41 protein-coding genes and 1 tRNA gene (1 of these 42 only partly in view) are annotated in these 41,704 nt (G+C 43.6%); 7 read left to right on the forward strand and 35 right to left on the reverse strand.

The features are described from left to right. Positions 1-742, reverse strand: partial view of an L-lactate dehydrogenase (quinone) large subunit LdhH gene (gene ldhH / locus DSOL_RS02475; protein WP_075363293.1) — the beginning only. It extends 1,427 nt beyond the left edge of the window; the window shows 742 of its 2,169 coding nt (coding positions 1-742); it begins with the start codon at positions 740-742; its stop codon lies beyond the left edge, outside the window. Next, on the reverse strand, positions 742-1,320 hold the full coding sequence (locus tag DSOL_RS02480; protein ID WP_075363294.1) for a LutC/YkgG family protein: 579 nt from the start codon (positions 1,318-1,320) through the stop codon (positions 742-744). The genes ldhH and DSOL_RS02480 overlap by 1 nt, the downstream gene beginning before the upstream one ends. A 245-nt stretch (positions 1,321-1,565) precedes the next feature. On the opposite strand from DSOL_RS02480, the gene DSOL_RS02485 reads away from it, so the two are divergent. From DSOL_RS02485 to DSOL_RS02500, 4 genes are all read left to right on the forward strand, one after another. Then, positions 1,566-1,778 (forward strand): hypothetical protein, encoded by a 213-nt coding sequence (locus DSOL_RS02485; RefSeq protein WP_075363295.1) that lies wholly within the window; start codon positions 1,566-1,568, stop codon positions 1,776-1,778. A gap of 245 nt (positions 1,779-2,023) precedes the next feature. Beyond that, a tRNA-Ala gene (locus DSOL_RS02490) sits at positions 2,024-2,099 on the forward strand. Between the two features lie 138 nt (positions 2,100-2,237). Continuing rightward, entirely contained in the window at positions 2,238-3,017 is a 780-nt protein-coding gene (locus DSOL_RS02495) for a tetratricopeptide repeat protein (protein WP_075363296.1), read from the forward strand. Between the two features lie 148 nt (positions 3,018-3,165). Beyond that, positions 3,166-3,387 carry a hypothetical protein gene (locus DSOL_RS02500; protein WP_075363297.1) on the forward strand — a complete coding sequence of 74 codons (222 nt, stop codon included), beginning with the start codon at positions 3,166-3,168 and terminating at the stop codon, positions 3,385-3,387. 67 nt (positions 3,388-3,454) lie between these two features. Here DSOL_RS02500 and DSOL_RS02505 read toward each other — a convergent pair whose 3' ends face one another. Together DSOL_RS02505 and DSOL_RS02510 are read right to left on the reverse strand one after the other, a co-directional pair. After that, the gene (locus tag DSOL_RS02505; RefSeq protein WP_075363298.1) at positions 3,455-5,044 is read right to left on the reverse strand and encodes a prenyltransferase/squalene oxidase repeat-containing protein; all 1,590 of its coding nucleotides are present in this window, start codon (positions 5,042-5,044) and stop codon (positions 3,455-3,457) included. 165 nt (positions 5,045-5,209) lie between these two features. Further along, positions 5,210-5,662 (reverse strand): N-acetyltransferase, encoded by a 453-nt coding sequence (locus DSOL_RS02510; RefSeq protein WP_075363299.1) that lies wholly within the window; start codon positions 5,660-5,662, stop codon positions 5,210-5,212. 276 nt (positions 5,663-5,938) lie between these two features. On the opposite strand from DSOL_RS02510, the gene DSOL_RS02515 reads away from it, so the two are divergent. Then, positions 5,939-7,357 (forward strand): two-component system sensor histidine kinase NtrB, encoded by a 1,419-nt coding sequence (locus tag DSOL_RS02515; protein WP_075363300.1) that lies wholly within the window; start codon positions 5,939-5,941, stop codon positions 7,355-7,357. Here DSOL_RS02515 and DSOL_RS02520 read toward each other — a convergent pair. The 8 genes from DSOL_RS02520 to DSOL_RS02555 all read right to left on the reverse strand — a co-directional run bounded on the left by DSOL_RS02520 (position 7,354) and on the right by DSOL_RS02555 (position 14,832). Then, the gene (locus DSOL_RS02520; RefSeq protein WP_083642283.1) at positions 7,354-8,583 is read right to left on the reverse strand and encodes a hypothetical protein; all 1,230 of its coding nucleotides are present in this window, start codon (positions 8,581-8,583) and stop codon (positions 7,354-7,356) included. The two genes, DSOL_RS02515 and DSOL_RS02520, sit on opposite strands and share 4 nt — an antisense overlap. 85 nt (positions 8,584-8,668) lie before the next feature. Next, positions 8,669-9,748 (reverse strand): DmpA family aminopeptidase, encoded by a 1,080-nt coding sequence (locus tag DSOL_RS02525; protein WP_075363301.1) that lies wholly within the window; start codon positions 9,746-9,748, stop codon positions 8,669-8,671. Between the two features lie 63 nt (positions 9,749-9,811). Continuing rightward, on the reverse strand, positions 9,812-10,594 hold the full coding sequence (gene uppP, locus DSOL_RS02530) for an undecaprenyl-diphosphatase UppP (RefSeq protein ID WP_075363302.1): 783 nt from the start codon (positions 10,592-10,594) through the stop codon (positions 9,812-9,814). Positions 10,595-10,675: 81 nt separating this feature from the next. Next, entirely contained in the window at positions 10,676-11,254 is a 579-nt protein-coding gene (locus tag DSOL_RS02535) for a TetR/AcrR family transcriptional regulator (RefSeq protein ID WP_075363303.1), read from the reverse strand. Between the two features lie 141 nt (positions 11,255-11,395). Beyond that, positions 11,396-12,547, reverse strand: a complete 1,152-nt coding sequence (locus DSOL_RS02540) for a glycerate kinase (RefSeq protein ID WP_075363304.1) — start codon at positions 12,545-12,547, stop codon at positions 11,396-11,398. A gap of 5 nt (positions 12,548-12,552) precedes the next feature. Beyond that, complete coding sequence (locus tag DSOL_RS02545; RefSeq protein ID WP_235838669.1) at positions 12,553-12,873, reverse strand: hypothetical protein; 321 nt, start codon at positions 12,871-12,873, stop codon at positions 12,553-12,555. Positions 12,874-12,942: 69 nt separating this feature from the next. Then, complete coding sequence (gene guaB / locus DSOL_RS02550) at positions 12,943-14,391, reverse strand: IMP dehydrogenase (protein WP_075363305.1); 1,449 nt, start codon at positions 14,389-14,391, stop codon at positions 12,943-12,945. 195 nt (positions 14,392-14,586) lie between these two features. Then, positions 14,587-14,832 carry a hypothetical protein gene (locus tag DSOL_RS02555; RefSeq protein ID WP_075363306.1) on the reverse strand — a complete coding sequence of 82 codons (246 nt, stop codon included), beginning with the start codon at positions 14,830-14,832 and terminating at the stop codon, positions 14,587-14,589. A 109-nt stretch (positions 14,833-14,941) separates the two neighbouring features. On the opposite strand from DSOL_RS02555, the gene DSOL_RS02560 reads away from it, so the two are divergent. Then, positions 14,942-15,442 carry an HD domain-containing protein gene (locus DSOL_RS02560; protein WP_075363307.1) on the forward strand — a complete coding sequence of 167 codons (501 nt, stop codon included), beginning with the start codon at positions 14,942-14,944 and terminating at the stop codon, positions 15,440-15,442. Between the two features lie 69 nt (positions 15,443-15,511). Here the strand turns inward: DSOL_RS02560 and DSOL_RS02565 are convergent, their stop codons facing one another. The 16 genes from DSOL_RS02565 to phoU form a co-directional block, all read right to left on the reverse strand. Next, on the reverse strand, positions 15,512-15,769 hold the full coding sequence (locus DSOL_RS02565; RefSeq protein WP_075363351.1) for a translation initiation factor 2: 258 nt from the start codon (positions 15,767-15,769) through the stop codon (positions 15,512-15,514). A gap of 89 nt (positions 15,770-15,858) precedes the next feature. After that, complete coding sequence (locus tag DSOL_RS02570) at positions 15,859-16,731, reverse strand: PHP domain-containing protein (RefSeq protein WP_075363308.1); 873 nt, start codon at positions 16,729-16,731, stop codon at positions 15,859-15,861. 32 nt (positions 16,732-16,763) lie between these two features. Further along, positions 16,764-17,717, reverse strand: coding sequence for a dipeptidase (locus tag DSOL_RS02575; RefSeq protein ID WP_075363352.1), 954 nt, complete (start codon positions 17,715-17,717; stop codon positions 16,764-16,766). Between the two features lie 87 nt (positions 17,718-17,804). After that, positions 17,805-18,065 carry a stage V sporulation protein S gene (locus DSOL_RS02580; protein ID WP_075363309.1) on the reverse strand — a complete coding sequence of 87 codons (261 nt, stop codon included), beginning with the start codon at positions 18,063-18,065 and terminating at the stop codon, positions 17,805-17,807. A 135-nt stretch (positions 18,066-18,200) separates the two neighbouring features. Next, the gene (locus tag DSOL_RS02585) at positions 18,201-18,983 is read right to left on the reverse strand and encodes a TIGR00282 family metallophosphoesterase (protein WP_075363310.1); all 783 of its coding nucleotides are present in this window, start codon (positions 18,981-18,983) and stop codon (positions 18,201-18,203) included. Between the two features lie 102 nt (positions 18,984-19,085). Next, on the reverse strand, positions 19,086-19,652 hold the full coding sequence (locus DSOL_RS02590; protein ID WP_235838670.1) for a hypothetical protein: 567 nt from the start codon (positions 19,650-19,652) through the stop codon (positions 19,086-19,088). A gap of 172 nt (positions 19,653-19,824) precedes the next feature. Continuing rightward, positions 19,825-21,372 carry a ribonuclease Y gene (rny, locus tag DSOL_RS02595; RefSeq protein WP_075363311.1) on the reverse strand — a complete coding sequence of 516 codons (1,548 nt, stop codon included), beginning with the start codon at positions 21,370-21,372 and terminating at the stop codon, positions 19,825-19,827. Between the two features lie 295 nt (positions 21,373-21,667). Continuing rightward, positions 21,668-22,180: a regulatory protein RecX gene (locus tag DSOL_RS02600; protein WP_235838671.1), complete on the reverse strand. Its 513-nt coding sequence runs from the start codon at positions 22,178-22,180 to the stop codon at positions 21,668-21,670. After that, positions 22,167-23,204 carry a recombinase RecA gene (gene recA, locus DSOL_RS02605; RefSeq protein WP_075363313.1) on the reverse strand — a complete coding sequence of 346 codons (1,038 nt, stop codon included), beginning with the start codon at positions 23,202-23,204 and terminating at the stop codon, positions 22,167-22,169. Before recA ends, DSOL_RS02600 begins: the two co-directional genes overlap by 14 nt. A 214-nt stretch (positions 23,205-23,418) precedes the next feature. After that, positions 23,419-25,038: a DEAD/DEAH box helicase gene (locus DSOL_RS02610; protein ID WP_139314362.1), complete on the reverse strand. Its 1,620-nt coding sequence runs from the start codon at positions 25,036-25,038 to the stop codon at positions 23,419-23,421. Then, positions 25,028-26,302 carry a competence/damage-inducible protein A gene (locus DSOL_RS02615; RefSeq protein ID WP_075363315.1) on the reverse strand — a complete coding sequence of 425 codons (1,275 nt, stop codon included), beginning with the start codon at positions 26,300-26,302 and terminating at the stop codon, positions 25,028-25,030. The genes DSOL_RS02610 and DSOL_RS02615 overlap by 11 nt, the downstream gene beginning before the upstream one ends. Positions 26,303-26,442: 140 nt before the next feature. Continuing rightward, complete coding sequence (locus DSOL_RS02620; RefSeq protein ID WP_075363316.1) at positions 26,443-27,912, reverse strand: AAA family ATPase; 1,470 nt, start codon at positions 27,910-27,912, stop codon at positions 26,443-26,445. 24 nt (positions 27,913-27,936) lie between these two features. Continuing rightward, positions 27,937-28,455, reverse strand: a complete 519-nt coding sequence (locus DSOL_RS02625; RefSeq protein WP_075363317.1) for a hypothetical protein — start codon at positions 28,453-28,455, stop codon at positions 27,937-27,939. Positions 28,456-28,680: 225 nt separating this feature from the next. Continuing rightward, positions 28,681-29,238 carry a CDP-diacylglycerol--glycerol-3-phosphate 3-phosphatidyltransferase gene (gene pgsA, locus DSOL_RS02630; protein WP_075363318.1) on the reverse strand — a complete coding sequence of 186 codons (558 nt, stop codon included), beginning with the start codon at positions 29,236-29,238 and terminating at the stop codon, positions 28,681-28,683. After that, complete coding sequence (gene rimO / locus DSOL_RS02635; protein ID WP_075363319.1) at positions 29,235-30,566, reverse strand: 30S ribosomal protein S12 methylthiotransferase RimO; 1,332 nt, start codon at positions 30,564-30,566, stop codon at positions 29,235-29,237. The genes pgsA and rimO overlap by 4 nt, the downstream gene beginning before the upstream one ends. Before the next feature lie 369 nt (positions 30,567-30,935). Then, positions 30,936-31,586 carry a phosphate signaling complex protein PhoU gene (gene phoU, locus DSOL_RS02640; protein WP_075363320.1) on the reverse strand — a complete coding sequence of 217 codons (651 nt, stop codon included), beginning with the start codon at positions 31,584-31,586 and terminating at the stop codon, positions 30,936-30,938. Positions 31,587-31,896: 310 nt separating this feature from the next. On the opposite strand from phoU, the gene DSOL_RS02645 reads away from it, so the two are divergent. Then, entirely contained in the window at positions 31,897-32,511 is a 615-nt protein-coding gene (locus DSOL_RS02645; RefSeq protein ID WP_075363321.1) for a hypothetical protein, read from the forward strand. Positions 32,512-32,675: 164 nt separating this feature from the next. Here the strand turns inward: DSOL_RS02645 and DSOL_RS02650 are convergent, their stop codons facing one another. The 7 genes from DSOL_RS02650 to DSOL_RS02680 form a co-directional block, all read right to left on the reverse strand. After that, the gene (locus DSOL_RS02650; RefSeq protein WP_075363354.1) at positions 32,676-34,859 is read right to left on the reverse strand and encodes a YgiQ family radical SAM protein; all 2,184 of its coding nucleotides are present in this window, start codon (positions 34,857-34,859) and stop codon (positions 32,676-32,678) included. A gap of 34 nt (positions 34,860-34,893) precedes the next feature. Further along, positions 34,894-35,385: a YajQ family cyclic di-GMP-binding protein gene (locus tag DSOL_RS02655; protein ID WP_075363322.1), complete on the reverse strand. Its 492-nt coding sequence runs from the start codon at positions 35,383-35,385 to the stop codon at positions 34,894-34,896. Positions 35,386-35,405: 20 nt separating this feature from the next. Beyond that, on the reverse strand, positions 35,406-36,182 hold the full coding sequence (locus tag DSOL_RS02660) for a RodZ domain-containing protein (RefSeq protein ID WP_075363323.1): 777 nt from the start codon (positions 36,180-36,182) through the stop codon (positions 35,406-35,408). Positions 36,183-36,201: 19 nt separating this feature from the next. Continuing rightward, positions 36,202-36,987, reverse strand: a complete 786-nt coding sequence (locus DSOL_RS02665) for a DUF3388 domain-containing protein (RefSeq protein ID WP_075363324.1) — start codon at positions 36,985-36,987, stop codon at positions 36,202-36,204. After that, on the reverse strand, positions 36,923-38,005 hold the full coding sequence (mnmH, locus tag DSOL_RS02670; protein WP_075363325.1) for a tRNA 2-selenouridine(34) synthase MnmH: 1,083 nt from the start codon (positions 38,003-38,005) through the stop codon (positions 36,923-36,925). The genes DSOL_RS02665 and mnmH overlap by 65 nt, the downstream gene beginning before the upstream one ends. Before the next feature lie 74 nt (positions 38,006-38,079). After that, positions 38,080-40,410 (reverse strand): FtsK/SpoIIIE family DNA translocase, encoded by a 2,331-nt coding sequence (locus DSOL_RS02675; RefSeq protein ID WP_139314367.1) that lies wholly within the window; start codon positions 40,408-40,410, stop codon positions 38,080-38,082. A gap of 267 nt (positions 40,411-40,677) precedes the next feature. Then, positions 40,678-41,379 carry a ClpP family protease gene (locus DSOL_RS02680; RefSeq protein ID WP_075363326.1) on the reverse strand — a complete coding sequence of 234 codons (702 nt, stop codon included), beginning with the start codon at positions 41,377-41,379 and terminating at the stop codon, positions 40,678-40,680. Between the last annotated feature and the right edge of the window lie 325 nt (positions 41,380-41,704).

A 41,704-nucleotide genomic window follows, 5' to 3' on the forward strand; every position in this document is an offset into this window, starting at 1 on the left:
GTGTGGCATCCTCGAATTTTGGTACCAGTTTCTCTATACCTACTACGTAAACGTGAACAGGAGGTAAGGTTGATGTTAGACGGGCGTTTCCTTCGTTGGTCAACATAATCAAAGTACCTGTCTCGGCGATAGCCATATTGGCTCCAGAAATTCCCATATCTGCCTCTAAAAACTTTTTGCGAAGTTCAACCCTAGCCGTTTTAACGAGTTCCGAGATTTCAGGTTCGTTCAAGCGGTTCAAGTGGTTAGTAAATGTATCTGCAACTTCTTCTTTCGTCATATGGATTGCTGGCAAAACCATGTGAGAAGGATGTTGCCCAGCAAGCTGTACAATCCATTCTCCTAAGTCTGTTTCCTGTACATCCATGCCTTCGGCAAGTAACGTTTTATTGAGCAAAATCTCCTCTGAGGCCATAGATTTCGACTTCACAATTCGCTTTACACCTAGTCTCTTGGCTAGCTCCAGAATATACGTTTTCGCGTCCTCACCGGTGGTCGCACGATAAACCTTAGCCCCTCTGGCGGATGCTTGTTTTTCGAATTGATCGAGCATATCATCCAAATGGCTTGCCGCATAAGACTTGACTTCTGCGATATTTTCACGAATCGAATTGAAGTCATAACCATCATACGCTTTTGCACGTGCCAAGGTATATGCATCTCCAAAACGTCCCAGAGCCCCTCGAAGCACATTGTTTCCAAGCGCTTCATCAATTTTATGTTTAAATTGTTTGTCAGCCATTACGCTACCTCCTCTACCAGTTCATCAACAAAGACGACCACCAGTTGTTTCGGACCGTGAACCCCAATCGTCAAAACACGTTCAATATCCGAAGTTCTACTAGGACCTGTGATAAATCCAACAAATCCAGGAATTTGAGGAAGTCGATGAAGGGTTGCCATAGCTTCCATCAATGTCGGTATGAGCTTATTGGTTGAAACAAGTGCGACGTGTATAGGCACAAGGGTCGAACACAGACGCTGATCAACATTAGCATCTGCATCGGCTTGAACAAGAGTTCCAAGTTCAGCAATAGCATAGTTTACTTGCGTAATTCCCGCATGTGCATCTGGCGTTATTTCGCGAAAATGATCCGTAGTTACAGCTATTCCAGCTCCACCCAATTGTTGTGTAAAGTTTCCTTCTTGTGAGATCGACGAATTCAAGAGGGCCACAGTTTGAACCCCTTTTCCTTGGAGCACTTTACATACAAGTTCTCCTGCTTCTTCTGCAGTCTTAGTACGATAACATTCTCCAGAAACCGCTTCTAGTTTAGCCTTGAACCCCTCATACAATTCAGTGATTTTCTCAATTCCCATATTGCTTTCCTCCCCTGCCGATTCCAGATATATTATTGACCTAACCTAAAAGTATCGTTACTAGTGCTTACATTCTGATGGTCAGACCATCATACCATACAACAAGTTTAATATTAAGATAGATTTCAGGAAATTACAATATCTTTAATACCAAAATTTTAAATATTTTGTTACCTTTAGGCTGTATGGTTTCCATCGTTTTGGGGGAATCTTTAATTTGAAGAATTATAAGGGAGGAAGATGATATGCCAGAAAACGATGCACCAGATGAACTAAGGGCTATTGGAGGAGAATGTTCCTATTTTAAATCAAGTTATCCTGTTGAGCGCTCTAATGACCTTATGGGAGCTACGATCACAAGTTGCGATATGTGCCAACGATGGGATAATGGATACTGCGATATTTTCTTACGGGAACGCTTTGGAGAATCTACGGATGACGATTCCCTCCGGAGATGATTATAATTTCCATGAGAATAATTGATCTCCTATAAATTACACATTGATTTTCGACAAAGTTTGCGTTAATGTATAAATAAGTAAAGTCTAGTCGGTAGTATCTTGACTAGGCCTTGCGCATAAGGGGATTTCCGGACGCGGAAATCCCCGAAAATACGTTTAATCATTATAAATGATTTTAAATCTTTAATGGATAGCAAAAAGGCTTGCAATTTTAGTTCATTGGATTATAATTAATAATTGTTGGGGGTATAGCTCAGCTGGGAGAGCGCTAGATTCGCATTTTAGAGGCCAGCGGTTCGATCCCGCTTACCTCCACCATCTTAATGATAGGTTGTCAGGGGTTACGTACATAAGTTTACGTGACCTCTTTTCTATTGACCAATTATTCATAATGTGCTCCCCGTTTAAGATGTTCTAATTGTCCTCTTTCTCTAGTAAGATAAACGGGGGGATAGAATGCAACGCGTTCAATACGATCTAGAACTACTTTATGTGCAAAAAATTTACTATTTCATGTTCTTGGCGACGTTTACCATAATAGCCTGTGCAATCACACTTTGGCGTTTTGACTGGAAAAGTGGTCTATTTGTTCTCGGAAGCGGTCTGGGCTTATCCTATATCGCCATGCTCAAAAAGAAGAACTTTATTCCTCCAGGACAAAAAACAACTGCAAGACGAATGGCACGTGCTATTTCCCAGGACACCAGTCCCTTGTCGATTGCTCGCTTTGCAAGCCAACTTTATTATTACTTTCATAAACCTACTCAAGCTATTTCCCTTCTGGAAAAATTTTTATCTAGTCATGATCCTTTGCTTTGCATGACACTCGGAGATATCCTTCTTAAAGAAGGCAAGGCGAAACGGGCTCTCTATGTTTTACGCGATAATCCCCATTCTTTCGTTGACCCACTTCTACTTTCAATGCAAGGTCATGTTCTCAAACAAATTGGAAAAACCCCTGAAGCCGTAAGAATGTTCGAACGAAGTTTACATCTCGCTAAACAAAACGGATTTCCTCATAATGGAGCCCATTTAGTTACCCAAAAACTTCTTACTCTGAGTTATACGGCCAGTATTCATCATACTCTTGCAGACTGCTATGTTATTCTTGAAGATTTGCCGAAAGCCAAACGGCATTGCCGAGCTGGAAACCGACTACTTTTTGACCTCTCACTGTGGCACTACTGCCCGCAGCCACCTATTGGTTCTGCAAAAAACTGCAAAAAATCATATTAGTTCAGCATTCTTTTCCCTTTTAGTCTTAGCTTCATTTCCCTATTCCAACAGGTTTTTCATGGATTGTTCTTTATAATAAGGATAATGCCAGTACATTATCGCATAATAGAACTAATCCAAACTCAAATTCTCGAATGGAGGGTGAAAAATGCTGTCTACTCATGGTGAAGAGGTTCTGGGATTTATTCGTGATTTTGAAACGTCCTCTCGTGAATATCTTCTCTCCAAAGGTTTGAGTGAAAACGAGATGACCAACGCCTATCTCGACTTGCAATGGAATTTCCTCCATACTATTCTTAAACAACGTGCAGGGAGGCCTCGCAAAACTACCCCACACTATTTTCTACGTTCTAAAAAACACGCTATATAGATGCCCCCCTAATCATCTTACGTTCTAGATCGTTCTAAGTAAGTGATTGGGGGGATTTGTATTAGAGCTATCTAAAATAAGATACTTTATACAAACGTTGATACCTCTGTAAAGCACGAATAGCTGTCAGTGCCGTCGTCAACGGTTCTTCATAATTCCATCCCTTTGCATAAACCCCCTTAAAAGAAGGTTCAAAGGAACCATTGCTGTTTTGAACACTGAGGAGGTTCCTGACTCCTTGATCCAAAACTTCCCTTGGAACAACTCTAGTATATCGCCATAACCCGGCCAGAGCCAAGCCAGTTTCAACAACTGAACCCCATCCCCCATCACTGTTTTGAGCATTAATTAGATATCCCTGCCCTTTTTTCCGTGCTACGAGGATGTGTCGAGCGGTGTTCCACTTTTCCCAACTAAACTTCCATTTGCTGAGTAATTCTAAGGCCTGCGCTGTGCTATAAACCGAACCTTCAAACCAAGATGCCGGAAAGGCACCATGTTCGTCTTGCTGAGCCAAAATCCAATTGAGCCCTCGCCAGATTCGTTCATCTTGAGCTCGAGAACGCCGCCATAAAGCCTCTAAAACATGAATACTAACATCAACACTCGGAATATAGACTGGAAACTCTGAAGCGACATTGGGGGGTAGCCCTTGAAAACCAGGAAATGTTCCCCAGCTTCCGTCAGTATTTTGCAACTGCTTTAGGAGATTAACTCCTAACTTATTCTCCTCACCTAGCGCTTGATGCAAACCGATCAGAGCAACAGCCGTATCGTCCAAGTCTGGGTGAGTGTACGGAGGGGTACTTCCATAACTCCCATCCGCATTCTGTCCCTTCTTTAACCAATCTACTGCTTGATTTAGCCAAGGGATATCTGAGGGTCTCTGAGTTGTTTCGCCGAAGACACAAACGGCCCATCCGATGGTCCATATTTTGAGTTGGTCGAAAGCTGGCCACCCTCCACTTGAATACTGTTTCTGAAGCAACCAACGCCCGGCTTTTTGGGTTTGTTCTGTATAACCGCTACTCTTACTCATTAATGCAAGAATCGATAAACTCGTGGAGACGATGTCTTCTGCCCAAGAACCGTCAGTCATTTGTGTTTCCAGAAGGTACTTAATGCCTTTCTGAATCCCATCTTGAGAGTTTGAGGCAAGAAGGGACGCCGCAACAACGACTGGTCGTCCATAGGGCGGTAACTTGGCTAAAACCCTGTCTTCGAGAATAGTAGGGAACAAAATTTCTTCGGGCGTAGGTCCCTCCAGTCCGGGAACCACTTTTTGCCCCAACGATAAGATCACATGAGAAAATTGGCGTACCTGAGATAAAAGCCTAATCCTAGCCTTCCACCCACCTTGACTCCCCTGAAGAACCGTCCCAACGATCTTCGTTATTTCTTCATCCGGTTTATCACCGGGAAACTTACCCCAGCCACCGTGATGTTGCTGCCTCAACCACTGTATACCTCGCTGCTGAGCAGTCTCAAATCCTCTCCCAACAGCGAGCAGTGCAAGAGCTGCAAGCGCCGTTGCCCCAGGGCTTGAAGATACACCGTAAGTTTCGTCCGGGTTTCCCGAGAGGATCTGCTCCACGCCCTCAGACACGAAATTCCGTGCTTTATCAAGGCCCTCTTGGACATCTTTTTTAAGATCCATAGAACTTTCTCCGTCCTCATATTTAGCGTGTGCTATAGTATGATTTATGTTAGATGGAGGGAAATTGTTCCATATAAGTCATGACGCCGAACCAGAAGGTTCGGCATCTTGGCTTCTTATCAGTTTTAAAAGACATGTTATCTCCATTTGAAACAATAACTTCATTTAAAGAATACGACTGACTGCAATTTCGTCACAATTTGGGAACTTGATACAGTTAATACACTCTGTCCAAACCTTTTGAGGCATTTCATCCTTACTAACCTCTTCATAACCACAATGTTTGAAAAACTCTGGCTGATAAGTCAGAGCAAAAAGCTTTGTACAGCCCAGTTCCCTCGCTTCTTGTTCGAGTCCTTTGACGATCTGTGTTCCAATCCCTCTCCGTTTATAGTCACTGGAAACTGCTAATGCGCGTATTTCCGCTAAGTCACTCCAAAGGATGTGGAGGGATGCAACCCCCACCAATTGTCCATCTACTTCAGCCAGCAGGAACTCGCGAATATTTTCATAAAGCATATTTCTTGATCGGCCAAGCATAAGTCCTTGTTCTGCATTACTATTTATTAATATCATCATCTCTTCAACATCCGCTATTCGGGCCTTACGCAATTTCATTTCTTGCTCTCCTTCTGTCGTTTTGTTATATTGTATAATTATACAATATATCTTATATTGTTGCATCTCTTTTTAAACATAATTTCTTTTTGCTGTATTTGTCGAATTATTAATTCTTGCTTTTTCTTAATTAAGCTCACCCAAATGGGCATTTATAATCAAATTATAAGTCTATTCTTCCTTTTGTAGCATCTCCTTTATCTTACAATTTTCTGCGCCCTTTTATGATACACTAATCAATGTTGAACATTGTATTACTGGAAGGAGAGTTATTGTGTGATTTTCTTAAACTTACGCACTCTACATCGACAAAGTGTCTTTATTTTTTTGTCTATCCTTCTTATTATAGACATTGCCGTTATTAATATTTTGACACTTCCCAGTTTTTTTCGCATCATTCTCGTATTTTTCCCATACATCAGCGTCATATTATGGTTCGACCTTTGGGTAAGTACCGGGGGCAAAGTCTGGATTTTATCCACCGCTCTGCTCTTGAGCTCATCACTAGCTTATCCGAGATTTGTCTCAGCTCCGTTACTAATACTTCATATCTTCTTTCTGTTATTAATGTTTGGAATGATATTTTTTTATGAAAAAAATCAGGTCCAAGAAAGACTACTTCATCAACATCATCTAAAAGCAATGCGTGTCTTGCTTCGACAGGATCCTCCCATAATCCAAACTGTAGACTATACTCGCCAAGCAATTATTTTATTAGACAATAGAGGATTTATCATCGAAGCAAATCATCCATCGTCCCTCCTCTTATCCTTACCTGAAACATCCTTGATTGGTCAACCTATATCCGATGTTTTAGGGATTCTACTTGATTTCCAGACGGCTGACACACCCGAGAACGGCGAATTCACCTTGAGAACTCAGGAATCGGGAGAAAAACATCTTCGTTTTGTAACTCGAACTTTATTGGATTCCCACATTCCATCTGGGACACTAGTGATGCTCTTTGATATCAGCAAAGAAAAACAACGCTCGGAAGCGTATTTGCAAACTGCTAAACTTTCCGCTTTAAGCCAAGTCTCTGCAGGTTTAGCCCATGAAATTCGCAACCCCCTCACGACCATCAAAGGGTTTATGCAACTAATTACTCCCGAACAATGGCCTGAGTCCTTCCGCCCTTACCAGCAATTAATGCTTGACGAAATCCAGACGATTGTTCAACTGCTCAATAAATTCGTCCTCATGACAAGTCCTTCCGCTCCTCAGATGCAACCCATTAACCTGACAGAAACCATTCATGCCCTTGTGCACACGATTCAACCCATTCGTCTTATGCAGGGCGTCACCCTAGGGCTTGAACTCTCCGCTCATGAGATCTATGTCATGGGCGACCCTGAACAACTTTCCCAGGCGCTTCTCTCACTTCTCAATAACGCTATAGAAGCCTCACCGAACGAAGGGAAAATTATTATTCGTTTGAAAGAAGACCAGGCAAACGTCAGAATAAGCGTTATTGATAACGGCCCTGGTATTCCGGAAAACCTTCGTCATCGTGTTCTTGATCCATTCTTCACCACTCAGGAAGAAGGCACTGGACTGGGATTAACCATTGCCCAACAAATCATCCTCGCCCACCATGGCAAGCTTCACTTCTCCGAGGCATTACCACCTTGTGGAACTGAAGCGATGATTGATTTACCCTCTCTGTCGAGTTTTACGAATAGCCTTTCTGCCTAAAGTGAATGGTTCAATAACGTACTTCGACAGTTTAGCTCATAAATACCTTTGTCCTGCCAATTTTCTGGTAAAGTCCAGATCGGAAACTTATCCACATCGTTTATCCAGCAGTACCAGCGTCGAAGTTCCTCTTCTAGGCCGAGTGTTGTCAGCCAATGTACTCGCCCATCCCATACTAACGGATTCCCTTGTTCATTTTTAGCATTAACTAGAAGTGAACTTCGTTCCAACACACTTGCTAACATAATACTTCGCGAAGCTTTCATGAGAGGCTTTTCGAAAACGGGGCATACGACACTCAACTGTCCATTGCCTTGAAAGAAATACCATTCTTCCAGTTCAATAACAGAATTTTCACCCCGTTCTTTAGGAAGCCACGGCCAAGGCCAAGAACTCCCCCAGAGCGATTTTAATACTCCGTCTCCCCGATGAAGCCATAAAGCTAAGAGATCTTGAGAGCGAAGTTTTCCTTCTTGCTTCAAGGATTCAAGGTAGTCTAAAATGCTCAAGATGACCGAACAAAAATCCATATTAAGTGACCCGGATGCATCCACCCAGCCCTGTTTTTGCCACTTTAACATTTGTTCATTCGTCTTAAGCCACTTTGCTTTGCTGTTCAATTCAAACTTCTTCCCTTTGCGCCGCACTTCGGCAATTTCAAAATTTCCCCATAGAAAAGCAATCTGTTGAGGTTTTATTACCATGCGGACCTGTCGACTAACTAATTGAGCGAAAAACGCATTCACGATCATAAGTTGTTGCCGAGCAACTGGATTTAAGCCTTGTCCCCATCGTTTCAAATCCGGACGCTCTTCCCCCAGAGCATAGCGTACCTGGCTGCAATGTTGCTCGTGAGGAATGAGGTATAAACTCGGCGTTAGTTTTTCACGCCAATAAATTGCCCTAGCAGAGATGGTTCCTCCTATTTTACCGACAGCATTTAAAAATGCTAATGAAAAATTGGGGGCTACAAAATAGATGACTGTCTTAGCACCATTACTTAGCCGATTCCCCCATAGTACTCCAGCTAAAAGAAATTCCTCTTCGCGCAAAATGGAAGAGCAGGCGATGATGCCAACACGCAAGGTCGTCTCTCCGCCCATGAAATAATTATAGTGTGCCGGGAGTCGATTTGCTTTCTTTTTATCCTCTGGGCATTCAAGCCAGTTCTGAGCAATAAATACGTCAGGATGAGCTTCCCAGATCGTGTTCCAGGTAATACTCACAGTGAACCTCCCTTAGCTTTTCTCCATAAGCATGTTTACGCGCTAAAGGCGAAGATCATGACAAATTTATAGGAAACTCAAAACCTTACCTTGGCCCTAGACCTCCATGCCAACTACGAACAATTTTTAGGGTTTCTTCAATAGGCAGAGCGTAGCGAGTATTTCCATCTCGCCCTTCCATGGTTTGTGCTAGAAACAGGGCGTTCCAAATGCTTTCGGCACTTGCTTCAACCGCAGCTCTAAAGAAGTCATCCAATTCCCAGTCCGATAAATAATCATTACTCTCGCTTGAATAGGTACTAACCATCAAGCAGAAATCACCACTTCCTGCCATGGAAATTGAGCCTGTACGAGCCATCCCCAAACTAGCTCGACGCGCAAGCTGTTTTAGTTGCCAACGTGATAAGGGGGCATCCGTAATCCCCACAAGAATCAGGGAACCAGGGATGCATCCCACTCCCCGGATCGAAAGAGACTGCCCAACAGGAACACCCGATAAGAGAAAGTCACGCAAGAGACCAAAATTTGCCAAGACAAGCATCCCTACAACATAGTTACTACCACTCTGATGAACAAGACGTGAAGAACTCCCAATTCCCCCTTTCATTTGAAAACAGGACATTCCGACCCCTGCTCCAATATTACCTTGCTCAATAGGCCCTTTTGTCGCACGTTGAAGAGCAAGCAGAGCATCCCACGGCTTAACATGGCGCCCCCGAATGTCATTTAAATACGAATCATCACATTCCATGACCACAACATTCGGTGTCCGAACATCCTTCCCAATCTCAGGATTTTGCTGTAGTAAATACGTGATAACACCGTGGGCAACATCGTTAACACTGAGTGTATTCGTTAGTAAAATCGGGCAATTAAGGATCCCCATCTCTTGAATAAAGGGAACACCAAGAGACTTCCCATACCCATTAATAACTTCTATTCCTGCACGACAGGGGTGACGATAGAGATTATCCGAGCAAGGTAAGATCGCAGTCACTCCCGTCCGAACTGGCCCCCCTCCTGAGGGAACTAACGGTCCAACACCCTTAATCAAGGATATATTTCCTACCCGGACTCCTGGCACATCCGTAATATCATTATAGGGACCAACTGGCATCTGTCCCATCCACAGCCCTAAACTTCTCGGCGTGCTTCTTTTTTGCATTAAAAATCCCTCCGTTGTTACTCTATGGGCAACAACGAAGGGATATGAATAAGACGAGACCTCCTAATGTCCTGCTAATACGAAACCAATAACAATAATACCAATAACAAAACGGTATCCTACAAATAGTCCAAAGTTACTTGTTCTTAAATATCGTAGTAAAAAGGATATACTTAAGATACCAACGACGAAGGATGAGATAACACCGACAGAAAAGGGTAAATTTATGGAAGCCATCGTCAAATGCCGAAGTTTTAGCACTCCTGCTCCCAAAATAATTGGCGTAGACATGAGAAAAGAAAAACGGGCCGCATCTTCCCTAGTCAGATCCAAAAAACGAGCAGTTGTCATTGTACTGCCAGAACGAGATACCCCAGGAATGATCGCCAATGCTTGTGAAAGACCAATCCAAATCGCGTCTGCCATAGTCATCGTATCCATTTTTCGAAGTTGACGTTTTTTGTCTGCTAAATAAAGCAAGATCCCCATGACGATCATCATAATTCCGATGAGCAGTGGAGAACGAAACACGGTCTCCGCCTTTTTTTCCAACGCTAATCCGAACAATCCGCCTGGAATAGTCGCCACGACTAAGTACCAAAAAATCCGCTTATCGTCTGATGCACGACGCCGCAAGGCGGCTTTAACTAATCTCACCCAATCTTTCCAGAAATACAGGACCACCGCTAAAAGAGTACCCATGTGAAGCGCAACATCAAATGTTAAACCTGGATCGTTCCATCCAAAAAGCCAGGGGATTAGTACAAGGTGTGCTGAGCTAGAAATAGGTAAAAATTCTCCTAACCCTTGTACGATGCCTAAGATCAACGCTTGTAGAACTGTCACTTTTTATCGCTCCTCCAAGTTATAAGATAGTTTTTACTATATCACATGGAGCAAAAAATTCAAATGCAGCGACCACTCTAGTTATGCCTGCTGCTTTTCTGAGAGCCCATCCAATAAAATTGCCAGTGCATCATTCACCTCTTCCTGCAAATCCCCCACACCTGAAACAAACCAGCGTATGAAATGCTGTATCATCATTCCTTCCAAGCTTTCAGCCAAAAAGGCGGGATCAAATTCGCGGCTAATTTCGCTGTTTTGTTGCCCAACAGTTAAAATCGCCAGAAGAGCATAATGTAAACTCATATCATAATCTGACCCTTCGCGATTCCGTATGGTGACCCAGGCAATTTCTCTGTCCTTCATCATAAATTCTGCCCAATCCATGAGAAGTATCTCTAACCTCTGACGCGTACTCAGACTGGGTTTTTGGCGTCCCTTGCTGACAAGCTCTTGCCATGTAAGCCGGGAAAATTCTAGAATAATCGCTTCTTTCGTAGAAAAATAGTTATAGAAGGTTCCTTTTCCCACATCCGCATGCTGGGTAATTTGTTCGACTGAAGTGGCATTAAATCCTTGTAGACGGAAAAGTTGCATTGCATTCGAGAAAATCTTTTCGCGTGTCTCTTTCTTCTTGCGCTCTCGGCGAGACAAATCCGTCACCATAACTCCCCCTTTGTAAGATGTTAGCCGAAGAATTAACCTCTCCTAATTATTCTACAGATTCCATATTTATCCTTCTTTTTTTGAGGGGAATTTTACTACCACTATTCTATCTAGCGAAGTTAGGTTATCTCACCCGCTCTATTTCTTACGAGCGAACTCCGCCCCCAGCTTCCATACCGTCAGGATCCTCGAAACTGCCCGCTCCAATTGTTCTTCTGCTTTGGTGTATGCCTCCTCTAAGGTTGTCGGCCCTTCAGAAACGCTGAAACAACTTGCGATCCCGTGGTCAACAAGAAGACCCGCTGGTCCCTCTACAGATCCTGAGATAACAAGTACGGGAACATGATAACTCTTCGCTAAGGCCGCAACGCCAACTGGAACTTTACCGTAAGCCGTCTGGGAGTCTGTCCTTCCTTCACCTGTAAGCACCAAATCAGCGTGCTTAATTCTTTCAGCCGCATTTGCCCCTTCTAAAACCATCTGTGACCCCGGTCGTAATTTTGCGCCAAAAAAACCGACGACTCCGGCACCAAGTCCTCCTGCTGCACCCCCACCTGCTAACTCCAGTAAGTTCGTACCCGCGAATTCACTTAAGCGTTCCCCAAAGTTCTGCAAGGCTGCATCCAATACCTGGACATCCTCAAGATTAGCACCCTTTTGCGGACCATAAACTGCACTTGCACCCTCTGGCCCACACAGAGGATTCTGAACATCACAGGCTACCTCAATCTTCACGTCAGAAAGGCGAGGATCTATTCCAGACATGTCAATATTGACGAGATTGGCTAGTGCTGCCCCTCCTAGGGGCAACTCTTTACCCTGTGCATCCAATAATTTAACCCCCAATGCTGTTGCGAGTCCAGCGCCCCCGTCATTTGTTGCACTTCCGCCTATACCTAGAAGAATTTTCTTCACTCCACGATCCAATGCATCTTTAATGAGTAACCCAGTTCCCTGCGTCGACGCAATTAGAGGATTCCGTTCTTCATGACGCAAGAGAGTTAACCCAGAAGCTGCAGCCATCTCAATAACTGCGGTCGCACCATCGTTAATAAAGCCATAAGCTGCCCTTATCGGGCGACCAAGGGGATCTGTTACATTGACCTCAATCTTTTCTCCCTTGACGGCGCAAAGTATCGCGTCCACAGTACCTTCTCCACCGTCTGCCATCGGGATCATATCAATCACACTGTCTAGGTAAACCTGTTGAACTCCCCTACGCATCGCCTGCGCCACGTCTAAGGCCTTTAGGCAACCCTTAAAAGAGTCTGGCGCAATAACGATTCTCATGATGATCACTCCTTTGATTGAGCACGTTTTCCAATAATCCTTCCAGCCTCAAGGAATAAAATGAGACTTACAAAGTCTAAAATGACGATAGTCCAATTGTCAATGGAAACACCTGAAATAACAGCTATCAAATACGATGAACAATTAAACAAAAAAGCAGCAACATATGCAGTACGTCGATTCTCAAGCCTAGGACGATACCCCACCAAAAAACCAAGTGGATAGAATAATGCAAAATTCAGAGTCAATTGATTAAGTAACCCACCCGGAACAAAAAAACGCCCCAAAAAATGAAAAGCAAGGTCAACAAGATCTGATAGCGCCAAAAAACAGAGTTCATGCGTGCCTCCAATCAAAACAGGGAGAGAGTCAGACTCTCTCCCCAACCTAATTTTTTAGCTGTAGTTTGGCGCTTCTTTGGTAATCGTGATATCGTGTGGATGGCTTTCACGAAGCCCCGCAGCTGTTATACGAATGAAGCGTGTTAGTGTTCGGAGCGCCTCAATGTCTGGTGCTCCGCAATACCCCATTCCAGCGCGGAGACCCCCAATCATTTGATAGATGGTTTCCGAAACTGGTCCTTTGAACGGAACGCGGCCTTCGATGCCTTCAGGAACAAGTTTCTGATTTTTTTCTTGAAAATAACGATCACGACTTCCTTGTTTCATAGCGCCGATTGATCCCATTCCCCTATATACTTTGAAACTTCGTCCCTGATAAATTTCCATATCACCGGGACTCTCTTCTGTCCCTGCAAAGAGACTTCCAATCATGACGATTCGCGCGCCGGCTGCCAAGGCTTTTACAATATCACCGGAGAATTTAATTCCTCCATCTGCAATGATCGGAATGCCATATTTCTCTGCTTCTTCTGCGCAATCCATGACAGCAGTAATTTGAGGAACTCCGATACCCGCCACTACACGAGTCGTGCAAATAGATCCCGGCCCAATCCCGACTTTAATTGCGTCAGCGCCCGCTTCGATCAGATCATGAGTTGCTTCCGCCGTTGCCACGTTGCCCGCAATTAGTTGGGTTTCCGGAAAACGATCCTTTAAAGTTCTCACCATTTCAATAACTCCTTTGGAGTGTCCGTGCGCAGTATCCAGAACAAGGACATCAACGCGAGCATTGACTAATGCCTCGGCACGCTCCAACGTGTCTGCAGTAACCCCAATAGCAGCACCAACTCGTAAACGACCACTTTCATCTTTGGCAGAATTCGGATACTGGCGTGCTTTTTCAATATCCTTAATCGTAATTAATCCCTTAAGTATTCCTTCTGAATCAACAAGGGGTAGCTTTTCAATCTTGTGTTGCCCTAATATTTCTTGAGCATGTTCAAGGGTTGTACCAACCGCGGCTGTAACCAAATTTGTTTGGGTCATAACCTCTGAAATCTTGCGATCATAGTCCTTCTCAAAGCGCAGATCCCTGTTTGTCAAGATACCGACCAGTTTTCCTTCGACAGTGATGGGAACTCCCGAAATTCGGTAGCGTTCCATGAGCTTTAGTGCTTCATTAATGCTATTATCTGGATGTAAAAAAATAGGATCCGTGATCACGCCATGTTCAGACCGCTTAACCTTATCGACCTCTAAAGCTTGCTGTTCTATGCTCATATTTTTATGAATAATCCCTATTCCGCCTTCTCTAGCAACCGAAATCGCCATTCGGGAATCTGTGACAGTATCCATCCCGGCGCTCATGAGCGGAATATTGAGTTTAATCTTTTTTGTTAAATACGTGCTAACATCGACATCTCGAGGTAGAACCTCAGATTTGGCTGGAACGATAAGAACATCGTCAAATGTGAGTGCTTCAGAAATAATTCGATTGGACATGATTAGCTCCCTTCGCAATAGTTTTCTAATTAGTATATCAGATATTCTAAGATAAGGACAGAAATAATTTTCTCTATAGGATATTATTTATTTTGAGGGTATTAATAAAGTAAACGGTAAAGATATAGTTGAAGAGGGAAGTATAAAAAAGGGGGCATAACACCTGAATCAAGTGTAAATGCCCCTCAAAACCTCTTAATGTCCCATAATACAGTTTAACCCAATCTCAGACTCAAAATGCTCGCGCAAATTACGTATCGTACCTTCTGGAACGCCAAACTCCGTGGCGATTTCCATGTCACTGCGATTAATGCGAAGCCCTTCAATAAAGGCATCATAGTTAACGCCGACTTCAGCTGTTTTCTCTTTGAGACTCGAATCCATGCTCCATGGGGCAAAATTGAAATAAGCTTGATTATCGCCATCCTTGTCACGGATCATGCACATTCCACCTTTCAACCCATATATTTCCCCGTTCCCTCAAAAACATTCCATAATGCTTGTCAAATTAATATCTGTTCATTATGATAAGGAAAGGAGGAATAGAGAAATGTTCTACCGTGTGCGTCAATTCATTAATGCCATTTTTCCCAAGGTTAATGCTTCGGACATCAAATGGGCTTTAAATCACTTAACCCCTGAGGCCGCGGACCTCTTTCTCAAACAATCATGGCCAGAACAACGCCATGCTATAGATGTGGCACAAAACATCATTCAAGCTAGGAATCCAATATCTTTTTCCGATTTCCAAACCCTCATCACCGCTGCACTCCTCCATGATTGTGGGAAATCCATGGTCCCCATCTCCCTCTGGCAACGGGTCTATATCGTTCTCATGCAGGCTATGCCTCAGAGCCTCTGGTCTTGCCTTGAACAAAGCCACACTGTTTTCGCCTCTCCCCTAAAATTGGCAACTCAACACGCCCTTTGGGGTGAAAGTTTAGCCAAAAGGGCAGGTTTAAATTCTGAAGTATGTCTTTTAATCCGCGAACATCATTCTCCCCAAACGGACCTAGGCCGAATTTTAGCACAAGCGGATAATGCGAATTAATAATACAAATTAATTTCAAAATAATCTTGCCCAATGACGTAAGAAGGCATGAGTTCCACTAATGTAGACTCATGCCTTTTGTACCGATGATTCCATTTTTTCTTGTAGTTCCACGATTTCCCTATTTTTGGAGAAAATCCATTTAGCAAATCGTGTGTTGTCTCGTTGCAAGCGCACGTTTTCTTTTTCCAGGCGATGAACTAAGGCGACCTTTTCTCGTTCAACCTTTTCTAACAAGTTCATGAGCACACGGCGGCTTACTCTCAAATGTTCCACACGCTGCTCCAGTTCCCCGACACGCGCCCTTAGTAATTGTAATTCGTCCATAGGATCCAACTCTTACGCCCCCCCGGCTCCATGTATACTCTTATTCTATGCCGGGAGATCGCTTTTTAACCCTTGGTCAAAAAAGAGACTCATTTCTCACCTATTAAGCTATTGTCCACATGATTGTGCTGCACCAAGTCAAGAATTTGCTGAATCACCTCGAGAGAGACTCCCCAATGACCGAGCTTCACACCAGGCTTACGTGCTTCACCATGAAAGTCTGATCCTCCCGTTGTGAGTAAGTCAAACTCTTTCGCAAGGGCGCGGAAGGTCCTTTCATCGTCTGAATTGTGTTCAGAATGTAAAACCTCAATACCTTGGAGACCCACTTCGACCCAAGATGGAATACCGTCTTCTAGGCGTTGCACACCGGGATGGGCGAGTACCGCAACCCCATGTGCTGCTCTTACTAATTCAATCCCTTCTTCCGGGGTCAATTTATAGCGCGGAACATAAGCCGGTGCTCCCATCCCGATGTATCGATCAAAACCTTCCCGAATACTAATTACATATCCCCGTTCGACGAGTGCCTGAGCGATATGTGGGCGCCCTATGGATTCTCCTTGTGCAAACTGTTGCACTTCGCTAATGCTTAGATCTACACCCTGCATTTTTAAGCGGTCCAAGATTTCCAGCATGCGTTGCTCACGGGCTTTGCGCAAACGCCCAAGCTTATCATTTAAGTAGCGTGAAGAACCATCCACCTCGTATCCAAGAATGTGAACCTCTTTCCCTTGCCAATCCGTGTTCAGCTCGATCCCTCTAAGAATCTGTATTTGATAATTTGCTCCGGCTTCCTCTGCTTCTTTCCATCCCTGTATCGTATCATGGTCAGTGATACCTATGCCTTTTATGCCCAACTCCGCTGCAGTACGAACAAGTTCTGTCGGTGTTAGCAATCCGTCAGATGCCGTAGTATGACAATGCAAATCTGCCTCGTATAGGGCAAATGTTGAATTCACGCTTTTAACCTCTTTTCTGCAATACTTCCTTTCTATTTTAACACATTCGACAATAAACGTATAAAATTTCGTCCAGTAATCTGCTCGATTTCCAACGTGCTAAATCCTATCCTAGTCAAATCCTCAAGTAAATGGTAATAGTCACCAACGTGCTCAAGTCCTTCTGGCGTTTCACTGATTCCATCAAAGTCAGAACCTAACCCGACCGTTTCTACCCCTGCCACCTCCGAAATATGGTAAATATGGCGTATCACATCATCTCGCGATGCCTTATCGTTCTCTTTCAAAAACCGAGGATAAAAGTTTACTCCAACTACGCCTTTGTGTTTTGCCAAAGCACAGAGTTGTTGGTCTGTAAGATTACGCGAATGGGCACAAAGTGCCTTAGCGCAGGAGTGGGAAGCTGTAACAGGAGCCTTCGACAGTTCTAAAACATGCCAAAACCCCGCTTCGTTAAGATGAGAAACATCTATTAGCATGCCCAATTGATTCATTCGTAAAACGACTTTCTGCCCAAAATTTGTTAACTTGCATTGCGAATCGGTTTCGCCAACACCATCAGCCAAGGCATTTCGTTGATTCCAAGTTAGACCTAAGGCCCTCACACCCAATTGGAAGATAAGTTCGAGCATGAAGAGGTCTTCGCCCAAAATTTCCCCGCCCTCTACGCTTAACAAAATACCAATTCGAGTTGGATCTGGAATTTGCATTAGGTCAAACTTATCCCGAACAAGGAAAACCTGTTCAGGATGGCCCTCTATGAATCGATGGGCTCCTTCAATAAGTTGTAGACCGCGCCAAGTTGACATAGCTGGCTTATACTTCGTCTCAATAAATGCGGCCATAAACTGAAGAGCCACCCCTGCAAGCCTAGCTCTTTGTGTATCCCAATGTCCTCCTTCAGAAGGGTCCTCCAACGTTCTTTCTCCATTTACAAAATGGATCAAACTATCACAATGCCCATCCACTATATAAGAATTTCCCATACCCAACAAGCACCTCCCTTATAAGATAAACATAGTAAAGTCACCTGTCTGCTCTAAACTAAAGCATACAGGTGACTTTCTCGCTACTTAGCGCGGCTGAATGATTAACTTAATCGCTGTTCTTTCTTCTCCTTCAATGATAACGTCAGTAAATGCGGGAATACATATGAGGTCGACTCCGCTCGGAGCCACAAAACCACGGGCAATTGCTACGGCCTTTATAGCTTGATTAAGAGCACCCGCTCCTATAGCTTGCAGCTCTGCGCCACCGTTCTCCCGAAGAACCCCTGCGAGAGCCCCTGCAACCGCGTTAGGACTTGATTTAGCTGAAACTTTTAAAACATCCATAGATACATCCTCCTGCTCGAATTCATTGACAAGTATTACCACAACTTTGAATATATGTATTCGAGAGCAAACGGATAAAATCCTCTTTTATTTAAAGAGTTTTCAGATTTTCTTGTTGGAGTGAACAGACTGTTTTTATGTCTCAGCAAACCGCTGAATTGATTCAATTTGACGGGTTTTTCCAGATTCTTCATCGATCTCCAGAACCACAGCATTAATCTGTATTGGACCATTTGCTAGCTCAAACTTTGCAGGAAGCTGAGTCAAAAAACGATTTATAATAATTTCTTTTTTAACTCCCAATACAGAATCTCGTGGTCCAGTCATGCCGACATCGGTAATATAAGCCGTCCCCTGCTCAAGCAAACGAGCATCAGCTGTCTGAATATGAGTATGTGTTCCAACCACAGCGCTAACTTTACCATCGAGAAACCAGCCCAACGCGACCTTTTCAGAAGTTGCCTCGGCGTGAAAATCAACAATGATAATAGGAGTTTCTTGTTTCATCTGATTGATCCAGCGTATGGCTCCGCTGAATGGGTCCTCTAACGGTGGCAAAAATATACGGCCTGAAAGATTAAGGACGCCAATTTTCTTTCCTATCGTTCTTATGAACCCATATCCCTGTCCTGGTGCACCAACTGGATAATTCGCAGGACGAATAAGTCTGGGCTCTCGATCGATAAAATTCATAATTTCTCTTTGATCCCAGACATGATTACCCATTGTCAAAAATTGAATTCCCTGGTTATAGAGCTCCTCGGCGATTTCTTTAGTCAATCCTTTTCCAGCCGCAGCATTTTCGGCATTAGCAATGGTTACATCAACCTTATACTCAACTTGAAGCGGTTTAATAAATCGTTTAACAGCCTCCCTTCCCGGCTTACCCACAATATCCCCAATAAAAAGTACTCGCAACGAACGTGCCCCCTTCCAAATCGCCCAAAACCACTATCTCTGAATAACATTATCATTTTACGTAGATTTTAAAACTATTAATCGTTTAAAAATCTAGATTCACTAGCTCTTAAAAACTAAAACTCGGCCTTCATCACGCAAAGCAACTACATTTTTATCAATATCTTGGGACTGGATTGAAGATAGCAAGTGGCTTATCATTTCCTCTTGAAAAATTTGTTCATCTTCGGGCAGATTCATTTCATCAAATAACAACTGCTTTTTATATTCCCGCTTCAGCAGTTCGACGATGAGCCCCACTTCACGCTGGGTCATACTATCGACATCCCGAGTCAGCGTGATGACACAGAGATTTTCCTCACAGCGGCCGGCAATCTCAAAAATTCGCATAATCCGCCCCTCAAGTTTATGGAAAAATTCTAAGGCAGGCTTTAGAAGTTCTTGAAGAGCAGAGACATCTTGGTTTCTCATGATCATAAACGTAAACTTTAGAGCATGTTGCTCACGCCAATAATGAACCGACCCCACTTCAGAATATCTCAGCAAAATTGAGGTCAATAATCCAACTCCGTCTTGAACACGTCCTCCATCTTTAGATTGCAAATTATTTAACATCCTTGTTTTCAGCCCTCTCTTTTGCGCTGTCCTATCATGGTAATTATTCGGCATGAGGTAGGAAACTCCTGCACTAACCCCTTTTTTACGAGCTGGACATATCTGGCAGGGACTTACCGCCACTTCTCGCATGCATGGAAACTAAAGTTTAGTGGCGGTTAGTCATATCGGATATAAAAATCAGGCGACCCATAGGATCGCCTGATTAAACATCTCACTCCAAGGACTATTTTGCGAAGTCAACCGCTCGAGTCTCACGGATCACAACAACCTTGATTTGCCCCGGATATTCAAGTTCTTCTTCAATCCGTTTACTAATTTCACGCGCCACGCGCGGTGCGAGTACATCGTCAATCTTGTCAGGTTTGACAATAATGCGAACTTCGCGCCCTGCCTGAATAGCAAAGCACTTTTCTACCCCTTCAAAACTTTCTGCAATCTCTTCGAGCTTTTGTAGACGTTTTATATAGGTTTCGAGAGTTTCCCGACGTGCTCCTGGACGAGCTGCAGAAACCGCGTCCGCAGCAGCGACAAGAACCGCTACAATTGTTCTGGGTTCAACGTCATTATGATGGGCCTCAATGGCATGAACAACGTCGCTGGATTCCTTATACTTTCTGGCAAGATCAACCCCAATTTGTACGTGTGTCCCTTCCATATCATGATCAACGGCCTTGCCGATATCATGCAGCAGGCCTGCTCTCTTAGCAAGTTGAATATCGACACCTAACTCAGCAGCCATTAATCCTGCAAGATGAGACACTTCCGTTGAGTGCTTTAAGACATTTTGCCCGTAACTTGTACGGAACTTAAGTCGTCCGAGCAAACGGATTAATTCAGGATGCAATCCATGCACGCCTGTCTCAAACGTGGCCTGTTCTCCTTCTTCGCGAATCTTTTGGTCAACTTCCTTTTGAGACTTTTCAACCATTTCTTCAATTCGTGCCGGGTGAATACGACCGTCAGCTATAAGTTTTTCCAATGCAATGCGAGCAACTTCTCGACGGATAGGATCAAAACCTGATAAAATCACCGCTTCAGGAGTATCATCAATAATAAGATCAATTCCAGTTAGGGTTTCCAGGGTGCGTATATTACGTCCCTCACGGCCTATAATCCGGCCTTTCATTTCGTCACTAGGTAACGCTACAACGGAAACCGTTGTTTCAGCCACATGATCTGCAGCGCAGCGCTGTATAGCTAAAGCAATAATATTTTTAGCCCGTTTCTCCGCTTCTTCCTTCGCACGTGTCTCAATCTCCTTGATCATGATCGCCGACTCGTAACGGACTTCTTCTTCAACTCGTTTCAGCAAGAGCTGCTTAGCCTCTTCCGAAGTCATACCAGACAATCGTTCTAATTCAGCTTGTTCTTTACCTACGAGCTGGTTTAATTCTTCTCTTTGTTGTTCTAATTCGCTTTCCTTATTGTGAATGTTTTCCTCTTTGCGTTCGAGCGACTCAATTTTGCGATCTAAGCTCTCCTCTTTTTGGACCAAGCGTCGTTCAAGCCGTTGTAGTTCGTTACGCCGTTCTCGAGTTTCCTTTTCCACTTCATTGCGAATATGCATGACTTCTTCTTTAGCAGCAACGACAGATTCTCTCTTTTTGCTTTCAGCTGCCGAATGGGCATTTTGAACAATACGTAATGCCTCTTCTTCAGCGGATCCAATACTTTTTTCAGCAGTATTTTTACGGAAAATCCAACCTACTAAGACACCCAGACCTAACCCTACTAAAATGGCCACTAACCCGGTAATAACTATTTCAAGCATACGTTCACACCTCCTTGTTTAAAAAAATAATTCTATTTTTACATCAAAAAAACTGGTTTCCAAAACCAGTCTCATTAAGCATAACCTTTTTAGACGAGAGTTTTCTCCCGTTTCCTACACCTCTCGTTAGTCAAAACCCCCATTTTCAACTGACTACTACGAAATCTATAAGAAAACCTTAAAAGGTTAAATCTTAACAAAGACAGGTCTCTGCTAAGATTTTAATATCATTTGCAGACAATGTCAAGCTTGTCCTAAACGGGACGATTCTATACATTAGGCCTACCGCCACGGCCTATAATTCAGCTCGGATCTCATAGAGCACGGATCGTACCATATCTGAGGGATACCCTCTCTGAGTGAGCCTCCGAGCAACCTTCTGTTGGAGCCATAATTCACGTGGAACAGACCTATTTGTTTTTTCTGTATTCCTCTGTTCCCAGCGCTTACCTTCTTGTCCCCACCATCGTTTAGCAAAGGATAAGCATTGCTGAAACTCCTCATCACTTGAATACGTTTCCCCCAACGCTTGCTCAATCAATTGGGGTACTACCCCTCGATTTTGCAAATCATGAAGAACTCTTCGCCGCGAATAACGTTTGAGTCGACTTTTTGAATACGTTAACGCAAGTTCTTGGTCATTAAGGTAACCAAATTCTTCTAACTTTGTCAACACTCTATCAATGTCCGTACTCTCAAAACCCTTTTTCTCAAGCCGGGTCTCTAATTCATAATGCGTCAGAGCTCGGCGGGATAAACAATCCACAGCAACTTCCCAAGCACTTCTCGGCGATTTAGAGTTCGTCAAGCGAACCGTCCTCCGAAACTTCAGTTGTTGCTGCGTCATTCATGTTCGTGCGGATCAGTTGTTCAAGAACATCAGCCATATCTGGATGTTGCTTGAGGTATTCTTTAACATTTTCACGGCCCTGTCCTAACCTTTCACCATTATAAGAGTACCAGGCCCCCGACTTTGCGATTATCTCCATTTCAGTGCCGATATCTACGATACTTCCTTCACGGGAAATCCCTTCTCCGTACATAATATCAAAATCCGCTAATTTGAATGGCGGAGCAACTTTATTCTTGACGATTTTGACCCGAGTTTTGTTTCCGACAATATCTTGCCCTTGTTTCAAAGCTTCTTGCCGACGTATATCGATCCGAATCGTAGCGTAAAACTTAAGCGCTCGTCCACCTGTGGTTGTTTCTGGACTCCCAAACATAACCCCAATTTTCTCACGAATTTGATTAATAAAAACAACACAAGTGTTGCTCTTGCTAATAGAACCAGTCAACTTACGTAAGGCTTGAGACATAAGACGCGCATGCAAGCCAACATGATTGTCGCCCATTTCTCCTTCAATCTCTGCGCGAGGTACCAAAGCAGCCACAGAGTCGATCACTACAACATCCACAGCAGCACTGCGCACAAGTGCCTCGCAGATTTCTAGCCCCTGTTCACCTGTATCTGGCTGAGCGACCAGCAAATCATCGATATTGACCCCTAAGGCCTTGGCATATACGGGATCTAGAGCATGCTCGGCATCGATAAAAGCTGCCGCCCCGCCCAACTTTTGGGCTTCTGCAATAATATGCAGCGCAACGGTTGTTTTACCAGAAGACTCTGGACCGAAAATTTCAATAATCCGCCCACGTGGTACCCCGCCAACCCCTAAGGCAAGGTCTATCGCCAAAGAACCTGTCGGGATGACGTCAATCACCATTCCTGCAGAGGATTCACCAAGTTTCATAATTGAGCCTTTGCCAAACTGTTTTTCAATCTGAGCAAGTGCAATATCAAGAGCTTTTAACTTATTCGTCTCGGCCATCCCATATCCTCCTCATCTTGTGCAAACGCATATTAGCGTTCTAGCAAAACATCTGTTCGGTTTCATTATAGATGTAGTCCATGACACTTGTCAATTTGTTTATGTTTCCACCGACAATATAACAAATATTATTACAATATCTTTAAACTCTTCTTTTAAAAAAAGCTCACCCAAGAGGGTTAGCTTTTTATATCAGGAGACTTCCTTTATAATACTAATAGTCATTATTCTCGCGGGCTTTAGCAGGTTCAACACTTACTCGGCGCCCTTTAATCATATTCTGATGCATACAACTTAAAACCCTAGAGGCATATTCTTCGGGAACCTCTACAAACGTAAATTTATCATAGATATTAATCATACCAATAATGTTCCCTGAAATCCCACTTTCATCGGCAATCCAACGAATAATATCCTGAGGTCTGATTTGTTGTACCCTACCGATATTCATAAAAAAGCGCACCATACCCGTAGCCGCTCCAGTGTTTCCAAAATGAATGTCATCTAGTCCTTTGTCTTCAATACGTTCTTCAGCATTTGCTCCCTCAACCGCAAACTTTAAGGCAGCGGCTGCTACATCAGTGGAATCGTATTCCTCGAGCAACTCTCCGACAATCGCGCGATAATTTCCCAAACGATCTCCTTGTATCAGCTTGACAAGTTGATTCTTAAGATTCTCTGCCTGACGCTCACTTATATCGGCTAGTGAAGGAAGTTCCTTCCGCCGAATTCTTGTCTTAATCAGATTTTCAATCAGACGGAGTTGGCGGTATTCCTTGGGCGAAATCAGAGTTATGGCCTGCCCTTTACGCCCAACCCTTCCTGTCCGTCCAATCCTATGCACGTAAGAAACCGGATCCTGAGGAATATCAAAATTAATAACATGGGTTACATTATTAATATCTAAGCCTCGAGCGGCAACATCTGTTGCTACTAATAATTCCGACTTCCCGTCTCTAAAACGTTTCATAACCCGATCCCGCTGTTGTTGACTTAAGTCCCCGTGCAGAGCATCCGCAAAATACCCCCGAGCTTCAAGAGCCACCACAAGCTCATCCACCCCACGTTTGGTTCGGCAAAAAATTATTCCTTGACCAATATCCTCCATATCTATAATCCTACACAAGGCGTCAACTTTAATACTTTCCCTAGCCTCATAGAATACCTGATCAATCATAGGAACTGTTAAGTCATCCCGACTAACTGATACGGAACGCGGATTGTTCATGTAGGTCTGAGCTAATTTGCGAATTCCAGGCGGCATTGTAGCCGAGAAGAGCATAACTTGGCGACCTTCTGTGGGGACTTCTTTCAATAGCCCCTCAATATCGTCAATAAAGCCCATATCAAGCATTTCGTCTGCTTCGTCAAGAACCACCATTTTAACATGTTGTAGACGAAGTGTACCCCGATTTAAATGGTCTAACAACCGACCGGGTGTTCCAACGACCACCTGATATCCCATACGCAAAGCCCGAATCTGTCGATCAATAGGTTGTCCACCATAAATTGGTAGCGGCTTCACATGCCGATATCGTCCAATCTTAGCGATTTCCTCAGCCACTTGTATCGCTAGTTCACGAGTTGGGGTTACTATGAGCGCTTGAACTGCTTGGAATTTCGAGTTTACCCTTTCAGTAATAGGAATCCCAAAAGCGGCAGTTTTACCAGTCCCTGTCTGAGCTTGACCAATAATGTCAGCTCCTTTAAGTGCAACAGGTATTGCTGCGTTTTGGATTGGGGAAGGTTCCTCAAACCCCATCTCTGACAAAGATTGCAGCACCTGTTTACTCAACTGAATATCTCCAAAAGTTTGTAAACGTTCAACCATCACCTGATTGTTGTCTCCTTTCACTACTTAATATATGCTGTCGTACCCCATTTAGGGCTGCTTGGACGGTTAGCTGGCGAACTGATTCCCGCTCTCCATAAAACTGAAATTTTTCCGCATGTACACCCTCAGGTGTTGCAAAGCCAACAAAAACAAGACCCACTGGTTTTTTATCACTGCCACCACCCGGTCCTGCAATTCCCGTGGTCGAAATAGCGAGATCAGACCCCGTTTTAGAACGGATTCCTTCAGCCATCTCTATAGCAACCTCTTCACTCACTGCTCCGAACGTATTAAGGGTTTCTTCTCTCACCCCAAGTATCCCCTTTTTTAGGGAATTTGAGTAACTCACGACACCCCCTAGATAAAAATCAGAACTTCCTGGTTCCTGAGTGAGAGCTGCACCCAGCAAACCGCCTGTGCACGACTCAGCTGTAGCAATGGTCAAATGTTTGTTTATTAAAGTTTGCCCTACAATGCCGATCATGGTCTCCTGATCACATCCAAATACTTTGTCTCCTAAACGCCGCCGGATTTCTTCTTCTGCCCGCTTCAGTGCTTCCTTAGCTTCTCCTGACTTAGTTTCCGTACTCCTCGCCACTAAACGAATATGCATCTCAGCACGTTTGGCTAGTAATGCCATCGTCAAGTTCGGAAGACTCATCAGTTCACCGAGCACTTCTTCAATTGCGGATTCTCCCATACCAAAAACCTTCAAGACGCGCTCGTTCATCCGCTCAGACTGCGGCCCAAGGATCCGTTGCAACTCTGGCCAAGCAAAATTATCGAACATAGGTCTCATTTCAAATGGAGGACCCGGCAATATAATCACAGTTTTACCCATAGTTTCGATGATAGCACCAGGAGCAGTTCCAATAGGATTAGGCAATATTTTTGAGCCCTTGGGAAAATAGGCTTGTTTCTCATTACTCAAAGGCATAGGAGCTTTTCGACGACCAAAAAATTGTTTAATCTGATCTAAACTAGAGGTGTCTAACTCCATCTTTAAATTTAAAACTTTAGCCACAAGTTCCTTTGTCAAGTCATCTGCTGTCGGACCTAACCCTCCTGTGGTAATTAGAAGATCAGAACGCCCGATCCCCTGTCGTAAAACCTGCTCTAAACGTTCAGGATTGTCTCCGACAGTCGTATGATAGTCTACTTCAATGCCCAAAGAAGACATTTTTCCAGTCAAGTAGTGAGCACTCGTATTGAGGGTTTCTCCAAGTAATAACTCAGTGCCAGTTGCCACAATTTCAGCCTTCATACAGTTTATCACTCTCCTATTATCAACGCAAATGTCAAACCCTAAGACCCTAAATTAGTTATTTCTCATCCAGCTAATATTATCCTTCTCCGGATGAGATTAAAATAGGAAAATGAACCCTAAGGTAAGGGGTTCATCTTTTACGCTGCGTTTTGTAAGTGTTTTCGCAAAGTTTCACCATTCAAACTTTCCTCTACTTCTAGGATCTCACTAATCCGCAATAATGTCTCTTTATTCTTCTCAATTATCTGCATCGTTCGTTCTTCGAGTTCTGCTAAAATGTGTTTCGTCACAGGTTGTCGCTGTTCGGCATTCAAGAGAGAGACATCCGTAATTCCCAAGGAAGACATTCCTGCACTAAGTATCTTTTCAACTAGGTTAAGCGCTTGTTCATAATCAGCCATGGCACCAGTACTCCTCGTACCAAGGATCTGTTCTTCAGCGAGTGCACCTGCTAAAGCCACCATAATCTGACCTTCGAGCATCGCTTGCGTATAAAGATATAAATCATCCTTCGGGTAATGACGAACATACCCCAAAGCGTTTCCTCGTGAACGGATGGAAATTTGAGAAACGGAATTTGGCCTAACCGTTTCCGCTAGCATGGCATGTCCGCTCTCGTGGATCGCAACCCGCCGCAACTCCTCAGCCGTTGGTTTTCGATCAAGTTTTTCTCCCAACATGACTTTTTCAACGGCTTCATGTAAATGGTGCTCTGTAATCTCACTCGCCTTTTCACGCAAGGCAAAAATCGCCGCTTCGTTCGTCACACTTTCCAAATGTGCACCTGAGAAGCCAAACGTTTCATGGGCGATTTCTTCCAAATTAACATTTTGGGCTAAAGGCTTATTTTTGGTGTGAATTTTTAGAATAGCGACCCTACCTTCTTTATCCGGCAGATCAACTTTAACCTGCCGATCAAAACGACCGGGTCTCAGTATAGCCGCATCCAAGGCGTCTGGGCGGTTCGTTGCTGCCATTACTAGAATGTGAACACCTTGATCAGCTTTTAAACCGTCCATCTCAACCAAAAGCTGATTAAGAGTTTGGTCATACTCATGATGGGAGACATTACTTCCCCTTTTCGCCCCTAAAATATCCATTTCATCAATAAAAATGATGGCACTTTTTTTCTTTTCTTTGCGGACCATTTCTCGCGCCCTCCGAAACAAGCCACGTACCCGTTCCGCTCCCACACCCGCATACATCTCGACAAATTCGCTTCCGGAGACCGAAAGAAAAGCAGAATTGGTATACTTTGCCGCAGCTTTAGCCAATAATGTTTTACCCGTGCCTGTCGGCCCAGATAATAATATTCCTTTCAAGGGACGAATCCCTAAGACTTTCATTTGATCGGAATATAGTAAGAAATCTAAAGCTTCCTGAAGCTCTTTCTTGGCCACACTCTGTCCTCCGATGTCCTCAAAATCAATCGTAGTAGTAGGTATGGCCACACCATTCCCATTTTTTAAAACTTGTCGCTGTATGACAAAAGTCCAAACAAACCAGGCACCCACAAGGAGTAACCCGATAGGAACAACATTATATCCCATTACTAGTAAAAAGGCGAAGATACCGACCGCAAAGCCTATCAAGATATCTCGTTTCATGTCTTCTCTTCCTCTCATTAAAGCTTACTCTTTTTCACTTGGTAAAAATCTGGTTTGTCCATGCCGTTCGATGACTTCGATTAGTTGAGCATCACCTTGAGTCATAACCACGTAAATTGCATCACTGTCCATTTCTAGTTCGAGCTGAATCCCAGCCTTATCAGCTTGATTTTTTATGTTTTGTTCCATCTCTGTGAAATTCCCACGACTAATTCCTTCTTGTAAGGCGAACTGCATCTGCCCAAATAGTTTATTAAGGTCATTATTCGTTCGATCAAGGTATCGAATGGGCAAATTACCAGCTAATTTTTCAAGTTCCTGACTTGTTTTGCGAAGATTCGACAGATGATTAGTCCCCACAAGCATCTCTTTTTGCCCATTGTTTTGAACAGTCTTTGCCGAAATCACACCCGGAATTTGTTGACTTTGACGCAAGATCGAGACGTCAACCCACTTTTTTTGATAGACAAACGTGCCCCCCAATAAAAGGCCAAATATTAAAATACCAATAAAGCTGATCAACAGAATCCGCTGCCTGGTCATCGTAAATCCCTCCAACTGCCATACTTTTTGCTATATCGACATTATAGCACGCAATATATCTACAAATAAATGTAAGTTTTACCCTTAAAAAACAATAATAGGAAATACAAGAAGACGATTCTAGTGTCTTTTTAAAAAGACACTAGAATCGTCTTCTTGTCTCAAGTCTCTCACCCGTCACATTCTTTGCATATAAACCAATCAGCAAATCTAAACGTTTTAAATTTATTTATGTAATAACTTGCGAGATTTAGCCAAATAGTCAAGACCTGAAATTACTGTGAAAAATAAAGCAAGATATAAAAGAGGCTGGCCAATGTTTATTCCTATCAGCGAAAGGGGCCAATCATGAAGCAATATTGCAGAAATCGCAACCACTTGTGTAATGGTCTTAATTTTGCCAAGTTTACTTGCACTGATTACAACCCGGTCCACAGCCGCAATAGCTCGGAGTCCTGTCACTGCGAACTCTCGAGCTAGGATGATCCAAGCAACCCAAGCAGTCACCTCACCAAGCTCGACCAAAGAGATCAGTGCAGCAGAGACCAATAGTTTATCGGCTAAGGGGTCCATAAACTTACCCAAGTTCGTGACTTGATGACGCTTGCGCGCAATATAGCCGTCCAGGCCATCTGTGGCCGAGGCTAATATAAATATTATGGCAGCCACAACATCTTGATGGGGAAAAAGCGTATGACCTTTGGGAACTTGGAGAAGTAAAAAGGCCATAAACACCGGGATTAAAATGATCCGTGCTAGCGTTAAACGATTGGGTAAATTCACGAGACAACCTCTCCTATTAAATCGTAGCTATCCGCCTCAAGGATGCGAACTTTGATCATGTCACCTACATGAAGTGAGGTGTGAGCACCTGTGATATAGACCTGGCCATCGATTTCGGGAGCGTCCCCTTCGGTTCGGCCCATCCAACGTCCATCCGGTTGTTTTTGTTCCAGCAGCACCGTTACAACACGATCAACCCAGCGTTGTAGTCTAGCCGAAGAGATATCCTGTTGGATCTGCATGATCCGCTCTCTTCGGTGTTCACGAACTTCTGGCTTAACTTGATCCTCTCTTTGTCCAGCGGGCGTATTTTCCTCTTGAGAGTAGGCAAACACCCCAAGACGATCAAACTGGACACGTTGGATAAAATCAACCATAGTTTGGAATTCCTCTTCTGTTTCTCCTGGAAAACCCGTGATCATGGTCGTTCGCAGAGTGATGTCCGGCATAGCGTCACGTAATTTTTTAATGAGCTCTTCCGCTTGTTCTATGGTTCCTCGTCGATTCATTTCCTTAAGGATCTTATTATCCGCATGTTGTAAAGGCAAATCAATATACCTGCATACTTTAGGTTCCTGACGCATGGTTTCAATCAATTCATCCGTAAAACGCTCGGGATAACAATACATTAACCGAATCCATTCAATCCCTTCAATACGAGCAAGCTTACGAATTAACTGAGGCAGACGGAGTTCTCCTTCAGAGTCAAAACCGAAACGCGTGGTATCTTGGGCCATAACCATGATTTCCTTAACTCCCTGATTGGCCATTTCTTGGACTTCGCGTAACACGGATTCCTCTGAACGGCTCCGAAAATGTCCACGCACATACGGGATAACACAATAAGTGCAGTAGTTATCACAACCTTCTGCAATTTTTACGTAGCCCATATAGTCGGGAGTAGATCGTTTACGAGGCATCAACTCGTTATGAAGAAAATCAGGTACACCGGGTTTAATCAGAGTCGTTCGCGTTCCCTCAGCAGCATGAATAATTTTTGTGATTTCATCAATGTTCCCAGTTCCAAGCACACCATCTAATTCAGGTATTTCTTGCATTAATTCTGCCCCGTACTGTTGCGCCAAACACCCTGTAGCAATTAGGGTTTGACATGAACCAGTTTCTTTAAAACCCGCCATTTCAAAAATGGTATCAATCGCTTCTTCTTTTGCCGATTGAATAAACGTACAGGTATTGACAACAATAATATCTGCTTCTTCGGGGTTCACGGAAAGTATATAATCTTGGGCAAGTAATCCCGCCATAACTTCGCTGTCTACTTGATTCTTAGGACATCCCAAAGTGACAACCGCAACTTTTTTCGTCAATATTACACCTCATATCATTGGTCTACCTTTATTAGTATAAACCAACACTTCCACAAGGTCAAAACTTATTAGCACTACAAGTAAAGGGGTACCCTGAAAACTTATACTTTCTGATACGTTAAAGAAAACTTGGCTAGCGCCAAGCCTTGGCGAAGGCGGTCGCCCTAGTTGCACTGATGCGCTGGCCATGACTCGAACAGGACGTTCGAGGTTAGAGCGCCGCCAAGGATGGCAAGGTGCCGGGATGGCCAAGTGTCCCTGTAGCCAAGGATGGCGAGAAGGAGACCACCCGAAATTTATACTTTCTGATTGGTGTAAAGAAAACTTAAAGGATGGCTTCATACCACCCTCTGGTTCAAATATTTTTCACTATTTGTTAAGGTCCCGTCGTTCAGCTGTTGTGATATAAATGACATTTTCCCCGATATTTGTTGCATGATCAGCAATCCGTTCGAGATAGCGACCTACAAAAGTCAGGTACATGCCTTGATCTAAGATTTCAGGTTTGTCGGACATGATGACTAAGAGATCACGTACGACTTGTTTATACAGATGGTCAACTTCGTCATCCTTTACAGCCAGACCATGTGCGAGTTCCATGTCCTCGTTACTATAAGCTTCCAGCCCTTGCCTCATCATTTCCAGCGCCTTTTCAGCCATTAGTGGAATATCCACAAGGGGTTTACATATAGGTCCCTCAATTCTTCGCACTACCTTTGCAATGTCAATTGACAAATCTCCCATCCTTTCGAGATCGGTGGAAATTTTCATAGCCGAAATAATTTTTCGTAAATCTTTGGCAACCGGCTGCTGCGTGGCAATTAAACGCACACATTCATCGTCAATCTTCTGTTCAAAATCATTGACCTTTTGATCCTCAGCAATCCAATATTCTGCCTGAGTCCGTTCCAAGGAAATAAGACTTTGCATACATCCTTGTAAAATCCTTGCGACTTCGTTACCCATCTCTTTAAGTAACTCTATCAAACCCAACTGTCCTTCATTTAGAGACTGACGCATTCCTTAACCTCCTTCATTATTCAAAATGACCTGAACTGTAGTCTTCCGAACGTTTATCCTTTGGATTGGTAAAGATCTTCGAATCCAGATCATAGATACTTTCGCCATGCAAAGCAATTTTTCCTTTTACTTTTGATCCTAGCATGATTTCATGAATACGATTAATTCAGCGGACACAAGTAGATCATTGAGTCAATTACCTCAGTGTTTAAGTTTATGTTTAATGGCAACATTTAATGTGTAAGGTTAAAAGGAATTAATAAAATCTATGTCGAATAATTTACTAATATACTTTAGTGAGGTGTCATAAGTGTTTGATGAAACGATAGAACCCATTGATACGTGTGGATGTGGCGATACAGGTTATTTGACAACCCGAACCATTCCCATTGATTTGAACCATGGCGTAGGGCACATAGATAAAGTTCCGGTCTATCACTGTCGTTCCACAGACTGTCAGGAATTCACTCTACCACCCATCGTTTCGCGCCGCCTTGAGGCTATTGCGGAACAAATGGAGGATTCACTAGCAAGGGAAGCCGTATATACCTGGGAAACCCATCAAAAAGCGTCGTCGCTTGACCCATTTCAACCGACAAATGAACATGCCCTTTTACAGTCTTTTACCCTTCAGTTTGCAAACCGAAAGTATGCAGATGCCCATGTAGTACTGATCATACCCAGCCAAGCTATCTTCCTTCGGAGTACGATCGAAGACGAGGAATATTACCTTTTACAGTACGAACCTGAAGCGCATACGGACGGAACATGGTTCTCCTTTCTGAAATTTTACTATGAGGAATCAGAACTAACCTACGAAGATTTCCTTGAATGGTCAGAAGATGGACACCTTAAAGAAATTGGACGCATTACCCTTGAAGAAGTAGAGGATGCACTGATCGATGAGTTTGGGGACTGGACGTAAGAAAGCGGCGTGAGTACGAATGCACCTACTCACGCCGCTTTTCTGTTGCATGCAAGTTATGCAAGTTGTATGCAAGTTGGGGACGGTTCTTGCACTTGCATCGTTCGCTCACGCCACATTAGCTATTATCTTCAGTGATGCAAAAACGCTTCGTGATCGCTAGTTTATTTTTTCTTGCCCCCATGATGTTTTTTCTTGCCCTTGTGGATTAGGTTATCGGAGCTCCTCGAATAGCGTCCCTTATCCTTTTCTGGAACACCCTCGCTCTGTACCTCTTTGCTTCTCGCACTCTTGTAAGGTGTTTCAACACTCCGTGCATCGTTGTAGCGTCCCGCTTTGCCGGGTGCACCTTTGGATGACGATGATTCTGCACTCCGGACATCCTTGAATCTCGACTCTTTACCTTGCACAACTTTATGTGGTGCTTCTTTACCCTGTGCAACTTTGTAAGGCGTTTCTTTGCCCAGTGCACCTTTGCTCTTCATGCCCGAGCGTCTCGGTCGTCCCTTGCTTGACTTACTATCTTCTTCATTCTGATCTGCCCGCAAAAACTTTTTGGGCCGAATTAGACATTTCGGCCCGAACCCGATCAAATCTTCACGGTGGGCTAAGCGTAATGCTTCTAGCACTAAGCCATAGTTTTTAGGATTCCGATACTGAATCAGAGCCCTCTGCATCGCCTTCTCATGCAGGCTTCGCGGGATATAAACTGGCTCCATGGTATGGGGATCTAAACCGGTGTAGTACATGCAGGTAGAAAGGGTTCCCGGCGTCGGGATAAAATCCTGGACCTGTTCTGGATTAACACCCATATCTCGGACATATTCCGCCAATTCTACGGCCTCTTTCAGGGTACTTCCCGGGTGAGAAGACATCAAATAGGGGACAAGGTATTGTTTTTTCCCTAGTTCTTCATTCGCCGCATGAAACAGCTTTACAAATTCCTCATACACGGCTTTTCCAGGTTTCCCCATACGTCGTAGAACTTCATCACTGACATGTTCTGGCGCGACTTTTAATTGGCCGCTGACATGATGTTCACAAAGCTCACGAATGAATCTCGAATTCCGATCCGCTAAAACTGCATCATAACGGATACCGGACCGGACGAACACCTTCTTTACCTTCGGTAAGCTACGAAGACGGCGCAAGAGGTCCAAGTATTCCTCATGATCATTCTCGAGTTTATCACATGGTTCAGGAAACAGGCATTGCCGATGTGAACAAGCTCCCCTATTTAATTGAGCTTTACACGCCGGGCGGCGAAAGTTGGCGGTCGGCCCTCCCACATCATGGATATATCCTTTAAAGCGGGAATTCCAAGTCATTTGCTCAGCTTCCCGAAGAATTGATTCGGCACTTCGGCTTTGAATGATCCGCCCCTGATGAAACGTCAACGCACAAAAAGAGCATGAGCCATAACATCCTCTCACACTGGTTAAGCTAAACTCCACTTCTTCAATTGCTGGGACTCCCCCTTGCTCTTCATAAGACGGATGATACGTTCCCATAAAAGGCAGGGCATATATGGCATCCATTTCTGCTTGCGTCAAGGGAAGTGAGGGCCGGTTTTGTAGTACCCCTTTGCGTCCATGGGATTGATACATTGGTTTCCCCCGCAAAGGGTCCTGTTGGTTATATTGCACCCAAAAAGCCTCAGCATATTTTTTCTTATCCGATATAACGTCATTGAAAGTTGGAAGAACTAAGGTATCTTGCGGCACAATATCCCCAGATAAGGGTACCATGGTTCCCCTCACATCCGTAATCTGATCTACCATCTCTCCGTTATTCAGACGTTCGGCTACTTCAACAATCGATTTTTCACCCATCCCAAAGACCAGTAAATCAGCTTGACTATCTAATAGTATAGATCGCCTAACATCATTACTCCAGTAGTCATAATGCGCAAAACGTCTTAAGGAAGCCTCAATACCCCCTATAATGACAGGAACACCCGGAAGTGCTTCTCTCACCCGATTCGAATAAACAACTGTTGTTCGATCTGGACGAAGCCCCGACTTTCCTCCAGGAGAATATGCATCCTTATGCCGTTTCTTTTTGGCTGCAGTATAGTGATTAACCATTGAATCGAGATTCCCCCCGGTAATCATACAAGCCAAGCGGGGTTTCCCCATCACTCGAAAATCTTGGAGATCTTTCCAATTAGGCTGGGCTAAAATTCCCACGCGAAAACCACTCTTTTCCAAAACACGAGCAATGATAGCAACCCCAAAACTAGGATGATCCACATAAGCATCCCCTGTTACCAGGAGAAAATCCAGTTCATCCCAGCCAACGGCCTCCATGTCCATCCGATTCATGGGTAAAAAATTCCGTATACGCATATTCTCACCTTTCTGCTGAAGCCTCAACCCCTCTTTATCGAAAGTTGATAAACTGTAGTTCGATACCAAAATCCTCTTTTCGCAATAAAGCAATAGCAGCTTGTAAGTCATCTTTGTTCTTACCTGTCACTCGAATCTCATCCCCTTGGATTGAACTAGCCACTTTTAGTTTACTGTCTTTAAGCACCTTATTAATTAGCTTTGATTTTTCTTGGGCAATCCCCTGTACAAGCTTTACCTCCTGACGGACAGTGTCCCCTGCAGCTGATTGAGACTTACCGTATTCTAAAGCTCGCAAAGAAATTCCTCTCTTGACCAATTTACTTTCAAGTATGTCCACAACATTGGTCAATTTAAAATCATCATCAGAAATGAGAACAATCTTGTCCTCTTCGAGCTTAATGGCTGATTTACTGTTCTTGAAATCAAATCGCTGCACGAGCTCTTTCTGGGCCTGTTGAACTGCATTTGTTACCTCAGGCATATCCACCTTAGAAACAATATCAAATGAAGAATCTTTAGCCAAAATCAAACGCTCCTTTATAACTATAGTGATTTTAACATGTCTGGAGTTAAGACAACGTTACGCAGAACTTCCCCGGACTTCCCTAAGGTCGGCAAGGCTTTGCCGTTTAACGTGACAGAAAGACCTCCTGCATTTCCGACCGAGACTAGTTCAATTTTACTTGCTCCTTTAACCTCTTTACTTGTTCCGGAGGCAAACGTTCCCTGAAACGAAGGCTGGCCGTCAACTTGAACGACAATCCAACAGGGTTGTGTGAAAACCAGTTGCGCAGTTAAGCCATCTTGCGTAGCCGCTACAACATTTGATGGAGAACTTTGTGACGCGGGAACACTTGGCGTAGGGACACTCGGCGCAGGGGCAGATGTCTCTGTTTTTGGTGCGCTCGGCAGGGGAGCAGTGTATGGTGTTTCTGCAATCTTTTCATGGGACTGTGTCCAGTATGAGATCCCAAAGACTAACCCAATTGCCACGGCTGCCATAATCCCGACTTTCACTGGTCTAACCCACAAGGGGCGGGATTTTATCATCGGCATTTGAGGGCGTATTTGAAGCGTTCCAGCCTCCGGCGTCAAAGTAGGGTTATAGAGTGCAATAATTTCATCCGGATTTAAGCCCAGTTGTTTAGAGTAGGTCCGTAAATACCCCTTAGCATAAGTAGTTCCGGGAAGTATTTCATACTCCTCCGCCTCTAGGGCCTGAATATAGCGAACGCGAATCTTCGTTATTTCCTCAGTGTAGGTTAAGCTCCATTGTTTTTCTTCACGTGCGGCCCGGAGCATTTGCCCTTCTCCTGCCATTGTAACGACCCCCTTTTATTCAACTCAATTCAAAGGATGAAAAACTCATAGCGATATCCTCAATCCGAATCACATCATTTTCATCATGGCGGATTTCGATAATAAAATCAAAGTCTACGTTCAAACGTCCATCTCGAATAAAAACATCAGGGTGTTCAATAATCTTAAGCGTTGGCATTTGTAATACTCTTTCGAGTAAAGACCAATGTGCTTCATTCCCTCGAGTTGTACTCGTAATTCCATCAATCAGAAAAATGTTATTATCTGACTCATCCAGTAATAATTCGGTTCGTAATGTTTGACGAATAATGGTCGACGACAACAAAATCCATCGTTTGTTGGCATACACACAGGCTGCAATAGCTGCTTCAGTTTTACCCACGCGCGGCATTCCCCGTATCCCTATGATTCGATTGCCGCCTTCTAGTAAAGTATCTCCCAAAAAGTCAACAAGAACACCTAATTCTTCACGAATAAATCGGTAAGTTGGCGGATTAATCTCTGCCATGTCCAACCGCTTGCCATGTCGCAAGGCGATCCGATCCAACAAAGTAGGGATGCGAAACGCCGTAACTTTGATGGCTTCCACTTCATTCAGGGCTTCATGCAACGCTCTTATTTTAGCATCTGATTGTACCTCTAACAAAAGCCCCCGCCGTGTCTGTCCAATTCCCGTGACTGTCAAAATATTAAGGTCTAGCATTCCAAGGAGTGTCGTCACGGCTCCGAGTAATCCCGGTTTATTTTGCTGAATATCGTACTCCAAATAAAGCTGATTTTCCGCCTGGTTGGGCCACCTTTTCATCAAGATAGCACTCCAACTCCCTTAACGCCTTCAAAGGCTCTTCATAATTCAAATAAAAGGTGTACTCTGAAGTCGGTTCATTGGGATAAGCATATAGTTTATCATAGTACTCCACAAGTAGCCGCTTTGTAAACACATCCAACTGGCCTGTTTCTAACAGGGTCCGTAATTCTCCAACTTTGACATGCCCCAAGGTTTTAATCAGTCTCAACAAAGCAACTTCAATTTCCTGAAGTGCATTGGGCACAGCGGTATACTCTTTCAACAGACGTTGTACCCTATTTTCCAAAGAGTCATAATGGAGCATTTGAGTACCTTCTTGCATTGCTGTAAAGAAACTAGTCGGTAACGTTACTCTTCCGATTCGTTTACTCTCACATTCTACAATAATATAAGGAAATTTGCTTAATAATTCAAGTTCCTCATACAATAATCCTTCAAATTTCTTCTGAGATGGTGGATCCCCTAGGCCCATGGCGCCAAATACTGACCCTCTATTATTAGCGAGTTTCTCTAAGTCAATCGCGGGATATCCATCAGCACGCAACTGTCCCAAAAGCTCAGTCTTTCCAACCCCTGTATTTCCACGAAGCACCACAACTTGAAAGGGAAGTTTATTTTTGAAGAAGTCAACCACTTGATTGCGATAGGCTTTATACCCTCCCTGTAAACGGTAAACAGGAATACCCATTAATTCCACAACTGAGGCGAGAGATTTACTCCGCATCCCGCCTCTCCAACAAAAAAGAACGAGCGGGCCTTTTCTTGAAAGTTGCTCCACCTTTTTGACTAAGTCCGGAAGTTTCGGACTGATGATGCGCAAACCCTGTTCGCGAGCCAGATTTGGAGAAAATTGTGTGTATGTTGTGCCAACTTCAGCACGTTCATTGTTATCTAATAGAGGAAGATTGACAGAACCTGGTATCGTTGCTTCAGCAAATTCCCCTTCTGAGCGTACATCGACAAGAATTGGATGGTCTAGAGACTTAAGTTCTTCTACATTAATTTCCTTAATCATTGCTAAAGTTATTCCTTCCAAACTAGGTCATATTCTTTACTTCTTATCATAAATCTTACTGCTACATTATGCAACTAATGTGCAACATCATCGATCCACTGACCATATTTGAGTTCAAATTGTCCTCTTGTCATTAAAACCTCGCGAGGTTTAGAGCCTTCGTATCCTCCGACTACCCCTTTCCCCTCGAGAAAATCCATCAAACGGGCTGCTCGAGTATACCCAATACGTAAGCGGCGCTGTATAAGAGAGACAGACGCTGTTCCGCTTTCAATGAAAAGTTGAGCAGCCTGATAGAAGAGTTCGTCTTCCATCTCTTCCTTTTGGGTACTCCCAATATCCATGTTAGGAATCTCTTGGTACTCAGGTTTCGCCTGAAATTGCAAGTATTCAACCACGTTTTCCACTTCTTTATCCCCCAAATAACACCCCTGCACACGTAGTGGCTTACTTGCACCCATAGGATAATAAAGCATATCCCCACGTCCTAGTAGTTTCTCGGCCCCGTTCATATCCAAAATCGTCCTAGAATCCGTTTGAGAGGAAACTGCAAAGGCAATTCTGGAAGGAATATTTGCTTTAATTAAACCAGTAATTACGTCAACCGATGGGCGTTGGGTCGCAACGATCAGATGTATCCCAGCAGCTCGAGCCATTTGTGCCAAGCGACAGATCGCATCCTCGACTTCACCAGGTGCCACCATCATCAAATCGGCCAACTCGTCGATTATCACCACTACATACGGTAACGGAGGATGCTCATCCGTCTTATCTTGAGAACGAAGAAAGTTATAGCGGACAATATCTCTCACACCGGAAGCTGCAAACAATTCATATCGTGTTTCCATTTCCGTCACAATCCATTTTAAAGCACCTGCCGCCTTTCTAGGATCCGTTACTACGGGTGCAATTAAATGTGGAATCCCATTATAGTTTGCCAATTCAACCATCTTAGGGTCAACTAATAAGAACTTCACTTCATCTGGGCGTGCTTTAAACAATATGCTGTGAATAAGTGTGTTTATACATACAGATTTTCCCGAGCCAGTGGCGCCTGCAATCAGAAGATGCGGCATTCTCGTCAAATCAGCGATCACAGGGATTCCCGTAATGTCTTTACCTAAACACAAAGCCAATTTACTCGAAGTCCCCTGATATTCAGGCGTTTCTAGAACTTCTCTAAAATGTACCATAGCGATTTCTTTGTTGGGCACCTCGATCCCTACGACTGATTTTCCAGGAATGGGCGCCTCAATCCGCACATCAGCAGAAGCCAAACTTAAAGCAATATCATCAGCCAGATTTGTTATTTTACTCACTTTTACACCTGGAGCAGGTTGCGCTTCATAACGTGTAATCGCAGGCCCTTGAGTGACCTGAGTCACTTTTATCTTGACTCCAAAACTGCCCAACGTTTCTTCTAAAATTTTTACATTATCCGCCAAATCCTTATTAAGTCTGGGATTTTTAATTTTCATTGATTTATTTAACAACGTGACTTGAGGAAGTTGATAATTTCCATCCTCACGAGTCTGACGAGAAATGGGTGTACTAGTCACTTTTCCCGGTGAAATAATTGTATTTGAATTCATTCCACTTGTCATCTTCTCAAAGCCTAACTGTCCTTTTGGGGGAAAGTCAGCCCCATTAGCTTCGGTTGGAAGTTCGTTCTGATCTTCTAAGGTTTTGATGACTAGCGGCCGATCTACTACATCAGGATCTAGAGGAGACGAAAATCCCTTCGATAAAGTGCTCTTTTTCTTTTTTATTTTAGCATCAGCTTTTATATCCACTGGGTAAATGGGTTCATCATCACTGGCCTTTTCGCTATCAGAATTCCCTAAAACGTGCACAAAATCGACTATTTGATGTTTCATCCACTGTCCAGATTCTTTCCCAACCTGACTGACTCCTTGTACTCCCTGAATTAAGGAACGATTCGTGATCAGCAAGGCTCCGATAAGCGAACCCATAATTAAGACAACGTAACTCCCTGGAATGCCGAGCGTAGTTTTCAAGAGAATTGCAACCCCCGCACCAATTAGACCACCACCATGACCAAGCTGCCCTTCATGAAGCATATCTTCACGGGAAAATGCTTCTATACCAGGTAACTGAAGGTGGAGAACGCCGAGAAAAACAAGCCAGAGTAGGAGGACTCCCACAGCCTTCGATCCCAGACGGGGAGTTTGTTTGTTCATAATCGTCAGACCCCAGGCACCCACCATTATGGGAATACAGACTCGTCCTCCCCCAGCTAACACAATTAAGAGATGCCTAATTTGTCCCCCAACCACGCCACTTCTGTCCGAGTAAAGCGTCACCATTCCCAAGCATGCCATTCCTATCACGAATACACCAATAACTTCATTCCTTATCGTCTCTTTAAGAGTCATAATACCCATATTCGCCTTTGTATTTAACTTGCGGCGTCTTTTGCCCTTCGCCACAGACCAATCCCCCAAACCTTAATTTAATGAGTCTACAACATAATATAAGCTATATAAATTCCACAAAAAAAAGCGTTCTCCTTTTCATCCCGCAAAATTTGTGAAATAAACCTTGATTGTACCCAAGAAGACTCAAATCTATGAATTATACTTATGCCGTATTGTAAACCTATATTTCCTAATTAGTTTAAAAAAGCGGCTTTTCGCCGCTTCTCTTCAATATTAAACTCTGTTCTCTTGACTTTGTTCAATTAAGCTGTTGAGTTCTTTAAAAGCTTCCTTTACCCCGCCTACCGCTTGGATTAATCCAGCGTCAACAGCTTCTTGTCCAATAAGGATTGTTCCAATATCTTGGGCTAACTCCCCAGTCTTGAACATTAACTGTTCTAATTTATCCTTACTAATTTGGGAATGTGAATAAATAAATTGATCAATTCGTTCTTGCATTTTCCGTAAGTAGTCAAACTGTTGATGCCCATTAATCACTAATCCAGTGTAACGAATCGGGTGAACGGTCATTGTTCCCGTTGGCGCTATAAGACTACTCGAACAACTGACTGCGATAGGAATTCCAATACTGTGTCCACCGCCAAGAACTAAGGAAACCGAAGGCTTACTTAAACTGGACAACATTTCTGCAATCGCTAGTCCTGCCTCTACATCCCCCCCAGCAGTATTCAGAATAACTAAAATACCTTCCACTTTTTGGTTTTGTTCAACTGCCAGTAGTTGTGGGATGATATGCTCATATTTAGTGGTCTTGGATTGGGCAGGTAGAATTTGATGACCTTCAATTTGTCCAATGATGGACAAACAATAAATTCGTTCCGAAACTTCAGGAATTAGAATTTGCCCTAATTCTTTAAGATTAGATAAAGGAACATTCTTAGTTTCCTCAGGGGAATCCGTTTCATTCGAAAGCACCAGCGAAACCTCCTTCTATAATAAGCCAAGAATCCCATTTTTAATAGTTAACCCTTTCTTAAAGTCCAACTCTGAATTTAAAGATTAATCAGTGGTTCCCTTTTATTATGGAGATTTATAGTGTAAATCATACAACCAAAGCAGATCTATATTACGAGGGGGTATCTCAGATGTCCGCCCCCTCAAACCTAAACTGTATGTCCGAACTAGTCCCCATCTGCTAGTTTCCAGCATAAATCAAACCGCAAAAATAACGAGGTAATCTGATGCTCTGGAAAATTCTTTGTTCAGAAACACAAAGAGACTACCTTAAGGTAGTCTCTTT

It is taken from the genome of Desulfosporosinus metallidurans (genome assembly GCF_001936615.1).
In the GTDB taxonomy this organism is placed as follows: domain Bacteria; phylum Bacillota; class Desulfitobacteriia; order Desulfitobacteriales; family Desulfitobacteriaceae; genus Desulfosporosinus; species Desulfosporosinus metallidurans.

What these genes read in the sequence shown, in the direction of transcription:
- DSOL_RS02480 (WP_075363294.1), bottom strand. Translation starts at nt 1,320, where the DNA reads ATGGGAATTGAGAAAATCACTGAATTGTATGAGGGGTTCAAGGCTAAA.
- DSOL_RS02485 (WP_075363295.1), top strand. Translation starts at nt 1,566, where the DNA reads ATGCCAGAAAACGATGCACCAGATGAACTAAGGGCTATTGGAGGAGAA.
- DSOL_RS02495 (WP_075363296.1), top strand. Translation starts at nt 2,238, where the DNA reads ATGCAACGCGTTCAATACGATCTAGAACTACTTTATGTGCAAAAAATT.
- DSOL_RS02500 (WP_075363297.1), top strand. Translation starts at nt 3,166, where the DNA reads ATGCTGTCTACTCATGGTGAAGAGGTTCTGGGATTTATTCGTGATTTT.
- DSOL_RS02505 (WP_075363298.1), bottom strand. Translation starts at nt 5,044, where the DNA reads ATGGATCTTAAAAAAGATGTCCAAGAGGGCCTTGATAAAGCACGGAAT.
- DSOL_RS02510 (WP_075363299.1), bottom strand. Translation starts at nt 5,662, where the DNA reads ATGAAATTGCGTAAGGCCCGAATAGCGGATGTTGAAGAGATGATGATA.
- DSOL_RS02525 (WP_075363301.1), bottom strand. Translation starts at nt 9,748, where the DNA reads ATGCAAAAAAGAAGCACGCCGAGAAGTTTAGGGCTGTGGATGGGACAG.
- DSOL_RS02540 (WP_075363304.1), bottom strand. Translation starts at nt 12,547, where the DNA reads ATGAGAATCGTTATTGCGCCAGACTCTTTTAAGGGTTGCCTAAAGGCC.
- guaB (WP_075363305.1), bottom strand. Translation starts at nt 14,391, where the DNA reads ATGTCCAATCGAATTATTTCTGAAGCACTCACATTTGACGATGTTCTT.
- DSOL_RS02555 (WP_075363306.1), bottom strand. Translation starts at nt 14,832, where the DNA reads ATGATCCGTGACAAGGATGGCGATAATCAAGCTTATTTCAATTTTGCC.
- DSOL_RS02560 (WP_075363307.1), top strand. Translation starts at nt 14,942, where the DNA reads ATGTTCTACCGTGTGCGTCAATTCATTAATGCCATTTTTCCCAAGGTT.
- DSOL_RS02565 (WP_075363351.1), bottom strand. Translation starts at nt 15,769, where the DNA reads ATGGACGAATTACAATTACTAAGGGCGCGTGTCGGGGAACTGGAGCAG.
- DSOL_RS02575 (WP_075363352.1), bottom strand. Translation starts at nt 17,717, where the DNA reads ATGGGAAATTCTTATATAGTGGATGGGCATTGTGATAGTTTGATCCAT.
- DSOL_RS02580 (WP_075363309.1), bottom strand. Translation starts at nt 18,065, where the DNA reads ATGGATGTTTTAAAAGTTTCAGCTAAATCAAGTCCTAACGCGGTTGCA.
- DSOL_RS02590 (WP_235838670.1), bottom strand. Translation starts at nt 19,652, where the DNA reads ATGCCGAATAATTACCATGATAGGACAGCGCAAAAGAGAGGGCTGAAA.
- rny (WP_075363311.1), bottom strand. Translation starts at nt 21,372, where the DNA reads ATGCTTGAAATAGTTATTACCGGGTTAGTGGCCATTTTAGTAGGGTTA.
- recA (WP_075363313.1), bottom strand. Translation starts at nt 23,204, where the DNA reads ATGGCCGAGACGAATAAGTTAAAAGCTCTTGATATTGCACTTGCTCAG.
- DSOL_RS02615 (WP_075363315.1), bottom strand. Translation starts at nt 26,302, where the DNA reads ATGAAGGCTGAAATTGTGGCAACTGGCACTGAGTTATTACTTGGAGAA.
- DSOL_RS02620 (WP_075363316.1), bottom strand. Translation starts at nt 27,912, where the DNA reads ATGAAACGAGATATCTTGATAGGCTTTGCGGTCGGTATCTTCGCCTTT.
- DSOL_RS02625 (WP_075363317.1), bottom strand. Translation starts at nt 28,455, where the DNA reads ATGACCAGGCAGCGGATTCTGTTGATCAGCTTTATTGGTATTTTAATA.
- phoU (WP_075363320.1), bottom strand. Translation starts at nt 31,586, where the DNA reads ATGCGTCAGTCTCTAAATGAAGGACAGTTGGGTTTGATAGAGTTACTT.
- DSOL_RS02650 (WP_075363354.1), bottom strand. Translation starts at nt 34,859, where the DNA reads ATGCGTATACGGAATTTTTTACCCATGAATCGGATGGACATGGAGGCC.
- DSOL_RS02660 (WP_075363323.1), bottom strand. Translation starts at nt 36,182, where the DNA reads ATGGCAGGAGAAGGGCAAATGCTCCGGGCCGCACGTGAAGAAAAACAA.
- DSOL_RS02665 (WP_075363324.1), bottom strand. Translation starts at nt 36,987, where the DNA reads ATGAAAAGGTGGCCCAACCAGGCGGAAAATCAGCTTTATTTGGAGTAC.
- mnmH (WP_075363325.1), bottom strand. Translation starts at nt 38,005, where the DNA reads ATGATTAAGGAAATTAATGTAGAAGAACTTAAGTCTCTAGACCATCCA.
- DSOL_RS02675 (WP_139314367.1), bottom strand. Translation starts at nt 40,410, where the DNA reads ATGGGTATTATGACTCTTAAAGAGACGATAAGGAATGAAGTTATTGGT.